Origin of the sequence: Desulfovibrio piger ATCC 29098 (assembly GCF_000156375.1) — a bacterium.
GTDB classification, from domain to species: Bacteria; Desulfobacterota; Desulfovibrionia; order Desulfovibrionales; family Desulfovibrionaceae; genus Desulfovibrio; species Desulfovibrio piger.
Window position 1 is genome coordinate 326,913 of the sequence record NZ_DS996351.1, and the last position, 56,088, is coordinate 383,000.

Here is a 56,088-nt window from a genome sequence, read left to right on the forward strand (position 1 = left end):
GGAAGGCGGCAAGAATATCGAACTGACGGAAGGCACGCTGAACCTGAAGTACGATGTTGAGACCGGCAAGCTGGACTACAGCTTTGATCAGGATACGGCGGCTGTCCATAAGGATGGCGAAGGTCTGACGGAAGCAAAGAGCTACGACATCGACGTGACCTTCACGGATAATGTGGGTCAGAACGTGAATGCCGACCTGACGCTGACCATCAAGGACGACGTGCCCACCATCTCCAGCGTGGATGCCGACAACGACGGCAAGCCCGACATCACCTTTGAACGTTATCCTGATGTGGACAGCGAGGATACGCCGTTAGGTGATGGAGCGAAAGCTGACTTTACTCAATATGGTACTTTCAAAGATCCTTCGGGTAAAGAACACGCCGAGGAATATAAAGATAGTCCCATATGGAATGGTAACGTTACAATTACAGGTGGTAGAGTACAGTATACTTATGAAGGTGTTGTTGGAGAAAAAGACCCTCGTAAGGTAACTGGTGTAGCAATTATTGATTCGAATAAAGATCTTGCATACAGCGAACATATCGTGAACCCCAATGTTGCGGATAAGGAGCAAAACGTTGGGCTTACGGTATCCGGAAAAGAGGAAATATCTGCAGACAGAAGCTATAATGAAAATGGTAACTTCACAGGCGTAGCTAACCAAAGCGATGCCATTATCGTGACGCTGCCGGAAGGCACTGTAGCCTATGGATTGAACCTGAAGCTGGGAGCCTTCTTTACGGAATCTTCTTCCACCGAAGGGACTAAGTGGGATACGGTGGCTGAACAGGCTCTGCTCACGTTCTATAAGGATGGGGAAGTCGTTCTGATATATCCCGTCACGGCTAACTCCGCAGACGGCTCCTACACGGTTCCGGCGGATCTTGTCATTACGGAAGGCTTTGACAAGGTCGTCATTTCCGCTGTGGACAATTCCTGGAACAGCGACGACAATTTCGAAGTTGAGCAGTCCGACTTTGTGGTGCAGGAAATCGGTTTCGTCACCCTGCCGCCGAATGAGGTCATGTTCCGCTATGAGGGCGATCTTGTTTCGGATGGCGGCGCGGACGGATTCGCCGACGGTTACACATTCGCTTTCTCCGACAAAATGGGCGAGAGCATGAACGTGACGCTGGGCGATGGGGAGACCGTGGAAGCAAAGCTGACCATCACGGAAGGCGACAACGGTAGCTCCATCCTTCTGGCAACGGTTCCCGGAGCCGACGACAAGACTGAAAACCTCTTCTCCGTGACGCTGGATGCCGACGGGCACTGGAAGTTCGATCAGTATCAGGAATTCTCCATGCCTGACGGCAGCGACTTTGAACTCGGTTTCATGACCAAGGACAATGACGGCGACAAGGCCTATGAAGAGGTCACGCTGATCACCACGACGGAAACCAATATCGGTACCGGTGGCGACCATGCGCCCACGTCGAACGCTGACGTTATCGTTAACGGCAACAGCGGCCATGACAATTTCGTGGGCGACCCGGGCGGCGCGACGGAATCCACACAAACAACCTACACTGATCTCAATGTGGCACTGGTGGTGGATACGTCTGGCTCGATGGATGGTACTCGGATGAGCGAAACCAAGGAGGCCCTGAAGGATCTTTGTGACCAGCTTAAGGAACATGCTGACGAGGGTGCGGACGTCAATCTCTCGCTCATTGGCTTCAGCGGAGCCTTGAACATCAATCTGCCTGTCGAGGACATTACGGGAATTGAAGAAAATTACCGTAAGTTTACACTTCGTGATGGGGATACCATCATCGGAAAGGTCGGCACTGAATTTAGTGTTACCTCTTACGTTCCCTATGATGACTGGTCTGGCGGACAGATCTCTAGCACTACAACGTATAGAATTACGGAGGACGGTACTCTTCAGCGTTGGGAAAGTGGATTTATGGGCTGGGGAGGTTCATGGGAAGATGTACGCACCTTCTCCACAGAGAGCTTGACGGGGTATGAGGCTGTCCTTGCGCAGATTGATGATATGGAGGCTATTGGCGGTACCGTCTATTCCGACGGATATGAAGCCGCAAAGGACTGGTTCGGCGGAAAGACCAGCCCCGACTCCCTGCAGAACAACGGTGGAGAAAACATCGTCATCTTTGTGACGGACGGTGAGCCTAACAACGAGTGGTCTGCCAAAAATGCGTACAATCAGCTTGTTGCAGCTGTTGACAACATCACGGTAGAAACAGTCGGCATCGCGATAACGGATAAAGATGCGACTGATCTTCTGAACGGATTGACAACCAATAACAATGGCGCGCACTTCATCGAAGATGCCAGTAAGTTGGGCGACGTCTTCGGTGAAATCGTCAGCGATATCACTACCTCCACCGTGACTCCCGCTGCGGATGACGTCATCCTCGGCGGACGCGGCAACGACATGCTCTTCGGCGACGCCCTGAATGCGGACTACCTCCTGGGAAAAGAATACACCTGGGAAGGCAAGGATACGTTCGCCAAAGGCAGCTCGTGGGATATCATCAACGCCTATCTCGTTGCGACGCTTGGCCATAATCCCAGCGAAGGAGAAATAGCCAAGTTCATCGCACAGAATGCCGACAAGCTTGGTCTGACGGATACCGTTGCCGACAGTGCGGGCGTTGTTCGTGGTGGTGATGATATTATCCTCGGCGGTTCCGGTGACGACATCGTCTACGGCCAGGGCGGTGACGACCTGATCTTTGGTGACGGCAGCGACACGGCAACCGATGCCACGTCCATCGGGACGCTGGATACGCTGGACACGCTGCTGACTGCGGCCGGAGCCGGAGAAGACGGCAGCTATGCCGAACGGATACGTGATCTTGGAACATCGGAAACTCCAGACCAGCCGAGCGAGCTTGACCGCTTCATAGACAGCCTTGAGGGTACAGGAGGTATCGAAAAGGATACTGACGGCAACGACCAGCTCTTCGGCGGCGCCGGTGATGACGTGATTTTTGGCGGCTCCGGCAACGACTTCATCGACGGCGGCGAGGGCGAAGACGCCATCTTCGGCGGTGCCGGCAACGATATCATCGTCTACGACAACAATGATTATCTGGTCAGCGGCGGCAGCGGCATCGACTTCATGGTCTCTGACGATAAGAGCCTGACGTTGAGCCGCTTGTTGGACAATTCCGTCGACGACAAGCCCCTCGTCAGCGGCATCGAAGTGCTGCTGAAGGGCGAGGATGCCCTGAGCCTGACCAGCCTTGACCAGCTGGCCAAGGATTATGGTATCACGCTGGGTACCAACGCTGAAGGAAAGGAAACCTTGATACTGGATATGGACAAGTGGACGAAGACGACGGACGGTATCTATGCCTTTAATGGTGGTGCTGAGGACGGCGGTCTGACCCTGGAGACCAATCTGACACCGGTGGAGGCCAGTGATCCGGCCAGTGAGGCCGTACAGCAGCAGGTCTTCACTCTGGAACACGGTAACGGTTAACCATACACACGGCGGGGCGGCCCAAAGGCCGTCCCGCCTTTCAACATCCTTTAGGGCTTCCATGCGCATCCTTTTCGTCAACCACACCTTCCCGGGGGATCTGGGGCCGTTGCTGGCGGCTTTTGCCGCGCAGCCGGGATATGAGATCCTTTTCGCCTCCTGTCGGGGCAGACGGGATTTCAGTGTGCCCGGGGTGCGGCATGTGGTGCTTTCGCCTTCCCGTTCCCGTCGTCTTGTCGGGGACGGGGCCGGAACTTCTCTGGACAGGGCCGTGGAGATGGGGCGGCAGGCCCTGCAGGCTTTCCGTCTGCTGCGGCAGAACGGCTTTGTGCCGGACATGGTGCTGCTTTCTTCCGCCCTGGAACAGGGCCTGTTCCTCAGGGATGCGTTCCCCGAAGCCTTCGTGGCCTGCTTTGCGGAAAGTCTGCCGTCCGACGGGCTGGCCGGGGACGGCAAAGGCTTGGTCCGCCATTTGCTGCAATGCCGCCAGATGCAGCAGAGCGATCTGGTCATCAGGCTGGCGGCAGAAGGGGTGACTCGCGATCCTGAACAGCGGGGCGCCGTGACCTTGCCGTATCCGGTGGATACGGACTATTTTTCTCCCCTTGCCCCAAACGGGGCGACCGGCCCCAACGCCGGGGCCCGGGTGCTGTGTGCTGTCCGGGATGCGGCGGATGTCTGGCAGATGCTGCGTCTGGCGGAAGCCTTGCTGGCCCAGTCTCCGGGCTGTCGTCTGGTGCTGCTGTGCGAAAGTGCGGCAGGGCGTGAATCACTGGCGGAGATCGGCACTTCCCTGCCTGCCGGGATCGAGGTCCCGGAGCGCCTTTCCCTGAATGCCTATCGGGATCTGCTCCGCACGGCGGCCGTCATCACGGCCCCGGCGGCAGCGTGTCTTTCCGCGCCGGTGCTGTTGGAAGCCATGAGCTGCGGGGTGGTGCCGGTGCTGGCAGGCGATGCGTCGCACTGGCCCCTGCTGCACGACGGCGGGGGCTGCCTTTGGTGCGGAGGGGAGGAGCTTGTCCCCACACTGGCAGGAGCCCTGTCGCAGCCGGGCCGTCTGGCGGAGCTGTCCCTTGCCGCACGACGGACCGTGGAGCGGTATTTTCGGCGGCAGGATGTCATCCCCGGGCATCTGGCCTTGCTGCATCAGGCCCGGGCCGCGTGGCTGCGAAAAAGGCAGGGCGGTACGACGTCCTGATGCGGCAACGCGCATGGCTGGGCGACCGTCTGGCGGCAGCCGGGCGTTCTTCCTCATCTTCCGGGCAGGAACGCGGCAACAGCAATGCGGCCATCACAAAACATGACAGATACAAAAAGACCGGCGCCCTGTTGCGGGCCGCCGGTCTTTTTGTGCCTTCTGGCGGGGCATGCCGTCTTTTCATGCTGTACGGGCCATCCCGTCACCTCCTCGCCATCTTCCCTCATAAAACACGCTGGGGAAGGGGAGGGAGCTTGAAGGCAACGGAAGCTCCTTTCGCCCCAGTGCGGCCGGATGGCGGCCCGCAGGGCCTGCCCGTTGATGATGCAGGAGCTTTACGGGCATCGGCGGCAACGCAAAGGTGTCCCCTTTCCTGTATTGCAAAAAACTACATCCCGGGCTTCATGCCCGCGGGCCAGAAGGAGGAATTCCGGCGACCTTCGCCGTCCAGGGCCCAGCCGAGCCCCCAGCCCGCCAGAGAGAAGGCAAAGCCCACGAAGAAGGGCGGCAGCGCGGCCAGGGAGGGCCAGGGCATGGGCAGGATGGCGAACTGCGGGTGTGTCATGAGGTACCAGAGCATGCAGCTCACAAAGCCCGCAGTACAGCTGCACCAGGCGGCCAGGCTGCTGCGCTTGCCAAAGCGCACCAGGGCCACATAGGCCACCAGCACCGTGGAGCCCACGATGCTCCAGCTGGTGGTGCAGAGCATGGCGATGATCTGCCCCTTGATCTGGGCACAGCCGCCGCTGAGCAGCACGCAGAAGACGATGCCCGCGAACCACATGCCGCGCGAGGTCTTGCGGCCCGGCAGGTCTTCGGCGATGGCCGCCACGGCGATGTGGAAGATGGCCGTGGCCGTGGACAGGGAGGCCGAGACGATGGCCAGCACGAAGAGCTGCAGGCCGATGTCGGGCAGCAGCATCTTGACCAGGGCGGGCATGACGTCATCGGGCGAGGCCACTTCGGGCATGAACAGGCGGGCCAGGCTGGCCACATAGTAGGCGCCGCCCACCAGCACGGTCAGTACCAGCATGGCCAGCGGCGTGATGCGGTTGACCTGCCGGGCGGAGTTGAGGGCAAAATGGCGCTGGATCATCTGGGGCTGGGCCCAGACCGCCACGGACGTGACGATGACCAGCGAGATGATGAACCAGCCCTGTCCGCCGTCAGCCAGCGAGACGAAACCGGTATTGGCCGTCGCGGTGGGGGCCAGTTCCGCCAGCCGGGCCATGCCTTCCAGCGGGCCGCCCACCTTGTCGAACACGGCCACGGTGAGCATGCAGATGCCCACGAGCATGACGAAACCCTGCATGGCCTCGGTATAGAGCACGCCGCGCAGGCCGCCCATATAGATGGCCGCCGCCACCAGCAGGGCCACGATCCAGACCAGCAGCCAGACGGGCACAGGCATGATCTGGGCCAGCAGCAGGGCCGCGCCCTTGATGACGGCCGAGGCATAGACGCCCAGGAACACGGCAAAGATCAGGGCCAGACAGCGGCCCAGCAGGGGACTGCGGTGGCCGTTGGCCAGCAGCTGCACCGGCGTGCGGGCCTGCAGGTTGCGCTGGCACAGGCGGGTGGGCCAGGCCAGATAGCGATAGACGATCCAGGTCCCCAGCCAGACGTTGCCGGCGGCCACCAGCAGCATCTGCATGCCGTAGGCATAGGCCAGCCCGCCAAAGCCCACCAGGGCCACGGCGGAGATATAGGTAGCCACATAGGCAAAGGCCTGGATGCCGAAACCCACGCGGCCCGAAACCATGACATCGTGCCCGCTGCCCTTGCGGGACAGCCAGATGAACAGGGCGATGTAGCCGCCCCAGATGAGGACATCGGCCAGCATCTAGCGCCCCCTTCCCTGACGGATCAGGCTGAAGAGGGAAAGCACCAGCGCGGCCAGCAGCGAAAGCACCGCCAGCAGCACCGGGGCATCCGCCAGCCCCAGAACGGAAAACAGTTCCATACGCAACTCCGGTTACGGTCTGACGGGAACGGCAGGGAGCCGCCTCCCGAATATAGACAGCGTAGACAGAAGTGCTGTCCCGAGGCAAGTCCATTTTCCCTTTTTTAGCGGAAAGGAGAGACTCTCCGGCCCCGGGCCGGAAAGCGGAGAGGGAAGCCAACCCACCGGGATACATAAAAAAAGGGCCCCGAAGGGCCCTCGTGTACGGAAGGTCGGGCACGATCAGCGCTTCCAGGGCGTGATGGCGCACTTGATGCAGTCATCCTGCCGCTGTTCGAAGATGCGGTAACCTTCCAGGATCTTGTTCAGGGGCAGGCTGTGGGTGATGAGCGGATTGGTATCGATGCGGCCGCGTTCGATGAGGCGGATCAGCTCCGCGCTGTGGGTGGCGTCCACACCGCCGGTGCGGAAGGTCAGGTTCTTGCCGTACATCAGGTGCAGGGGCAGGCTCTGCGCTTCCTCATACATGGCCACCACGGCCACGGTTGCATTGGGACGGGCCACCTTCCAGGCGGTCTGGAAAGTATCGTGTCCGCCCGCGCATTCGATGACCGCATCGGCCCCCAGTCCTCCGGTGGCGTCGAGGATGCGCGCTTCCACGTCGTCCGCGGCGGCGTCGAGCGCCAGGTCGGCATAGCCGCGTTCCCGGGCCAGGTGCAGGCGGCTGGGCAGGATGTCCACGGCGATGACCTGCGCGGGGCCGAACAGGCGCGCGCACTGCATGGCGCACAGGCCCACAGGTCCGGCCCCCAGTACGGCCACGCTGTCGCCGGGGCGGATGGCGGCCAGTTCCGCACCGAAGTAGCCGCTGGCCAGTACGTCACCCACCAGCAGCACATCCTGATAGGACAGGGAATCAGGGATGGGGTCGAGCCCGTTGTCCGCAAAGGGTACGCGCACATATTCGGTCTGGCAGCCATCGATACGGCAACCCAGCTCCCAGCCGCCGTGGCGGCAGTTGTTGACGTAGCCCTGGCGGCAGAACCAGCAGGTGCCGCAAAATGTCTCCACATTGGCGGCCACACGCTGGCCGGGGCGCACTTTGCGCACCTCGCTGCCCGTTGCCACCACTTCGCCCACGAATTCGTGCCCCAGTACCGTGCCGGGCAGGGCACGCGGCACCGCGCCGTTGCGGATATGCAGGTCACTGGCGCAGATGCTGGAAAGTTCCACTTTGACGATGGCGTCACGCGGATCCCGTATCTGCGGCAGAGGACGCTCCTCCAGGCGCAGGTCGTTGGTGCCGTGATAGACCAGTGCATGCATGGTTTCAGCCATAAGCCCTCCTTGTGCGGACATGCAGCCGTCATATCCGTCCACTATGGCGGGCTTTGGGCGGTGTGTAAAGCGTTCCCGCTTGGCCTTGCTGGCTGACTAGTCGTGGTGCGGCCGTTCTGCAGCATCAGGGCTTGCGGATGGACACGGACAGATCGTCTTCCGTGGAGCAGAAACGTTCCCGGCAAAAGTCGCGGCGGTCTTCCAGTAAACGGGGGACAAGATCCGGTACATCGACGGCCAGAAGCAGGCCGGACATGGTTGTGTGGCTGCGGGCACAGCCCGGCTGCGGGAACTGTGGCAAGATGGGACTGTCCCGCCACTAAGGGAAAGATGTGGAATATGAAGGCGGGTGAGCGATAAGCCATCCCGCCCGCAGGCGGGCAGACATGCAGGAGGGGAGGATGGACAGTATCATGCAGGCGGAGACAACGCCCCGGCCTTGTCCCCAAACGGGAAGATGGAAGGGCCGCGCGGCACTGGCGGGGGCATCGCTGGCCTTTGTGCTGGGCGCGGCCCATTTTTTCCGCAGCGGACAGCATGGCCTTTTTTTCGTTTGTCTGGTTTGGGCCGGGCTGCTCTGGCGGCCGACGGCCTGGCTGCGACGCAGTGCCGCGGTCTTCCTGCTGGGACTGGCCGCGGAGTGGGGCATGACCACGCTGGCCCTGGCCCGCTGGCGTCTGCAACTGGGACAGGACTGGATGAGGATGGTCTGCATACTGGGCGCGGTGGCCGTACTGACCCTGCTGGCAGCCGCCGCCCTGCGCAGTCGCTCCTGCCGCCAGGACGAAGATCCCGGCCCCCGTGCCCAGGCACTGGCCTGTCTGCTGGTCTCGGGCCTGCTGTTGCTGCCGGACGGATTGCGGCCTGATTTGTTGCTGCTGCACCGGCTCGTGCCCGGCTGGGGAGCGGTTCAGGCCCTGCTGGCCGGTCTGTGGGCGGGCCTCGTCTACGGCTGGCTTGCGGACAGGCGGCGGGCCCCGCTATGGCGACGGCGCATCTGGTTGCTTTTCTCTTGCGTGTTTTTCGGGCAGCTGCTGGCGGGGATTTTCCTGCATAGCCTGTTCCTTTTGCAGGGCGTGCCGCACCTGCCTGTGCCTGGGCTCATCCTTTCCGGCCCCTTGTACCGGGGCGGAGGGTCGCTCTTCATGCCCGGGCTGTTCGCGTTCTCGCTGTTGCTGGTGGGCAGTGCCTGGTGCAGCCATCTGTGCTATCTGGGTGTCTGGGATGCCCGGGCGGCGGATACCGGGCCCCGCAGCGGCCGGGGCGTGCCTGCGTTCTGGCGCAAGGTCCGCTGGGCCATGCTGGTTGCCAGCCTGTTCCTGCCTCTGGGCGTGCGCCTTGCCGGCCTACCGTGGCCCTGGGCCCTGGTCCTTGCCTTGGCGCTGGGCCTGGTCCTGTTGCCCTGTGCCCTCTGGCTGAGCCGACGGCTGGGCATCCCCGTGTACTGTTGCGGCATCTGCCCGCTGGGGCTGACGGCCAACCTGTTGGCGCGCCTGTCTCCGTGGCGTCTGCGCCGGAACGGGCGCTGCACGGGATGCGGGGCCTGCGCGCGGGCCTGCCGCTACGGTGCCCTGCGGCTGGACGGGACCGGCAAGGTCGCCGGCCCGGACTGGCGTTGCACCCTGTGCCGGGACTGCATGTCCGTCTGCCGTCAGGAAGCTCTGGAGATCCGGTGCTGCGGACAGGCAGGGGCATGGGTGGAGCAGGCATTGATCTGTTCGCTGAGCGTCCTGCATACGCTCTTCCTTTTCATGGGACGTGTTTGATGCCTTGAGGGGCTCGCGAATCCCGGACGTTCCCCGCGCATAAAAAAGGAGGACGACCGTGATGGCCGTCCTCCCGCGTTTCGTCGGCAGGTGTTTTTTAGGGCAATACCAGGCGGAAATCGGGACGGAAGCTGTCCAGCAGGGAGAGCAGCTCCTTCACCGGTTCGGCGTTCTGGAGCAATCCTTGCTGCACGGCCTGTTCAGGCGTCAGGCGGCCTTCGAACAGGGCCATCATCTGCAGGCGGGTGCAGGTCAGCAGGGGCGCGCGACGATCGCGGTCCGCCTTGTGCGCCGTGAGCACGCTGTTGGCCAGGTGCAGTTCCCAGCCTTCCTGCGTGTCTGTCAGACGGATGAGCAGATCCAGCGTCTTGCCCTGGGCCCGGACACCATCCAGGCGTACGCCCAGATAGTCGAAGTACAGGGCTGCGGGCATGGCCCGGGCCTGCGTGTTGACCGGGCTGGCGGCATTGGCAGGCACGGCGGGCGGCAGGCCCCGCAGGTCGCGGGCGCCGCTCAGATAAAAGTTGCGCCAGGGGGCGCTTTCGGCCTGATAGCCCAGCTGTTCCAGGGCATCGGCGGCCAGCTCGCGGGCGGCCTTGTTGTCCGGCTCGGCAAAGATCACATGGTCGAGCACCTGGGCCACCCAGCGGTACCGGCCGGCCTCAAAATCCTTGCGGGCCCGCTGCAGGACAGCGTCGGCACCGCCCATGTATTCCACATACTTGCGGGCGGCCTCCACCGGGGCCAGCATGTGCAGGTGCGCGGGATTGCCGTCGAACCAGCCCAGATAATAGTTGTACACGGCCTTGGCATTGTGGTTGAGGCTGCCGTAATAGCCGCGCAGGCTGAAGACCCGTTGCAGTTCGGGAGGCAGGCGCAGGGTCTCGGCGATCTCCAGCATGGTCTGGCCCTTGTTGGCCAGGTGCAGGGTCTGGTCGTTGATGTAGCGGTACAGGTCCCGCATCAGGCCCAGCTCGGTGCGCACCCGTTCCGCCCCCCAGACGGGCCAGTGATGCATGCCGTACAGGACTTCCGCCTCGCCGCCCCAGCGTTGCAGGCTCTCGTCCAGGGCACGGCTCCAGCACAGGGGATCGCGCGCCTTGGCCCCGCGCAGGGTGTAGAGGTTGTGCATGGTGTGCGTGCAGTTCTCGGCGGCGGTCAGGGCCTTGAGCTCGGGGATGTACCAGTGCATCTCCGCCGGGGCCTCGGTATTGGGCGCCATCTGGAAGATGAAGGTCAGGCCGTCCAGTCGCAGGGTCTCGCCATCCTTTTCGATGAGGCGGGTGGGCTCCAGCAGGCCCGACGTACCCCGGGAGGTGGCCAGCCCCAGCCCGGCGCCCACATGTCCGCGCGGCGAGGGCGGCAGCAGGGAGCCGTACATGTACTGGGCCCGGCGGCTCATGGCATTGCCGGCCAGCACGTTCTCGGCCACGGCCGCTTCCATGAAGCCCTTGGGCGCGATGATCTGCACCTTGCCGGCGGCCACGTCCTTTTCATCCACCACACCGTGCACGCCGCCGTAATGGTCCACATGACTGTGGGAATAGATGACGGCCACGACCGGCTTGTGCGGCCGGTGGGCGTAATAGAGCTTGAGGGCCGCCGCGGCGTTCTCGGCGGAGATGAGGGGATCGACCACGATGATGCCGCTGTCGCCCTCGATGATGGTCATGTTGGAAAGGTCGGCATTGCGGATCTGGTAGAGGCGGTCCACGACCTTGTAGAGGCCGTCGCGCAGCACCAGCTGGCTTTGCCGCCACAGGGAAGGATTGACCGTGTCCGGCGCAGGGGTGGGCATGATGAGCGACGGAGGAAAGTCGCGGCTCATGGCCGGGGCTAGGAAATCATAGGGGACCAGGTTCCAGGTCTCGCGGCCGGCGGCATCGAGGATGCGGCCCCTGTCCGGCAGGGGAGCCAGAAAGCCGCGCTGGGCGTCCTGAAAATCCTGGCGGTCGGCAAAGTCCACTTCTTTGCTCATGGCGGCATGAGCGGCACGGGTATGCTCCGTGGCAGGTTTGCTCATGTCCGCGGCATCGGTGGCCGGGGCCGCCCAGGCAAAGCCGGGACCGCAGGACAACAGAGCGGCGCACAGGGCCGAGGTCAGCAAGCTACGCATATGTTCCCTCCATAAGGGCTATGCTCGGGAAGAGGCGCTGCACAGGAAAGCAGGCCTTGGGAAACTTCCGGCACGGGGCAGATCGCCGCTACCGGATATTTTGCCAGTATCGCGCCCGGTCCGGGCGAATGCAAGCGGATTCCGGGCCGGTGCATGCGGCCGGGACAGGTCGCATGGAAACGAAAAAAGGCCGGAGGTGTTCCGGCCTTGGGGCACGATCGATGGAAAAGTGGGCTGCCCGCCGCAGGATCACATGCTGTGTTCGAAGTAACGGGCCACTTCCGCAGGGTCGGGACGGCCGTCGGGGCCGTACTGGCTGAGGATGAGCATCAGCTTGAGGCGGGCCTTGGCTGCACTCAGTTCCCCGGCCATGATGACGCCCATCTTGTGCTGTTGCAGCATGCCGCCTTCGTAGCCGTATTCGTCCAGCACGCGGCCGCCCGTGCGGGTGGCGTTGACCACGATGATCCCTTTTTCCAGGGCGCGCGCGATGCCGGGGATGACATAGGGCGGCACGTTGCCGCGGCCGAAACTTTCCACCACGATGCCGTCCACGCCGCGCGAGACGGCAAAGTCCAGATAGGCGGCGTCGGAGCCGGTGACCAGCTTGATGAGGTCGACTTTCTTGCACAGGCTGTGGGGCAAAAAGGTCTGGCGGCCCAGCTGGGCCCTGCGGAAGATGACCCTGTCGCCGTCCACCACGCCCAGGGGGCCCCACCAGGGGGACTGGAAGGTGGCCACGTTGGCGGCGTGGGTCTTGGTGACTTCGCGGGCGGCATGGATCTGCTCGTTCATGACCACGAGGCTGCCCATGTTGCGGGCCGAGCGGGAGGCCGCCACGCGCACGGCCGCCAGGATGTTGCGCGGCCCGTCGGGGCTGAGCTCGTCACCGGAGCGCATGGCTGCCGTGAAACAGACAGGCTTGTGGCCTTCCAGGGAAAGGTCGAGGAAATAGGCGCTTTCTTCCAGACTGTCCGTACCGTGGGTGATGACGACGCCGCTGATGTCGTCCATGGCCAGATACTGCCGGACCATGGCCGCCAGGCGGAACATGTGGTCAGGGGTGATGGCCGGGCTCGGCAGGTTGTCGAACTCGCGTACTTCCAGATCGCAGACGCTGCCCAGGCCGGGGATGGCCCGGACGAGGTCCGCACCGTTGACAGCGGGCACGGCCGCGCCGGTCACGCTGTCATGCTGCATGGCGATGGTGCCGCCGGTAGTGATGATGACGACTTTTGACATGGGTGGTTCCGTATGTCTTGCAGAAAAAAGGGAAAAACAGCCGGCGTGCCGCCCCGGACGGCGGCAACGGGAGACTTGTACCCGACTTGCGGACTTTGCTCAAGGATATGGCGGGGAAAGGTATTTTTATTCGATGGCGGCCTCGGGGGCGTTTCCATCCTTTACGCTGCATCTGTCCCATGCTATTAGAACTCATTTGCCTTTTTTAGCCGTCGATCCCGCATCTTTCAGTCTTTCTTTCGGGTAACATCATGAACATGCATGAAAAGATCCTGGATAACCTGCAGGAGCTGGTCTACATCGCCGATATGGAGACCTACGAGCTGCTCTACTACAACAAGGCACTGGCAGAAGAGTTCCACATCCCCCAGAGGTTGCAGGGCAAATGTTACGAGATCCTGCAGGGGCGGCGGGACCCCTGTCCTTTTTGTACCAACAGCAAGCTTTCCGAAGACGGCTGCTATGTCTGGAAGTTCTACAACCAGCTCGTCGGGCGTCACTTTTTGCTGAGCGACAGCATCTGCGAGTTCAACGGCCGACAGGTCAGGACGGAGATCGCCTCGGACATCACGGAACACATGCTTTTGCAGGAACAGCTGGACAAGAACCTTTCCCTGCAGAACTTCATCAACCATTGCGCCCGCAAGCTGTATCGGCAGGATGCGGACCTGCCTTTCCTGATCGACGACGTGCTGGCTGCCATCGGTGAGTATTTGCAGGCGGACAGAGCCTATATCTTTGAATTTTCCGGTGATGTCGTCCGCAATACCTTTGAATGGTGCCGTGAGGGCGTCGTGCCGCAAAAGGAGTTCCTGGCCAATGTCCCTGTGGGCGTCATCGCCCGCTGGATGCCCAACTTCCACGCCCATCAACCCATCCTGATTACGGATCTGGAAAGCCTGCGCATGGCCAGCCCTGAAGAGTATGCCGTGCTCAAGCGTCAGGACATCCATTCCCTGCTGGTGTTCCCGCTCTGGAACGGCAAGAGCCTGCGCGGTTTCGTGGGGGTGGACAATCTGGACCCCGATCGCATCGACTCCTCCCGGGTGCTGCTGTCGTCCATGAAATTTTTCCTCAGTTCCTCCCTGTGGCGGCGGGATTCGCTGAGCGAGCTCCATTTCCTCAGCTATCACGACCAGCTGACCGGCGTGTTCAACCGCAACGCCTTCCAGCGCGACGTGCAGAAGCGGGATGCCGACATCGGCGTCATCTTCCTGGACATCAACGGCCTCAAGGACATCAACGACGGCGACGGTTACAGCGGAGGGGACGCTGTCCTGGCGGCGGTGAGCCGTTCCGTCCATGAGCTCCTGCCGGATACGGCCGTGTACCGCATGGGCGGTGACGAATTCGTCCTGCTGTGGCAGGGCGGTGACGAGCGGGAATTTCGCAGGGACGTGGAGCGGGTGCGTTCGCTGTTTGCCGGGACGCTGGGCTTTACCGCTTCTGTGGGCTGTGCCTGGGTACGCCGTGAGGACGACATCGGTGAGGGGCTCATCGCCGCCGATGCTCGGATGTTCGCCGCCAAACGGGATTTTTACCGTTCCTCGCCCCAAAGCGGCCGCTATCGCAGCGGACTGGACGACGTGCTCGACCTGGCCCGGCCCGGCCCGGACGTCTGGACGAGCTGCTGGCTTCGGACAGCTTCACCCTGTATTGCCAGCCCCAGTTCCGGGTGGCGGATGGGGCGGTGGTCGGCGGCGAGATCCTGCTGCGCCTGATAAGTGACGGCAAGGTCATCCCGCCCGCGCAGTTCATCCCTCTGCTGGAATCCCTGTATACCATGCCGCAGGTGGACCTGTATGTGTTCGGCAAGGTCTGCGCCTGCCTGAGCCGCTGGCGGGAGGAAGGGCGGCAGCTGGTCCCCATGGCCGTGAATTTTTCCCGCACGACGCTGGCCTTCCCCGAAGTGGCCGACAGGCTGGAGGAGATCAGGAAGGAATTCGACATCCCGGCCGAACTGTTGCAGGTGGAGGTCACGGAAACGGCCAGTACGGAGGATTACCGCACGTTCCAGCAAGCCGTGGACAGCATCCGGGACAAGGGCTTCCGGGTGGCCATCGACGACTTTGGCGTGGCCTATGCCAATCTCATGACCCTGGCGCGTCTGGGCTTCGATGAACTCAAGCTGGACAAAAGCCTGATGGATGACCTGTGCGACAGCGACAAGCGGCAGCGTCTGCTGCGTCTGGTCATCGAGGCTGCGGGCGACATGGGGATCCGTACCGTTGCCGAAGGCGTGGAGACCGAAGACCAGCTGGAGGTCCTGCGCAAACTGGGCTGCCCCAGGGCACAGGGCTATCTGCTCAGCCGGCCGCTGCCTGTGGAGAAATTCGCCGCATTGCTGGCTTAACAGGGAACGTAAAAAGCCGCCTCAAGGGGCGGCTTTTTTATGGGCCCCAGCCCGTCACAGCGGGGGCGTACCATGGAAAACCACCTGTGATACGCGTGGTTTTGCTGTGTTCCCGGTGATGATCGCGGCCGTATGCGTGAGCATGCGGCGTTCCGTGGCGGCCTGACGGTGGCTCTCCTTACAGCCCCAGATGTCGATAGATAGCCTTTATGTCCACGCTCTGGCGCACCACCTCGGCCAGGCGGTCCAGCGAGGCTTCCAGATCGCAGCGCACCAGCTGGCGGCCCTGCGGCTCCAGGCCCACGTCCTGCCGCACATGGTCCAGCCAGGCGCGGCGGAAGGCGTCGTCATCGAACAGGCCGTGCAGATAGGTAGCCCAGCGGCGGCCGCTCACATAGCCGCAGACACGCTCTTCCGGGGAGCCTTGGCCTTCGCGCACGAAGAGGGGCAGGGCCGAAGGGCCGTGGCTGGTATGGCCGTGATGGATCTCATAGCCGCCGGTCATGACCGGCAGCGGCGTGGCCGCCCGGCGTACGCTGACCAGCGTCTTGTCCGCCGCAAAGGTGGATTCCAGATCCATGAGCCCGAGGCCGGGCACGGAAGGCGCGGCGGATTCCAGCCCCAGCGGGTCGAGGATGGCGCGTCCCAGCATCTGGAGCCCGCCGCAGATGCCCAGCAGCCAGCCGTCCCGGGCGGCATGGCGGCAGATGAGGTCGGCCAGGCCTTCGGCCCGCAGGGCGGCCAGGTCGGCGGCCACGCTCTTGGTGCCGGGCAGGATGACCACGTGGGGCTGCCCCCAGTCTTCGGCCCGACGCACGGCCCGCAGGCGTACGTCCGGTTCGGCGGCCAGAGGCGTCATGTCGGTAAAATTGGACACATGCCGGGGCATGACCACGGCGATGTCGAGGATGCCGGGCGGGGGCGGCGTGGTGTCCGCCGCCTGCGACCAGGGAAAGCCCGCCATGTCCTCATCCGGGATGTTGATGTCGCGCAGCCAGGGGATGACGCCCAGCACCGGGATGCCGGTGGCCTGCCGCACATAGGCGTGGGCTGGTTCCAGAAAAGAGGCGTCGCCCCGGAACTTGTTGACGAGCCAGCCCGCCAGCAGGGAACGCTCCTGCTGTTCCAGGGTCATCCAGGTACCCAGCAGCGAGGCATAGACCCCGCCGCGGTCGATGTCGCCCACCAGCAGCACAGAGGCCTGCGCATGGGCGGCCATGCGCATGTTGACGATGTCGTGCTGTTTGAGGTTCACCTCGCCGGGACTGCCCGCCCCTTCCAGGACCATGACTTCGTGCCGGTCGGCCAGCGTGTCATAGGCATCGCGCACGATCTGCCAAAGCCCGGTCTTGTAGCGGAAATACTCGCGGGCCTGCATGTGCCCCACCGGTTTGCCCAGGACGATGATCTGTGACCCGGTCTCCGAATGCGGTTTGAGCAGCACGGGGTTCATGAGGGCCTCGGGATCGATGCGGGCCGCCTGGGCCTGGACGATCTGGGCGCGCCCCATCTCTTCGCCCATGGCGGTCACCCCGGAATTGAGGGACATGTTCTGGGCCTTGAACGGAGCCACATCGTAGCCGTCCTGCCTCAGGATGCGGCAAAAGGCGGCGGCCAGGATGCTCTTGCCCGCATCGGAGGACGTGCCCTGCAGCATGAGGGCGGGACGCCGTGAGCGCGGGCGCGGCGGCACGGACGCGGCCGGGTGCAGGATGCCGCGCAGGGCGTCGGCCAGCCGCCGGTGGTCTTCTTCCAGCCGCACGGCGGCCCGGAACCAGCTGCCGTCCTCCATTCCGCGATAATTGGAACAGTCGCGCACCGCGATACCGTATTCCCGCAGCAGGCGGGCATACAGATCCGCCGGGGCCTGTCGGCAGCGGAACAGCACATAGTTGGCCAGCGAGGGAAAGACCGTGATGCCGGGCACGTCGCGCAGGCAGGCGCACAAATGCTCGCGACGGCGGCGGTTCTCGTCCCGTGTCCGCTCGGCAAAGTCCGAGGTGTCCGCCAGCACGGCCTGTGCGGCGGCCAGGGCAAAGGCATTGACGCTCCAGGCGGGCAGCTGCCGGCGCCATCGCCCTGCCCGCTCCGCCCGCGTGACCAGATAGCCCAGCCGCACGCCGGGCACGGCATGGAATTTTGTCAGGGAACGCAGCAGTACGGCATTGTCCGGCAGCTGCGGGATGAGGGAAGAGGCGTCGTCAGGGCCCGCATAGGCGGCAAAGGCTTCGTCGATGACCCAGAGCAGGTCGGGGCGGGCCTCCAGCAGGCGGCGGCAGGCCGCAGGCGGCAGGAAGGAGCCGGAAGGGTTGCCCGGATTGGCCAGCCAGACGGCCGCCCGGGCCGGGACGTCCGCCAGCAGGGAGATTAGCCGCCGGAGCATGTCTTCGTCACTGTCCCCGTCACGGCGCACGCCGCAGTCTAGATGGCGTACCTCCAGACCGGCCAGACCGCAGGCCAGGGCGTATTCGCTGAAGGCCGGTTCGATCACGGCGGCGCAGGGGATGTCTTCCTCTTTGAGGGCGCGGGCCAGCAGGTGGATGAGCTCATTGCTGCCGTTGCCGAACACGAAACAGTCCGCGGGCAGGTCGTAGAGACGGGCGGCGGCCTCCATGGCCTCTTCCGCATGGGGCGAAGGATAGGCCGAGATCTGGTCCAGGGCGCGGCAAAGAGCCAGACGCAGGAATTCCGGTGCGCCTTCGGGACGGACGTTGACGCTGAAATCCAGCAGACTGTCAGGCGTGCGCCCGGCCAGTGCGGCCATGCGCAGCCGGTCGCCGCCGTGAGCTTCAGACTTCATGGGGATCCTCCTCGAAGGTCGGTGACGGCCTGTCCCCGCCGAGTGGGGCGAGGGCGGACAAGATGCGGGCCGCGCAGTGTTCGGGGCTGGTGCGGCTGGTATCCACACGCAGCTCACCGGGCAGGGGCGTATGGATGTCCCGCGCCTGGCGGGCGGCATGGGGCCAGTCCGGTGCGCGGTCGGTACGGCTTTTTTCCCGGCGTTCCAGTTCGTCCAGTTCGCAGCAGACCTGTACGGGCAGGATGGGGACGCCCCGCAGGCGCTGCCACAGATCGGCGATCCAGTCCGGGCGCTCGCCCAGCACATGATCCACGATGGCCCACGCCCCGGCGTGCGCGGCTTCGGCCGTGGCCGCATGCAGGATGGCGGTCAGGGGCAGGCCCGTGGCGGCCAGGCCCTGCAGCAGGGCCCCCGGACGGCCGGGACAGGCCCGCAGCAGATCGTCCATGGAGAGGATGATGCTGTGGCGACCGAGATCGGCCAGCAGTTTTTCCTGCAGGGCGCGGGCCAGGGTGCTTTTGCCCGCGCTGGAGGGGCCGTTGAGCAGGATGACCTGCCCGGCAGGCGTGTGGGGTGCCGGAGCGGCAGATGGCGTCTCCGCATCCACGCCAGCATCCGCGGCCGCATCGGCCAGGCCGCCCCAGTAAAGATGTACATAGCCCGCCCGCACATTGCCGTGACGCACGCCTTCGGGGCGGGTGCCCGTGCGATCCGTGACGTCATAGAGGGGCGCGTAAGGCCGGTGCAGTTCGATGTGCGACCAGTGGAACTCGTGGCCCCGGCAGGTCTCCAGAGGCAGATCCAGGGGCGCGCCCCCCGTGAAGCGGACATCGCGGTAACCCAGCGAACGCAGGCCCTGTCCCATGCGGGCCGTGGCCTCCAGCACACCGCACATGGGCCAGACGCGGCGTTCCCCGTCCAGACCGTGACCTTCGGCGGCGGCCTCCAGCCCGGAACACAGGTACATGTAGCCGCCGCATTCGGCGTAGATCTCGCCGCCCGCGGCGGCAAAATCCCTGATGGCGCTACGCATGGCCGTATTGGCGGACAGTTGGGCGGCAAAGGCTTCCGGGTAGCCGCCGCCCAGATACAGGGTGTCCGGCTGCGGCGGCAGGGCCGTATCCCGCAGGGGGGAGAAGGGGATAATCTCCCAGCCGCGGGCGCGCAGGGCGTCCTCGTTGGCGCGGTAATAAAAGCAAAAGGCCTCGTCCCGGGCCACAGCCAGGCGCCGCTGCCGTTGCCCGGGGGCGGGCCGGGGCTGCGCGAGCGGCCGGGGCTGGCGCGTCAGGGCCAGCAGGCGGTCCAGATCCACATGTTTTTCCGCCAGTTCCGCCAGACGGTCCGTCCAGGCCGTATCGCAATCGCTTTCAGCAGCGGGCAGCAGGCCCAGCTGCCGTTCCGGGATGCGGCAGGCCTCGTGGCGGGGCAGGGCGCCCAGCAAGGGCGGCAGCCCGGTCTTTTCCAGTGCCTGACGCAGGATATCCGCATGGCGCGGGCTCCCGGCATTGTTGGCGATGACGCCGACCAGCCGGACGCCATGACGTGCCGCCTGTTGCCGGAACCCCTCCACCAGCGCCGTCAGGGAGGCGGCCATGCCCCGCACGTTGACCACCAGCAGCACGGGCAGGCACAGCACACGGGCGCAGTCCAGGGTGCTGCCGGAGAGATCGTCCGGAGAGCGGCCGTCCAGCAGGCCCATGACGCCCTCGCAGATAGCGGCGTCGGCCCCCTGCACGGCGGCCCGCCACTGGGCGCGCACACCGGCCTCGCCCATCATCCAGGTATCCAGATTGCAGGCCGGGCGGCCGGTGGCCAGGGCATGGAAAGTGGGGTCGATGTAGTCCGGCCCGCATTTGCAGCCCTGTACGGCAAGGCCCCGGCGGACAAGGGCCCGCATCAGGGCCACGGCCACGGCGGTCTTGCCCTCGCCGGAGCGGGGGGCGGCCAGGCAAAAGGCGTGGAAGGCCCGCATCAGCGACCGTCCGCGGCGGACGCGGGGGCGTCCTTGTCCAGATATTTTTCCGCATAGCCGCGGGCTTCGAACAGCGCACCCTGATCCGTGACCGTGCGTGCGCTGCCGATGAGCACCAGCGTGGACATGTCCACGTCATCGGCGGGCAGGTCGGCCAGGCGGCCGATCCAGCGCGTCTCTTCCGGGCGACCGGCATGGCGCACGAAGGCGCAGAGAATGTCGCCACCGCGCGCTTCGCGGAAGATGTCCAGGGCCTCGGCCAGCAGCTGGCGACGCTTGCGCCCGGCAGGATTGTACAGGGTCACGGGCAGGGCCGACTGCGCCACGGCCCGCAGGTTGCGGCGCACTTCGTCAGCGGGCACCAGCAGGTCGGAAAGGCTGACCAGCGAAAAACCGTTCTGCAGGGGGGCCCCCAGCGCGGCGGCGGCCGTGCTGGCGGCCGTGATGCCGGGCAGCACCCGGATGGGCAGGGCGCGGAAGGCCTGTTCGCGGGCGCGCAGTTCGAACAGCAGCCCGGCCATGGCCAGGATGCCCGGGTCGCCGGAGCAGACCATGCAGACCGTGGCCCCGGCAGCGGCAGCGGCCAGGGCGTCGCGGCAGCGTTCCACCTCGCCCTTCATGCCGGTCTCGATGAGGCGCTTGCCGTGGATGCGGTCGCGGATGAAATCCACATATTTGCTGTACCCGGCCACGGTATCGCAACGGCGCAGGGCAGCGTCCACTTCGGGCGTGAGCTGGGTGGGATCGCCGGAGCCCAGGCCCACTACCAGCACTTCGCCGTGCCGGGATGAGGGGGCCATGGACGCCGTGGCACCTGCCGGAGAGACCGCAGCCGGTCCGCTGTCTTCATGTTCCGCCGGGCCGGTGATGGCCAGTCCGCCGGTGATGCGGGCCACACGCCGGGTCAAACGATCACCGGCATGATCCGGGCCGTCCAGCAGGCAGACGGCATGGCGGCCGCTCTCGGCGCAGCAGATGACGGCAGCGTCCCCGGTGGCGGCAGGCAGCAGGGGCAGGGCCTGACGGGGCGTGCCCAGGATGATGTGGGCCTCGAAGCGGGGCAGGGCGTCGGCCAGAGCCGCGGCCATGTCGGCCACAGGCTGCGAGACAGGCTGCTGGTCATCGGCCGGGCAGGAAGCAAAGATCACGGGAGCGGGGGCATCGCCCTGGGCCAGTGCGGCGGCCAGCGTGCGGGCTTGGGCCAGTCCTGCCGGGCTGGCGGCGTACAGGGCGCAGGTACCGTGGAAGGCTTCGTCGGGCAGGCTGTTGCGGTAGCCGTGGGAAAAAGATCCGTCGTACAGGCGCGAGGCGGCCGCGGAAGCAGCCAGGGCACGACCAACCAAAATCAGGGATTGCCGCCGGAAGCCTGCTTCGTCCACCTTGCGGGCCAGATCGGACACCGTGCCGCGCACGACTTGCTCGTCAGGCCAGGAGGCGCGGTAGACGGCCGCGGCGGGCGTATCCGGCGCAAGACCGCCCGCATCCTGTAATTCCTGCATCAAGTCAGCCACTTTGCCTGTGCTGAGGAAAAAGGCCAACGTGGCCCCTGTGCGGGCAAACGTGGCGGCCTGTTCGCCCGCGGGCATGGGCGTGCGGCCGGGCGTACGGGTCAGGACCACGCTCTGGGCCGTTTCCGGGCCGGTCAGTTCGCAGCCCAGAGCGGCGGCCGCGGCGAACACGCTGCTCACGCCGGGGGTGATGCGCACGGTGATGCCCCGTTCGGCCAGCCCCCGGATCTGTTCGTCGATGGCGCCGTAAAGGGCGGGATCGCCGGTGTGCAGACGTACCACACGTTTGCCCGCCAGCGCGGCCTCGCTCATGACGGCCACCTGTTCCGCCAGATCCATGGAGGCGCTGTCCCGGCAAAGGCAGTCGGGGCGGCAATGGCGCAGCAGGGCAGGGGCCACCAGCGACCCCGCATAGACCACAAGATCGGCTTGCTGCAGGGCCTGCAGGCCGCGCATGGTGATAAGGTCTTCCGCACCGGGACCGGCGCCGACAATTTCCACAAAGGGCATGTTCATGGGCAAACTCACAGGGAGAGGTAAAAGGCTCCGGCCTCAGGGCGGTCAGGGCCTGTCGATGAAATAGCGCAGGCCGATGTCCGGGGCCTGTCCGTCAGGAGACGTGTCTTTCGGGCTGTCGTCCGTGCCGTCGTCCGGGAGCGGCAGGGGGGCAGTGGCCGTGCCGGGAGCCTGCCGCAGGCTTTCCTTGAACAGAAAGGCGCCGTCAAAGTCGAAGACCAGCAGGTGCAGGGAGGCTACAGCGGGAGCACGGCGGGAAAAATGTTCCAGGGCCGCCCGGGCCAGTCCGTGCAGCACAGGCAGACGTCCGGCTTCGGGGATGGAGAGCAGGGCCTCGCGCACGGATGCGCTGTGGTGCAAAGCTTCGTGCAGGGCAGTCTCTCCGGGCAGGCAGGCCCGCACCTGACGGCGCAGCAGGGCCATGTCCTGTTCCACCTGATGGGCGTGGGTGTTGGCAAAGCCCGCGGCATATTTGCAGAGCTTGCCTGCCATGCAGGCCACGACCACTTCCTGCATCTGATGGCCGGCGGCGATACCCAGACTGTCGGCGATGAAGTCCCCGATGCAGACGAAGGCGCTTTCCGGCCACTGGGGCAGCTGGCGACGGGCTCCCGCCTGGGTGCGGCCGCCGGTACAGAAGACCATCCCGCGGCCGCCGCTGCGCTGCCGGGCCCGTACGCACAGGCGCACGGTCTCCACATAGGCGGCGTGGCTGTAAGGCCGCACCAGTCCGGTGCTGCCCAGGATGGAGATGCCGCCTTCCACGCCCAGCCGGGGATTGAGGGTGTGGCGGGCCAGCTCCGCGCCGTTCTCCACGCCCAGTTCCAGCAGCCAGGAGCCTGCAGCCATGCCCGCACGGGCAAGGTTTGCAGCCAGCAGACGACGGGGACCGCCGGTGACGGCCCATTTGCCGGGCGGGCAGTCCAGGCCCTGCCGTGTGCAGCGGCCGATACCTTCCACGGCACGCAGGATGAGCACGGCCGCGCCTATGTCGAGGCGATGGTCCTCCGGCCGGGCATCTTCGGGCGCGCAGGCGGAAAGGCGGGCAAAGAGCACCGCACCATGCGTGCAGTCGGGATCGTCGCCGCCGTCCTTGACCATCTCGGCCATGCGGCCCGGAGCGGGCGGCCACAGGGGCAGGAGACGCTCCTTGCCGTCGCCGAACAGCACAGGCACCACGGCCGGTGGCGTGTCCGTCCGCAGGGACTGCCAGCAGGCCACGGCTAGCGCGGCCGCACAGGCGCCGGTGGAATAGCCCCAGCGCAGGGACGTGTGGTCTTTGCGGCCCATGGCGGTCTAGGCACTCTCCATGACGGCGTGCAGGGTGGTGACGGCAAGGGCGCTGCCGCCGCGGCGGCCTTCCAGCACGATCTGGGGCACAGGGCAGCGGCCCAGGAGTTCTTTGGATTCCACCACGTTGACGAATCCCACGGGCATGCCCACCACCAGGGCCGGGCGGACGCCTTCTTCAAGGATATAGCGGGCGATGCGGGCCAGGGCCAGCGGTGCGTTGCCGATGAGCACGATGCCGCCATCCAGCAGGGGGCGGGCTTTTTCGGCGCTGCACAGGGCGCGGGTATGGCCTTCGGCGCGGGCCCGTTCCACCACATCGGGGTCCGTGATGTAGCAATGCAGGTCTTCAGGCCCATAGCCCGGATGGAGCATGCGCAGTTTGGGCAGGGACAGGCCGGAGCGCAGCATCTGGGAATCACAGAAGATGGGGGCCTTGCGGCGCAGGGCGGCCAGCCCGGCGGACACCGGATCGTGGCGGAAAACAAGGGTATCCGCGATGTGCATGTCCGCCGTGGTGTGGATAAGGCGGCGTGCCACGCGCCAGTGCGGGGCGGACAGGGTGCGATGCAGGTCGCATTCGGCCTCGATGCGGCGGAAGCTTTCCTGCTCGATCTCTGCGGGGCTCATGTTCCAGCGAATCGTTTCCATGGGATATCCTGCTGAACAGCAGTCAGAAAGGTCGGGAAAAACGCGACAAGAATGCAGAAAATCGGCGTGCTGTGCAAGAGGGGAAGTGCAGGCTTGGGAGGCCCGCCAGCCGTACAGGAGCCGCTTGGGAAGAAGCGCCTTGCCCGATGGGGACAGGCAGGCACGCTGGCGTCAGCCTTTGACAGGCGGACGGGAAGATATGCGGCAGCGTGCCGTGAGCCTAGGGAAGAGGAGGGGATGCGCTGGCGGCGATGCCCCGGATTTGTGCGCTGGCCGGCCAGCATGGGGCGGGATGTCGTATCGGGGCAGGCGCGGGGTACGTATGTGCGTGATAAATGGCCGTGACGCCGCAGCGGGTACGGCGTCACGGAAAAAGCGGGACTGTCCGGGACAGGCCTACAGCGAGGCCCCAAAGCGGAACGCCTGATCCAGAACAGGCTGCCCTGCTACGGCACCGGCTTCGAACACACCGCCGGCCAGGACCTGTCCGCGGTCTTTCCAGCCGAGGAAGCCCAGGAGCGCGTGGTAGTAGTCCAGCACCGGCTTCCAGTTGTCTGCGCTGTTGCCTTCGGCCGCCATGATGAGCGCACACTCTTTTTGGGGATTGGCATAGCCGGGGAAGCATTCGGCCACGGCAAAAAGACGATCAAAAGCCGTCTTCAGCTGGCCGGAAAAACCCCAGTAATACATGGGCGATGCCAGCACAATGATGTCGGCTTCCCGGTAGGCGGGGTAGATGAGCCCCATATCATCCTTTTGCACGCAGGGACTTGCGGGGTCCTTGCCGCCCTTCACACAGCCCAGGCAGCCGTGGATGTCCAGCCTGTGCAGGTCGAACCGGGTCACCTGATGGCCCGCGCTTCGGGCACCGGCGCTGAAAGCATCGCACAGCATGGCCGTATTGCCCTTGCTGCGGGGACTTCCGTTGAGGATGAGGATCTTCTTGCTCATGATGTTTCCTCCTGTGCCGCATAGGCGGCACTGTGGTTGTGGCATGGCTCCGCGCGTATCCTGCCGGGTCAGGCCGGAGCATGCTTTGGCCATTTGCTGTGGCTGGACCCGCTGCCCGGGCTTGCGGGCGTGGAGGAGTGGCCATGCCTTTTGTTTTCTTCCGGCGGACGGATGATGGCTGTCGTGTCCGCATGGATATTTTTGTAATAATCACTAAGAAAATGTCAATACCTTTGCGCCACCTGGTGCCCAGGAACAGGCAACAGGAAAAGCGGCAACAGGACTAAGATGTACGGACAGCGGAAGAGCGGGAAGGACAGGCAGGCCTGCGGCCTACGGGAGGCGCGGCGGCAGCATGCGGACGGCGTGGGCCGCGATGGCTTTGAGCTCGGACTGGAAGAGCCCGTCCCGGGCCTGCAGGGACAGGCCTTCGAGCAGGGTGTTCAGCGCACCGGCCAGGGCCGGGACATCGGTATCCGGGGGGATCTGTTTGTCGTTGATGGCCCGGCGGAGCCTTTCGGCAAACATCTGCTTGGTGGCCAGACGGAGCTGGCGGACGGTCTCGATGATCTCTTTCTCGTCCGCCGCGATGTTGACGGCCGCCAGGACCACCATGCAGCCGCAGGGCGTTTCCGGGGAAAGCAGGATCTGCGCGGCTTCCTGGAAAAAATCCTCGACCGCCGCATAGATGTCGGGGGCGGCCAGAAAGCGTTGGGCCGGGGCCTCCCAGTAAGTCTGCTCGTAATGGCGCAGGGCTTCCAGAAAGAGCGTGGCCTTGTTGCCGAACGTGGCGTAGAGGCTGGGGGGATTGATCTTCATGGCCTTGCACAGGGATGCCACAGAGGCCGGGGCGTAGCCCTGCTGCCAAAAGACCTCCAGCGCACGGTGCAGGGCCAGGCCCCGGTCGAAGGTACGCGGGCGGCCTTTGCCGCGCGCTGCGGCATCAGAGGTACGGTTTGTCGGCATGAGCATTCCTTTGCTTGGTTGTCTGGGATGATGTGTAGGCCAGGGGGCAAAAAAATTCAAATGCTCTTTCCGGACAAGGCAAGCGGCGGGGAAATATTTTTATAATTTACACTAAACAAATAAGCCGCAAAATTGTTCACGACGGATGGATGCCCCTGCGGCCCCACGGCACACCGCCTTACGGCAGCAGACTTTCCCGCATTTCGGGCTGCTGCTGGCGGCAGCGCTGGAGGTTGGCGCGCACCGCCTGCTCCGAACGGTTGGCGTAGCAATAGACGCAGGAGTGCGGGCAGCTGTCATAGGCGCCGATATCCTTGCTGGGGATGCAGCCGCAGGCCGTGCGTTGGCCCGTATCCTTGGGGGCGTTGGCGGCTGTCGCCATGCCGGGCAGCAGGGAGAGCTGCCGGCGGGGTGCCAGCTCCGCCTGTACCAGTGCATCCTGCGGGCAAAGGCGGCGGATGAGGACATCATCGATACATTTGTTTTTATGGATGCCCAGGGCGCTCAGGTCGATGCCTTCGGCGCAGGTGGCCAGCTCCAGCCGGTGCGGCCAGCCGGCGTTCAGGGACGCGATGCCCCGGGCTAGTTCCCGCATCTCGTCCACCGTGGGCGCGCGGTAGGCCGGATCGAGCCTGTGTAGGGCAGCGGCGGTCTTGCGGTACATGTCCACGAAGCTGAAGACGAGCTTTTCCGTATAGGGGGAAAGCTCCCGCCCCAGCCGGTCGAGGCGTTCCAGCAGCGAATCCGTACTCAGGCGGCCGCCCACGATGAGAGGATCGTAACGCCAGATGAGCCGCTGCGGGCCGATGGCGTCCGCCAGCCGCTTGAACGTCTCCAGACGGCGGCACAGGGAGGGCAGGCCGGGCTCCAGCCCCTCGGCCTCGTAGGCATTGAGGGTGTACTGGAAGTAGAATTGCCGCCCTGTGGCCGCGATCTCCGCCAGATGCGGCAAGAAGGGCGCGGGATGCTTGCTCCAGAAGACGAAGACGCGCGTGCGGGCAAAGGAGATGAGGCTCTCTTGCCGGCTGTTGAAGGGATTGCGCCGACGGCAAAAGCCCGCCCGCAGCCGGGCCATGAACCACTCCCCGTGGAAGGCGGGGATGTCCGTGGCACGGCTGGCGGAGATGACGAGGGGGGAGTGGGAGGAGATGGATGGCGGCATGATAATGTTCAGCGCAGTGTTGCTTCCTTGTTGGAGGCATTCGGCCTGTACGCTGAGGAGGCCGGCCTTGGTCCGTGGATCGTCCCAGATACGAAAAAAGCCCTTACGATTCTTCGTAAGGGCATGATTTCGTTGGCGTCCCCAAGGGGATTTGAACCCCTGTCGACGGCGTGAAAGGCCGTTGTCCTGGGCCGGCTAGACGATGGGGACGCACTATGAAGTTGTGATGGCTGGGCTGCAAGGACTCGAACCTTGATTAGCGGAGCCAGAATCCGCCGTCCTGCCAATTGAACGACAGCCCATCGCGAAAATGGAACCTACGCAAAACCGGCCCTCTTGTCAAACAAAAAAATGAAAAAAGTAGATATTTTTTTGAATGAAAAAAAAGACAAATTATTTTGGCATGTTAAAATCTTGATTTTGGGCATGAAAAAGGCCGTCCCGTTGGGGACGGCCTTGAAGGTGGCAGATGATGCCGCTTGGTCAGCCTTATTTCCAGTAGATCTTGACCAGGTTGGTGCCGCGTGGGGTGGCCGTGGAGCCCTTGAGCTGGCCGGCGGTGATGACGGCGCAGTCATTGGGCAGGAAGTCCGGGCTGTTGTGGATGAAGTTCTCGGCGCGGCTCAGATGGCTGGGGTCGCTGGCCGGATCGGCGACGAACACGGGGTGCACGCCCCAGACGAAGTTCAGGGCCTTGATGGTCACGGGGTCGGGGGTCAGGGCATAGATGTCCTGGGGAGGACGGCGGCTGGAGACCTGACGGGCCGACGCACCGCTGAGGCTGTGGGAGACGATGGCCTTGGCGTGGGCCTTTTCGGCCAGCAGGCAGGCGGAGTACGCCAGGAATTCCGGGATGCCCTTGTTGGCGGACGGTTCTTCCAGCTTGCGGTCATCCACCAGCAGCTTTTCGGCCTCGTCGGTGATCTTGCGCATGTACTGCACGGTCTCCACCGGGAAGTTGCCCATGGCGGTCTCTTCGGAGAGCATCACACAGTCGGCGCCGTCCAGCACGGCGTTGGCCACGTCCGTGGTCTCGGCGCGGGTGGGGGCGGGGCTGTTGACCATGGAGAGCAGCATCTGCGTGGCCACGATGACCGGCTTGGAGATGGCGTTGCAGGCGCGGATGATGCGCTTTTGCAGGGCGGGCAGCAGGGGCAGGGGGCATTCCACGCCCAGGTCGCCGCGCGCCACCATGATGACGTCGGTCTCCTTCAGGATCTCGTCCAGATTGTCCACGGCGTTCTGGCGCTCCAGCTTGACCACCACCGGCACGCGGCGGCCCGAGGCGGCGATGAGCTGTTTGGCTTCGCGCACGTCGTCGGCCGTCTGCACATAGGAGATGGCCACGGCATCCACGCCCAGGGCCAGGCCGTCGCTCAGGTCCTTTTTGTCCTTCTCGGTCAGGGCGCGCACTTTGGTGGCCTTGCCGGGCAGGGCCAGGCCCTTGCGCGAGGTCACGAGACCGCTGTTGTTGGCTTCCAGCAGCACCAGGCCGTCGGGGCGGTTCTCCTGCACGGTGAACTGCAGGCCGCCGTCGGCCAGCACCATGCGGTCGCCGGGCTCCAGGGTCTCCAGGATCTCGGGATGGTCGAAGGGCAGGAAGGGCATCTCATCGGTGCGCTGGTCGGAAAGGCCCAGCAGCAGCCGCATGCCCTTGGTGACCTGGATGGTCTTTTCCTGCACGACGCCCAGACGGATCTTGGGACCGGACAGGTCCTGCATGATGGTGATGGGCTTGCCCAGCTCCTTTTCCACTTCACGGATGTCATTGATGATACGGACGAAATCCGCGGCCGAACCGTGGGAGAAGTTCAGGCGGAAGACGCTGACGCCCGCTTCGACGAGCTGACGCAGCTTTTCCTTGGAATTGGAAGCCGGGCCGATGGTGGCGACGATTTTGGTTCTCATATCTTTATTCCTTTCATGCCCGTGCGGGGACACGGACTTTCTCTAATAAAGCTGTATGTCCAGAAGAAACTATCCGGGCTTTCCAGCGGGTTGTCAAGCGGCAGGCGCGGCGGCAGCGGGCAGGGGCGTCCTGCGGCATGCCGAAGGCAGCCTATTGGAATGATTGGCAAATAAAATTATACGATTGTCACCGTCCCGTCATGTTCCCTTGACAGCGGGGGAAAGGGTGGGGCATAAGTGGGAAAACGTGGTAAATAGTGGGCGACAGGTGGTAGGATCGGTGGCAAATCTGTTTATCCAGAGCGCATATCGCAATCTTGACGCCAAGGGCCGTCTGCTGCTGCCGCCAGAGTACAGGGATGCCCTGCTGGCCGCCGGGGATGGTTCCTTCTGGCTGACCATAGGTCTGTACGGAGGCCTCAAGGCCTACATGCCTGCGGATTGGGAAGCCATCGTCGAAAAGCTGAACAGCGTCCCCCTCCCTTCCATGAAGCTTTCCCACGTCAAAACGAAGTTGCTCGGTCTTGCGCAGCGGATGGTCCCCGATGCGCAGGGCCGCATACGTATCCCGCAGCCCCTGATGCGTGCCGCCGGTCTGGAAAAGGACGTGGTACTGGTGGGCATGGCGGACAAGTTCGAGATCTGGGATCAGGCCCGCTTCGATGCCCTGCTGGTGGAAGACGTCAGCGATGAAGTGGCGGCCTGTCATCTTGATATAGCTCTTTAGAGGTAAGCATGACCATGCAGCAGCAGGGACAGGAACGAAATGCGGCTGATCTGCACATCCCTGTCCTGATGAAGGAAACCCTTGCGGCCCTGCAGCCCGTGCTGGATGCCGGAAGGGATCGCCCCGTGCGCATCCTGGACGGCACGCTCGGCATGGCCGGGCACAGTTGCGCCATGTTGCAGGCGGCCCCCATGGCGGAGCTCTGCGCCCTGGACCGGGACGAAGAAGCCCTGGAACTGGCCCGGCGCCGGCTGGAACCTTTTGGTGATCGCGTCCATACCTACCATTGCCGCTACAGCCAGTTCGAGGAAGCCCTCGACGATTTGGGCTGGGAGAAGGTCGATGCCGTGCTGCTGGATATCGGCGTCTCCTCTTTGCAGCTGGACGAGGCGGAACGCGGCTTCAGCTTTTACGGGGACGGGCCTCTGGACATGCGCATGGACCAGCATTCCGGCGCGCCTTCGGCCTGGCACTGGGTCAATCGCGAGAATTTCGACCGCCTCAAGGAATGCATCGCCACTCTGGGCGAGGAGCCGCAGGCCGGGCGCATAGCCCGGGCCATCGTGGATGCTCGCCAGAAAAGCCCCATCGATACCACCGCCCAGCTGGCGGCCCTGGTGGAGAAGGCCTATCCGCCCGCGTGGCGCGCCAAGGCCCGCCGCCATCCTGCCACGCGCACATTCCAGGCCCTGCGCATGGCCGTCAACGACGAGCTGGGCGAACTGCGCCGCTTTCTCGATGCCATCCTGGGCCGTCTGTCCCTGGGCGGCCGTCTGTCAGTCATTTCCTTCCATTCCCTGGAAGACCGCATGGTCAAGCAGACCATGCGCTACTGGGCCGAGGGCTGCCGTTGCCCCCGGCATGTGCCGGTGTGCGTGTGCCACCATGTGCCGGAAGTCGAGATCCTGTACAAAAAGCCCGTACAGGCCGACGATGACGAGCTGGCCGTCAATCCGCGTGCCAGCAGCGCCAAACTGCGGGCCGTGGAGAAAATAGCCGAGGCCGTTTCATGAAGAAGCTGTCGGTCGGGCTGCCGTTCCGCGGACAGGGCAAAGTCCAGACCAAAAGCTGGCTGCTCCTGCTGGCGCTGGGACTGCTGACCTGCATGACCATGTGTCTGATCCTGGTCTGGAGCAATATCGAGCGCATCGATACCACCTACTTCATCAATATCGCCCAGAACAAGTTGCAGGAACGCAAGGCCCTGCGCGCCAAGCTGGAAGTGGAGCGGGAGCGTCTTCTTTCCCCGTACGAGCTGCGCCGCAAGGCGGAGGAGATCGGCATGAAGGAGCCGAAGCCGGGGCAGGTCCGGCGTATGGAAGCGCACTAGCCGGCAAGCATCACAAGCGGGGGACGCATGTTCAAATTCTCATCCGATACCGGAGACAAGAAACGTCGTCCGGGCCGTACCGTATCGCGTACCGTACGCAGCGGTGGGGCCCGGCGTGTTTCTGTTGCGCCCAAGAACAGGGGGCTGAGCTGGGTCGACAGGGTGGACTGGGCCAAGGCCCGCATCGCCGCTGTCGTAGCCATATTCTGCGTCCTGTGGCTGGGCCTGTGGGGCCGTGCCTGGTATCTGCAGATGATCGAGGGCCCGCGTCTGGCCGACAAGGCCCGCCGCCAGCATATGGCCACGGAGCTGGTCACCGGCAAGCGCGGCATGATCATGGACCGCAACGGGCAGGTGCTGGCCCGCAGCGTGGAGGCCCGTTCCGTCTATGCCCGGCCGCAGGAGATCCAGGATTTCCTGACCATGGCCAACACCCTGGGGCCCATCCTCGGCATCGAGCCGCAAAAGCTCTATGACGAGCTTTCCAAGACCAAACGCCGTTTCGTCTGGGTGCGCCGCAAGGTGGACGATTACACCGCCGAGGCCGTGCGCAAGGCGGGCCTGCCCGGCATAGGCCTTTCCAAGGAATACGACCGCGTCTATCCCTTCAAGCATCTGGCCGGGCAGCTGCTCGGCTTCGTGGGCGTGGACGACAAGGGCCTGGAAGGCCTGGAACGTTCGCTGGACGACCGTCTTGCGGGCACGCCCACCCGCATGGTGGTGCAGCGCGACGCCATGGGCCGCCGTTTTTACCTGCATGAAGAAGGCAAGGACGAGCTCCGCGGCGAGGATCTGATGCTGACCCTGGACGTGCAGTTGCAGTTCATCGCCGAAGAGGCCGTGGCCCGTGCCGCCCGGGATTTCGATGCCCGCTGGAGCGGGGCCCTGGTGGTGGACGTGCCTAGCGGCGACATCCTGGCCTGGGCGCAGTATCCCTTCTTCAATCCCAATACCTACCGGCAGTCCAGCCCCATGATCTACCGCAACCGGCTGGCCTCCGACGCTCTGGAACCCGGGTCTACCTTCAAGCCCTTCGTCATGGCTTCGGCCCTGCAGGAGCGCAAGATCAACCGCAATACGGCCATCGACTGCGAGAACGGCAAGTGGGAGATCAAGAAGGTGACCATCCGCGACACCTCGCGGCAGGGCGTGCTGCCCGCGCACAAGGTGTTGCGCTATTCCTCCAACATCGGCATGGCCAAGATCGGTCTGGAGCTGGGTTCGCCCACGCTCTACAAGTACCTGCGCGCCCTCGGTTTCGGCGAGAGCACCTGCGTGCCCGTGGCCGACAGCCGGGGCATCCTGCGCCAGCCCCGTTCCTGGAGCGAGGCCGACCTCATGTCCGCTTCCTTCGGGCAGAGCGTGTCCGTCACGGCCCTGCAGATGGCGCAGGGCTACTTGACCCTGCTCAACAACGGGGTCTACAAGCCGCTGCGCCTGCTGCGCGAGCAGGTCAATGTGGAACAGCGTTACGAACGCATTTTTTCCGAGCGTGTCTGCCGTGAAGTCATGGGCATGATGCGCGACGTGGTGGAAGAAAAGGACGGCACCGGCAAGCGGGCCCGCATCGAAGGGGTGGAAGTGGCCGGCAAGACCGGTACCGCCCAGAAGGCCGACCACAAGGCGGGCTCCTACGGCGCCAAGCGTCTGGCCTCCTTCGTGGGCTTTTTGCCCGCCGACAATCCCCGCTATCTGATCGTGGTCCTGGTGGACGAACCCACCAAGAACCAGTATGGGGGCGTGGTGGCCGCGCCCGTGTTCCGCGAGATCGCCTCGCGCGCCATCACCTACAGCGGCGCCATCGTGCCTGATGCCACCAGTCAGGCGGAAAAGGACGACAAGCCGGACAAGGACAAGGGCCGTCAGCGCGGCCTCAAGCTTTCGCGGTTGGACGTGCCCTTCCTGGCCAAGGAAGACGTTCAGACCAGCCGTCCGGCGTCCATGCAGCAGCCCGGCCATCTGGCCAAGGCCTCCAGCCGGGTCCCCGACGTCAAGGGCAAGACGGTGCGCAACGCCGTGGAACTTTTCGCCCGCGCCGGGATCGTGCCGGAACTCAAGGGGACCGGCACGCGCGTGGTCAGGCAGAGCCCGCCGCCGGGCACGGCCTGGCCCAAGGAAGGAGAAAACGTCACTTACATTCTGTGGCTCTCGGAGAGGTAACCGTGAATCGCGAATTCGAACAATTGCTCGATAAGGTGCGCCGTGAGGGAGGGGAGATCCGCTCCGACTCGCGTGAAGTCGGCAAGGGGGACATCTTTGTGGCTGTCCCTGGCGTCAATGCCGACGGCGCCCGTTTCATCCCGCCGGCCGTGGAGGCCGGTGCGTCCACCATCGTCTGCCTGCCCGGAGGGGCCGAAGCCGAGGCCGCCCGCGCCGCCGGCTGCACGGTGGTCCATCATGACGATCCCCGCGAGGCCCTGTGGCGTCTGGCCGAGGCCCGCTGGCATACCGGCAGCCTGCCGCTGCGCGTGCTGGGCGTCACCGGCACCAACGGCAAGACCACCAGCGCCTACCTGCTGGAGCATCTGTTCACGGCCACCGGACACAAGGTGGGCGTGCTGGGCACGGTGAGCTACCGCTGGCCCGGCCATTGCGAGGCCGCGCCCCTGACCACGCCCGACCCCCTGCGCGTGCACGCCATGCTGGCGGCCATGGCGCAGGCCGGGGTGGACATCGCCGTCATGGAGGTCTCTTCCCACGCCCTGGAACAGCAGCGTGTCTGCGGGGTGCCCTTTGCCGGGGCTTCCTTCAGCAACCTGACCCAGGACCATCTGGATTTCCATCAGGACATGGAGAGCTATTTCCGGGCCAAGTCCCGCCTGTTCCTGGAGCTGCCCCGCGCCGACAAGGTCATGGCCATCAACGGCGATGACCCCTGGGGCCGCCGCCTGCTGGAACTGTGCCCGCGTGCCCTGTCCTTCGGCCTGCAAAAGGCGCTCCCGCAGCAGCGCCACCTGTGGGGCGAGCTGCTGTCCGCCGGTACGGACGGCTGTCATCTGCGCATGCATCTGGACGGCCAGCAGTGGGAGCTGCGTTCGCCGCTGGTGGGGGCCTTCAATGCCTCCAACCTGCTCTCCGTGCAGGCCCTGGCCCTGGAACTGGGCCTGATGCCGGACGATCTGCGCCATCTGGAAGGCTTCCACGGTGTGTGCGGCCGTCTGGAACGGGTGCCCAATGCCCGCAAGCTGCACGTCTTCGTGGACTACGCCCACACCCCGGACGCTCTGGTCAACGTCCTGAAGGCCCTGCGCGGTGCCGGTTTCAAGCGCATCGTCACGGTCTTCGGCTGCGGCGGCAACCGTGACCGCACCAAGCGCCCCATCATGGGCGAAGCGGTGGCCCGCTATTCCGACGTGGCCGTGCTGACCTCGGACAATCCCCGTTTCGAGGATCCGGAAGCCATCCTCAAGGACGTGCTGCCCGGTCTGCGCGAAGACAGGGAAGTCGTGGTGGAAGTGGACCGCCGCAAGGCCACGGCCAAGGCCGTGGAGATGCTCGGTCCCGATGATGCCCTGCTGATCGCCGGCAAGGGCCATGAGGATTATCAGATCATTCAGGGCACCAAACATCACTACAGTGATCAGGAAGTGGTGCGGGAGCTGTTGGGGTGCGCCTAGATCTTGCTGAAATCGTTCGTTGCCTGGGCTGCGCCCGGGATGTGAAGGTGGCCGACGGCAGCGTGACGGTCACTTCGGTCGTCACGGACAGCCGCGAGGCCGTGCCCGGCAGCCTGTTCGTCTGCATCGCCGGCGAGCGTGTGGACGGCCATGATTATGCCGCCCGTGCCGTGGAGCAGGGCGCCGTGGCCGTGCTGGCCGCCCGTCCGCTGGAAGGCCTGTCCGTGCCTGTCCTGCTGGTCCAGGACACGGTGCGCGCCCTGGGGGCCGTGGCCGCCCTCTGGCGCGGCAAGTCCTCCGCCCGGGTGGTGGGCATCACCGGCTCCGCCGGCAAGACCACGGTCAAGGAGCTGCTGGCCCATGTGCTGTCGCGGCGCGGCAAGACCGCCTGCAATGCCCTCAACCTCAACAATCAGGTGGGCATGCCCCTGTGCATGCTCAAGACCGACGGGGACGAGGATTTCTGGGTCTTCGAGGCCGGTATCAGCCATGAAGGCGACATGGACGAGCTGGGGGCCATCCTCCAGCCCGACCTGGCCCTGATCCTCAACGTGGGCGCCGCCCATACCGAAGGCCTGGGCGAACGCGGCGTGGCCTGGCACAAGTCCCGTCTGCTGGCCCATCTGGCCCCCGAAGGCCAGGCCCTCGTGAGCGCCGACTATGACGACCTCGTCCGCGAGGCGCGGGCCGTGTTCGGCGACGTGCTCTTCTTCACGGCCAGCGGGCGCCCGCTCTCCTATCGTGCGGCCTATGCCGGGTGCAGCGATGGCGTGCACGGGCAGTACCGGCTGTGGCTGGACGGCCGTCCCTGCGACGTGATCGCGCCCTTCCGCGGCGATTACGGTACCGAGAACTGCATCGCCGTGGCGGCGGCCGCCCACATGCTGGGCCTGACCGCCGAGGAGATCGCCGCCGGTTTCGCCGATGCGCAGCTGCCGCCGCAGCGTTTTGCCCGCAGCCGTCGCGGCAACTGGGACATCGTGGACGATACCTACAATGCCAATCCGCTTTCCATGGCCCGCATGCTTGACGCCGCGGCGGAAAGCGCCCAGAAACGGCCTTTCGTGGTGGTGCTGGGCGAGATGCGCGAACTGGGCGGCGTGGCTGACCGGGAGCATGAACGCCTGGGCAGGCATCTGGCCCAGCTGCGTCCTGTGCTGGTCTTCTGGCGCGGCGGCCATGCCGATGCCGTGCGGGACGGGCTGGAACACGGCCTGTACACGGGCAAGTTCCTGCCCGTGGATTCCGGCGAGGCCTTCGTGCAGGCCCTGCGCGAACATCTGCCCGCCGATACGGGAGAGCAGGGGGGCCTCATGCTCTTCAAGGGATCGCGCGGCAACCATCTGGAAGAATTGCTTGAAGCTCTGGAGCAGAGCGACTGGCTGCCCGGCAGCCGTACGGAGAGTCTGTAGATGCTGTATAACCTGCTGGTACCGTGGGCGTCCGAATGGACGGCGCTCAATGTTTTCCGGTACATCACCTTCCGTTCCATGGCCGCGCTCATCACGGCCCTGGTGCTCTCCATCCTGCTGGGCCCCCGGTTCATCGCCTGGTTGCGCCGCCTCAAATGCGGCCAGCATATCCTGCATGAAGTGACGGCCCATGCCTGCAAGGAAGGCACGCCCACCATGGGCGGCCTGCTGATGCTCTTCAGCCTCACGGTCAGCCTGCTGCTTTGGGCGGATCTGGGCAACTTCTATATCTGGCAGACCCTGCTGGTGTTCTGGGGCTTCGCGGCCGTGGGTTTTTGGGACGACATGACCAAGCTGCGCCATGCCGAGAACCGCGGCATCAGCGGCCGGGCCAAACTGGCGGGCCAGCTGGTGGTGGCCGTGGTGGCCATGCTCTTCCTGGTCATGGACCCCGGCTATTCCAGCCAGCTGAGCATCCCCTTCGTCAAGGACTGGGCGCCTGATCTGGGCCCCCTTTACCTGCCGTTCGGGGTCTTCGTGATGGTGGCCTCATCCAATGCCGTCAACCTGACCGACGGTCTGGACGGTCTGGCCATCGGGCCCTGCATCGTGGCCGGCATCGTGTTCGCCATCTTCATCTACGTGACGGGCCATGCCCGCTTCGCCAACTATCTGTTGCTGCCCTATACGCCGGGCGTCGGTGAGGTCACGGTGTTCTGCGCGGCCCTGGTGGGCGCGGGGCTGGGCTTTTTGTGGTTCAACGCCTATCCGGCCCAGGTCTTCATGGGCGACGTGGGCTCGCTGGCTCTGGGCGGCGTGCTCGGCTATCTGGCCCTGCTCTGCAAGCAGGAACTCATCCTGGCCGTGGTGGGCGGCCTGTTCGTGGCCGAGACCCTGTCGGTCATCATGCAGGTGAGCTATTTCCGCTGGACGGGCGGCAAACGCCTGTTCCGCATGGCGCCCCTGCATCATCACTTTGAACTGAAGGGCATACCGGAATCGAAGATTATCATCCGGTTCTGGATCACGTCCGCACTGCTGGGGCTGGTGGCCCTATCGGTACTGAAACTGCGCTGATGGCGGCAGGGCTCCGGCTGTGCGGCAGCCGGAGCCCGCTCGCTGTTTTTACCCTGTCCGCCGTTCCTGCCGGTGCAGTGCGCGGCAATATCTTATCCGCGAGGAATGTGACATGGCTCAGAATGAAGATCGTGGCCGGTGCATCAAGGCCGGTGAACTGGCTGTAGTGGTGGGCGCCGGGCGTTCCGGCAAGGCAGCGGCCCGTCTTCTGTTGCGGCAGGGCGCCCGGGTGCGCCTGCTGGAGAGCAATCCCCAGGCGCTGGACGAAGCGCAGGCCGCGGCCCTGCGCGCGGAAGGCATCGAACTGGTGCTGGGGGACCAGGGGCCGGAGCTTTTTGCCGGTGCGAAGCTGGTGGTGCCCAGCCCCGGCCTGCCCGTGGTGCGCCTGCGCGAGATGATGGGCCCCCACGCCGATGCGGAAGGTACCGAGATCCTGGCCGAGATGGAGCTGGCCTGGCGCGCCCTTGACGGCGAGCCCGTGCTGGCGGTGACCGGCACCAGCGGCAAGACCACCACGGTCAGCCTGGCGGCGGCCATGCTGCGGGAGCAGGGCCTGCGTGTTTTTCTGGGCGGCAATATCGGCACGCCCCTTTCGGAATATCTGCTTTCCGGCGAAAAGGCCGACGTGCTGGTACTGGAGACCTCGAGCTTCCAGCTCCAGTGCTGCTCCACCTTCCATCCCCGGGTGGCCGTGGTGCTGAACATCTCGCCCAACCACCTGGATTACCACAAGGACATGGAAGAATACATCGAGGCCAAGTTCCGCCTGTTCCGCTGCCAGACGGAAGAGGATCTGGCGGTGCTGGCGCCCGAGCTGGAAGAGACCGCCGCCCGTTTCGGTCTCAGGGCCCGCAAGGTCTGGATCCGGCCTGAAGGCCGCTTCCCCGACTGCCCGCTGTTCGGCCAACACAACCAGTTCAATGCCGAGGCCGCCTGGCAGGCCTGCCGTCCCTTTGGCGTGACGCTGGAGAACGCCGCCCGCGCGGTGGCTGCCTTCAAACCCCTGCCCAACCGGCTGGAATCCGTGGCCCGCGTGCACGGCGTGCTCTATGTGAACGACTCCAAATGCACCACGGTGGCCGCTCTGGAAGTGGCGCTGGAAGCCATGGACCATCCCGTGCACCTGCTGTGCGGCGGCAAGTTCAAGGGCGGGGATCTGGACGGCATGAAGGATCTGCTGCGCCGCAAGGCCAAGAGCGTGAACCTGTACGGGGCCAGCCGCGAGATCTTCGAGGCGGCCTGGCAGGGCGTGGTGCCCCTGTGCTGGCACGAGCGCATGGAAGACGCTGTCCTGGCCCTGCAGGACAAGGTGGGGGAGGGCGATGTGGTCCTGCTGGCACCGGCGACCTCCAGCTTTGACCAGTACCGTAACTATGTGGAACGCGGCAACGACTTCAAGCGCATCGTGGGAAGCCTGGCATGAAGAACATGTTCCTGAGCAGGAAGGAAAAGAAAAAGGAAGAATCCGCTCCCCAGGGCGGGGGCATCTCGCGTGCCCTGGGCAAAGTGAGTTTTGAAGGCTTCGATTGGTGGCTGTTCACCCTGATGCTCATCATCCTGGCCATCGGCCTCATCATGGTGCTGTCGGCCAGCGGTATCGTGGCCGAGCAGGTCAACGGTGACAAATACTACTTTTTCAAGCGCCAGCTGATCTTTGCCTGCGGCGGGGGCCTCGTGCTCTGGGGCGCGGCCCTCATGCCCCGCAGCTGGCTCTACAAATTGCAGTATCCGGCCATCTTCCTGTCCCTGTTCCTGCTCCTGCTGACCCTGTCGCCCCTGACGCCGTCCATCAACGGCGCCAAGCGCTGGATCCCTCTGGGGCCCGTGAACCTGCAGCCCATGGAGTTCGTCAAGATCTCCCTGGCCCTGTATCTGGCCTATTTCATGAGTTCCAAGCAGGCACTGGTCAAGACCTTCAGCCGGGGCGTCATCCCGCCCTTTGCCGTGACGGGCCTGTTCTGCGGCCTGCTGCTGTTGCAGCCCGACTTCGGCAGCGCCGTGGTGGTGGCCAGCATTTTGTTCTTCATGTGTCTGGCCGGGGGCACACGCTTCATCTATCTGTTCTTCGCCATGATCCTGGCCTGCGCCGGCGCCATGGCCCTGGCCATCCTCGAGCCATACCGTCTGCGCCGTCTGCTGGCTTTTCTGGATCCGTTCGCCGATCCCACCGATACGGGCTACCACCTGGTGCAGTCCCTGCTGGCCATCGGCTCGGGCGGCTTTTTCGGCGTGGGCGTGGGCGCCAGCCGGCAAAAGATGTTTTATCTGCCCGAAGCCCACAACGACTTCATCATGGCCGTGCTGGCCGAGGAGCTGGGCTTTGTGGGCATCACCGTGGTCATGCTGCTGTTCGGTCTGCTGTTCTGGCGCTGTTACCGCATCATCATGCGCCAGACCGAACTGCGTGACCGGCTGACGGCCTTTGGCCTGACGGTCATCCTGGCCATGGGTGCCGTCATGAACCTGGCCGTGGTCATGGGGGTGGCGCCGCCCAAGGGCGTGCCCATGCCCCTGATGAGCTACGGCGGCAGTAATCTTATGGCCACCATGCTTTGCGTGGGCCTGCTCATGAATTTTTCTCGCACGGCCACGGGCAAGGAGGGGAGCATATGGAAAGAGTCCTCTTAACCACCGGTGGCACCGGCGGGCACATCTTCCCGGCGCTGGCCGTGGCGGAAGCCCTGCGTCTGCGCCATCCCGGTGTGGAACTGCTGTTCGTGGGGTCGCAGTACGGTCCGGAACAGCGTCTGGCCCAGGCGGCGGGCATCGATTTCATCGGCCTGCCGGTGCGCGGCTTCCTGGGGCGTGGCCTGCGGGCCTTTGCCGCTGCGGGGCGCATGGCCTGCGCCGTCTGCCGGGCCCGGGGCATCATCCGGCGTTTCCGCCCCCAGGTGGTGGCCGGTTTTGGCGGTTATGCCGCCTTCGCGCCCATGCTGGCGGCCCGTCTGGCCGGTGTGCCCACGGTGCTGCATGAGCAGAACGCCATCGCCGGCATGAGCAACCGCATCCTGGGACGTCTTGCCCGGCGCATCTGCCTTTCCCTGCCGGGGACCGAGGGCTTCGATGCCTCCCGGACGGTACTGACGGGCAATCCCGTGCGGGCCGCCGTCGTGGCCCTGGCCGGGCGGCAGCATGATTTTTCCGGCAAGCGCCTGCTGGTCATGGGCGGTTCGCTGGGGGCCCATGCCCTGAACGTGCATGTGTGTCGGCATCTCGACACCCTGCGTGCCGCGGGCATCGAAGTACGCCACCAGACCGGCGTACGCGACGAGGCCGCGACCCGCGAGGCCTACGCGGCGGCGGGCTATGATCCGGCCTGTGTGAGTGCCTTCATCGATGACATGGCTTCGGCCTATGCCTGGGCGGATCTGGTGCTGTGCCGCGCCGGAGCCACCACCGTGGCCGAGCTTTGCGCCGCGGGCCTGCCCTCGGTGCTGGTGCCCTTCCCCTATGCGGTGCATGACCATCAGACGCGCAACGCCCAGGCCCTGGTGGCCGAGGGCGCGGCCCTGATGCTGCCCGAGGCCCGCATGGAGAGCGACGGCCTTATGGCGCAGGTCACGGACCTGTTGCAGGATACCGGCAGGCTGCGCACCATGGCGGCGGCGGCTTCCGGCTGTGCCCGCGTCCGCGCGGCGGAGCTGGTGGCCGCGGAACTGGAGACCGTGTGCGCACGGTAAGTTCACGACAACATCTTCTTCTGGATAGAGAGAGACATATGGACAGCAAGATTCGGCAGATTCACATGGTGGGCATCGGCGGCGCCGGCATGAGCGGCATCGCGGAAGTCCTGCTCAACCTGGGCTATGACATTTCGGGCTCGGACATGAGCGATTCGGCCGTGGTCAAACATCTGCGCAGTCTTGGGGCCCGCATCGCCGTGGGCCATGCGGCCGAGAACGTGGGCAACGTGCAGGTGCTGGTCAAATCCACGGCCATCGCCGAGGACAACCCCGAAGTGGTGGAAGCGCGTCGCCGCAACATCGCCATCATCCCCCGCGCCGAGATGCTGGCCGAACTGATGCGCCTGCGCCAGGGCGTGGCCATTGCCGGTACGCACGGCAAGACCACCACCACGTCCCTGACGGCCTCCATCTTCGACACGGCCGGTCTGGACCCCACGGTCATCATCGGGGGGCGTCTCAATGTCTACGGCACCAACGCCCATCTGGGTAGCGGCCACTACCTCATCGCCGAAGCCGATGAATCCGACGGCTCCTTCCTTTGCCTGTTCCCCATCATCAACGTGGTCACCAACGTGGACGAAGACCATCTGGACCACTACGGGACCCGGCAGGCCATCGACGACGCCTTCGTCCAGTTCATGAACAAGGTGCCGTTCTACGGCCTCAACGTGGTCTGTGGCGATGATCCCGGCGTGCGGGCCCTGCTGCCGCGCGTCAAGCGTCCGGTGCTGACCTACGGCTTCGCCGCCGACAACCAGCTGCGTGCCGTGCTGCTGGAATCGGGCATGACCAGCCGTTTCGAGGTTTGGCGCGATGACCAGAAGCTGGGCGAAGTGACTCTGCCCCATCCCGGCCGCCACAACATCCTCAATGCCCTGGCCGCCATCGGCGCCGCCACGGCTGCCGACATCCCCTTCGAGCGCTGCGTGGAAGGTCTGGCCACCTTCCGGGGCGTGGGACGTCGCTTTGAATTCAAGGGCGAACGCAATGGCGTGACCGTCATCGATGACTACGGTCATCATCCGGCCGAGATCGCGGCCACGCTGGCCACGGCCCGGCAGGTCTTCCCCAATCGCCGTCTGGTGGTGGCCTTCCAGCCGCACCGCTTCAGCCGCACCCAGGCCCATTTCGGCGAGTTCTGCAAGGTCTTCGATGTGGTGGACCAGCTGGTGCTGACGGAGATCTACGCCGCTTCCGAAAAGCCCATCCCCGGTGTCTCCGGCGAGAGCCTGGCCCAGGGCATGCGTCAGGTCTCCGAGACCCCTGTCACCTACTTCCAGACCATCGACGCCATGGTCAAGGGCCTGGACGATATCCTGAAGCCCGGTGACGTGCTGCTGACCCTGGGGGCCGGTACCATCACCCGTGTGGGCCCTGCCTGGCTGGAGGGCGGCAAGGATGCGTGAGATCCTGTCCCCGTCGCTGGCAGAGCGGACATCACTGCATCTCGGGGGCCGGGCCATCGCTGAACTGGTGCTTGAGCGTGCCGAGGATTATCCGCTGCTGGCAGAACGGTTGCAGCAGCTGGGCGGGAGCCCGTTCATCATTGGCGCGGGCACGAATCTGCTTGCCCGCGATGGTGAATTACCAGTCGTGCTGCTTCGTTCTGCAATCAAGGAAGGCCCCGAAGTCGTCTGGGAATCTGAAGAGCGGGCCCATGTGCGGGTAGGGGCGGGCGTGCCCCTGCCGCGCCTGCTCGGTTTTTGTGCCCGGCGGGGTTTCGGCGGTCTTGAGGGCCTTGTCGGCATCCCCGGGAGCGTCGGGGGGGCCGTGGCCATGAACGCGGGTTCCTACGGTTGCGAGACATGCAGGAATCTCTTGGAAATCAAGGCTGTTGTTGATGGTCGCCCGCAGGTCTTCCCGGCAGCGGAACTGCAGTATGGTTACAGAACCTTGCTGGTGGACGGCAGAAAAAACGGTTTTCTTGTGCTCGAAGCCATATTTGACTTGACCAAGACTGACAGGGATGGCATTTCTAAACTCATGCATCGCAATATTTGCGAGAAAAAGTCTAAACAACCTGTGACAGCGTGGAGTGCGGGCTGCGTATTCAAAAATCCGGCCCCGGACAAACCAGCCGGCATCCTTTTGGATAGGGCCGGCTTTCGCGGCAGGCGGCTCGGTGGGATGGCTTTTTCGACCATGCATGCCAATTTTTTGATAAATGAAGGGAATGGCAGCGCGAGCGCCGCGTTCGAGCTGATCGAGAGTGCGCGGCAGGGGGTGCTGGAGCTGTTCGGCATCACGCTGGAAACGGAAGTCAGGATCGTGCCGTGACCTTTTCGCTGAAAAAAAACCGGCGCAATACGCGTTCTTACAGCGGCAGTTCGACGCCTGCTCCCAGTCGCAGCACCGCTTCCCGCCCCAATACCCGCAACCGGACCAAGCCGGCGAGGGAAAAACGGCAGTTCTCCCTTTGGAGCAAGCTGCAGGGCGGGCGTGTGCAGCGTTTTTTTTGCGTCCTGCTCCTGCTGGCAGGGCTGGTCGCGGCTGTGGCAGGTCTGTGTGCCGGCTCCATCTGGCTGTACGGCAAGGCCACGACCAGTGACTTTTTCGCCACGCGGCATATCGACGTGGCCGGAAATGTCCGGTTGTCGCGGGAGATGGTCCTGCAATACGGCGGCCTGAAGGAAGGGGAGAACTCCCTGGCGGTCAGCATCGCCGAAGTGGAGCGCAAGCTGCGTGCCACGCCCTGGGTGGAAGAGGTCTCGGTCAAACGGTTGTTGCCGGACCGCTTCGTCATCAAGATCAAGGAGCGTATGCCCACCTTCTGGGTCCACAAGGACGGGGTGTTGTATTACGCCAATGAATCCGGCGAGGCCATCGCCCCGGTGGAGAGCCGCAACTTCCTCTCCCTGCCGACGCTGACCGTGGAAACGGGGGCCGAGGATGACGTAGCCTACCTGCCGCGATTCATGAAGGATCTGCATGCGGGCAGCCTGCCGGTGGAGGCAGGGGCCATTGCGTCGATCACGGTGAGCCCCGCACGGGGTATCGAGATATATTTGGAAGACCGCGAGATGCGGCTTTCCATCGCAACGGACGACTGGGCCGGGAATCTTGCCCGGATCGGCCTGACGCTGGGGGATCTGGCACGCAGGCACGAGCTGAAGAACGTGCGTGAGGTGCGCTCTGTCAACGGCAGTGTCTGGGTGACGCTCAGTCAGCCCATGCGCGGATGATGTTTGGTGAGGAGTAACTATGGCGGATCTCATTGTAGGCCTGGATATCGGCACTACCAAAGTGTGCGCGGTCGTAGGGGAAATGGCGGAAAACGGCCTGGTGGATGTCGTCGGGATCGGCACCCGTCCCTCTCACGGCATGCGCAAGGGCGTGGTGGTGAACATTGAGCAGACCGTGCAGTCCATCCGGGGCGCCATCGAAGACGCCGAACTCATGGCCGGCTGTGAGATCAATTCGGTCTATGTGGGAATCGCCGGCGGGCATATCGCCGGGATCAACAGTCATGGTGTCATCGCCGTCAAAGGCGGCGAGGTGGGCCAGCGCGACGTGGAACGCGCGCTCGATGCGGCCCGCGCCGTGGCCATCCCCGCCGACCGTGAAGTCATCCACATCCTGCCGCAGGAATACATCGTGGACAACCAGCGCGGCATCGCCGATCCGCTGGGCATGGCGGGCGTGCGCTTGGAAGTCAAGGTGCACATCGTGACCGGTGCCGTGACCTCGGCCCAGAACATCGTGCGCTCCTGCCACCGCAGCCAGCTGGAAGTCTCGGACATCGCGCTGGAATCCCTGGCCTCGGCCAAGGCCGTGCTGACGGAAGAAGAGCGCGAGCTGGGCGTCGCTCTGGTGGATATCGGCGGCGGCACCACGGACATCGCCATTTTCGCCAACGATTCCATCAAGCACACCCATGTGCTGGCGCTGGGCGGCCAGAACCTGACCAACGATATCGCCTTTGGCCTGCGCACCCCCATTGCGGCGGCCGAGCGTATCAAACTCAAGTACGGCTGCGCCCTGACCGACATGGTGCGTCATGACGAGTTCATCGAAGTGCCCACTGTGGGCGGCCGTGATCCCAGCCGCATCTCCCGCCAGATCCTGGCGGAGATCTGCGAGCCGCGTATGGAAGAGATCCTGTGCCTGGTGAACCGGACGCTGGAAAACTCCGGTTACAAGAACTTCCTGGGTGCAGGCGTGGTGCTGACCGGCGGCACGGCCCTCATCGAGGGCTGTCAGGAACTGGGGACGCAGATCTTCAACCTGCCCACGCGCATCGGTTACCCCCGCAATGTGGGCGGGCTCAAGGACGTGGTGAACAGCCCCAAGTTCTCCACGGCCGTGGGGCTGCTGCGTTACGGCGCGGAAAAGGAAGTTTCCGGGCAGAAAAAGTTTACTCCCACGCACAGCGACAGCGGCGTTTTCGAAGGCCTGCTGGCGCGCATGAAGAAGTGGTTTTCCGACATTTCCTAAAAAAACAAAGCGGGCAAGCTTTTAGAGTATTTGAGGAGAGGGAACTATGTCACAATCCATTGTTGATGATATCGACATCACGCTGGGCAATAACGCCAAGCTTAAGGTCATCGGTGTAGGCGGTGGCGGCGGCAATGCCGTGCAGAACATGATCACTTCCGGTCTGCAGGGGGTGCAGTTCATCTGCGCCAATACCGATATGCAGGCCCTGAGCCGCAACAATGCTCCGGTCAAGATCCAGCTGGGTGAAAAGCTCACCAAGGGCCTGGGTGCCGGTGCCAATCCCGCCGTGGGCCGCGAGGCCGCTCTGGAAAGCGTCAACGCCATCCGGGAAGCCATCGGTGATGCCGACATGGTTTTCGTGACCGCCGGCATGGGCGGTGGTACGGGGACGGGGGCCGCGCCTGTCGTGGCCCAGACCGCCAAGGAGATGGGCGCCCTGACCGTGGGTGTCGTCACTAAACCTTTCTCTTTTGAAGGTGCCCGTCGCCGTCGCTTTGCCGAAGAAGGTCTGGAAGAGTTCAAGCAGCATGTGGACTGCCTGATCACCATCCCTAATGACCGTCTGCTGGCCTTCGCTCCCAAGAAGACCCCGTTCTCTGCCATGCTGCAGAAAGCCAACGACGTGCTCTTCTACGCCGTCAAAGGTATTTCCGACGTAATTCTGGCCGACGGTATGATCAACCTCGACTTCGCCGACGTGCGCACCACCATGTCCGAATCCGGCATGGCCCTGATGGGCACCGGTGTGGCCGCCGGTGAGAACCGCGCCCGCGAGGCCGCCCAGCGCGCCATCAACAGTCCGCTGCTGGAAGACGTGTCTCTGGAAAGCGCCAAGGCCGTGCTCTACAACATCACGGCGTCCATGGACATCTCCACCGACGAGATCGCCGAGATCGGCGACATCATCGCCGATGCCACGCCCGAAGATACCAACATCATCTTTGGTGTGGTCTATGACGAGAACATCGGCGACGAACTGCGCCTGACCGTCATCGCTACGGGCATCGATCCCAGCGCCACGGTGGTGCAGCCCGTGCCCGAGCCGGTGAAGAGCTCCAGCGTGACCAAGTTCCCCGGTTCGCAGGCCGCTCCGGCCGCCCGTCCCATGGAAGCGCCGCAGGCTCCTGCCTATGAGCAGCCCCGTCCGCGTCCCGTGCGCCAGCGTGGAGACTGGATCCCCCAGAACTCCTATCCGCAGGGGGGCTATGGTCCCTATTCCGCCCAGGATCAGTTCGAGAAACCGACCTACCTGCGCACAGGCGCCACGCTGGGCCAGCAGCCCATGCCCCGGCGCCAGCACAACCCCGGTCATGAGGACTTCACGTATAGTGAAGAAGATTTCGAGATTCCCACGTTCATCCGCACCCAGGCCGACTAGGCCGTGCGGCAGGCCTCTTCAGGCCGTGGACGCATGAAATTTCAGGGCTCACCTCTTCGGTCCTGAAATGCCCGCCGGGAGGCCCATGGGGGGCCTCCCTTTGTACCGTTCCGGTGCACAAAAACGCCCGCAAGTTCGTCTTGCGGGCGTTTTTCGTTATGGAGTGCGATTCTGCTCTTTGTCGGAGAGGAGAAAAGGTGCTGTTTTATGTCTCAACCACCTCGCTGGTTGATCAACGCCCTTGGGATTCACACCACAGCAATAATCCATGTCGCATGGCGTCAGGGTCGGGGAGCTGGATGAAATTGCGGTGAGCAACAGCGTCTTCTATGTGCGGGAGGAGGAGACTCTGAGCAAATTTTGTTCGATCTGAAGAAGCAAACATATCTTTGAGTGTATCGCCAGTCAGGCAGTCAGCCAGTTTTGCGGTAATCATTTCTACTTCATGTTGATTGAGTAGATAGTCTTCTGCGAGATGCAAAAATTCTTTTTCTATGATGTCGACCATTTCCTTGGCGTCATCTTCTACAAATTTGTCCATGATGGCACTGGTGGCGCAGGCAGCAGCTGAACCGAGGCAGAATGAGCCTATGATTCCCCCGATTATGGCACCAGCGGCATTACCGATTACTGGAACGCATGATCCAAGAGCTGCTCCAGCCATAGCACCTCCTGCCCAACCAGCAGTGCCACCCGCAACAGAGCTTACTGTCGTCGTTACATTTTTGAATAATTGAGCACCAGAAATCCTTCCGCGGAAGGTATTGACAATATCGACAGATGAAAGAACTACAATAGTAGCAGCTGCAGTGATAATATTTACGCGTAGCAGTTTTGCAGCGCTATTCATTGCAGCTCCTCCATAGATATCCTTTCCACTTCGAAAGGCATTTGCGAGCAGTGACGCCCCTTTGTTCCCCATACATTTGACAAGATAGTCGCTCACTCCTACAAGTGCCCGATTTAATCCTGCTTTTGTAACCTGTCCTGCAATAATGGCAGTCATAAAAGAGGTGCCAAATACAGAAATCCCATTATGAACAGCCTTTTTCAAGGCAATGTCAAAATTATCTCCATTCCAGAGAGACGTAGCAAAGCTAATGACAGAAGTTATACCAAAAGAATATGCTGCGATAATACTTCCATTAACGGCATCATATGTTAAGGACTCAATAGTACCAGCTTTAGCGATATTTTTTACCTGCTCATAAGTAAAATGTCCTTTTTGTACAATATTCTTAGCTTCATCTGGATTTGTTACACCAGGGACTTCACCCCGTCGAATTCTTTCACGCATAGCTGCAAGTGCTGCGTCATATTTATCTGACGGGACTTCGACTTTCATAGGTGTCCCATCATCATTTAGATAGCGATACTTGTTGTCCTTAAAGCATTCAGATATACATTTACTACCTGTTTTGCAGTATTTTGACTGAATATAGATGCCATCGACAAGTCTGTCGGGCCCATCTTTGATGTTACTATCGCCGACAATATGGGCATCATGCCCAGATAATTTGTCATAAAGATGATTGGCGCGTTCAGCTGCAAAGCCATGTCCCCGAGCAGCGCAGAATTTTTCTTCCCCATAAACCGTCATGCCAGAACTAACATTGCTGTATATTGTACCAGGAATAGTGGATGTTTCAAATTCTGGTGAAATAGAGTTTATAGTAGAATGATATTTATTATGGATATTTTCATTCTCATTTATTTCCTTATTAATATTAAATGTATTTTTTGATATGCTAATTGTGTGCTCTAAAAAATAGTGAACAGCCTGCATATTCCATATTTCTTGATCGCAAATAAAATATTTATTATTTACATCATATATTTCAAGTGTGTTTTCATCTTCATCAAGTATTAATGATTTAATGCTAATATATGGTATGGATAAGATTTCATATGGGATAATATGTTCTTGATATTCAGTTTCTCCTGTATTTATAATATGTATAGATTTTGTGGTAAATATTATGTCCTTTGGCGTAATTGTTGTTGGTCTATATAAAAATCCAATTATATTATTAACTTGAATACCATCTATATATGATACATATTTAATGATCTCATCAAGGTCGGGAGGCATGTCGACAGGGGCGGCTTTTCTCCAAAGTGGTAGACAATATACGGATTGAAGATTTTTGTAGATTGTGTCTTCTAAATCAAAAGTTATTTGAGAGATAAATCCAAATTTTTCGTTTGCCTCATTAAAAATCCTATGAAGATTTTGTTCAAATGTCATACTAAGCCCCCTTGCTATAGAGATATAAAAATTATATTTAGATTATTGATTATATGTCAACTATATGTTTAAACATATGTTTTAAGAATATGATATTTATATCAAAAATGGCATGGAAGAATTATCGAATGTAGCAAAATATTAATTGTATCAGAGAGCCGCCGTCACAACAGAGCGCCGCTGTCCAGATCGGGGGAATGGGGCTTGATGTCCAGCAATGGCGTGCCATCCAGCATGTCCACATGCGAGACATGGAGGATGTTCCCGTCCCGGCGCAGCAGCGGTACCAGGCTCATGCCGATGCCGCCCGGACGGCAGGGGGCCCGGGTGGTGAAGACGCCGCGTTCCTGCGTCTGCCCATGCGGGATGACGTGCAGGCGCGGAGCCTCTGCCCGGTGGAAGGCGAAGAGCAACCAGATACGGACATAATGCTCCAGTCCTTCGAGCCCGGCCGCGAATTCGGGGAATATCTCCACCTGGCCGGTGAAGTCTGCGGCGTGGATGGGCTGCCGGGGCGTTTGGGCCGGATCGGTGTGCGGGGTGTGGATGATGCCGATGGGGCGGCAGGTGAACAGGGGCAGCGACATGGACACCTCCTGTGCATGTTTTCCCGGGGAATGCCACAAGGTACGGGGCTGGCGGGCAAAGGAGCATGCGGCCCTGGTGTCTTGCATGAAAGCAGGGTCCACGAACCGGCTGGGTGGCATGCCCCGGCAAAAGACGTATTGCCCGTTCGTGCCGGCCGCAGTGCTGGTGGAATGGGGACGACGCTTTTCCTATTCCTGTGGGGCGGCTGCCGCGCCATCATCTTGCGGACGCAGCTGCGGTGCGTGGATGGCCAGCCAGACACAGGGCTTGCTGGTCTCCAGTACACGGTGGCGTACATGCTTGGGCAGCAGAAGACACTGGCCGCGTTCCAGGGACACTTCACGACCATCGGCAAAGCCCAGCCGGGCGGAGCCTTCCAGCAGCAGGACCCATTCGTCCTTTTCCTGATCGTACCACTGGCCTTCCGGCGTCACATGGCCCCAGGAGACGATGCGCTCCACCAGCAGGCCGCTGTCCGAGGTGAGCAGGGGAGAGAAATGTTCCGGCGTGCCGGGAAGATGGATGTCTTTCGGCAGCGTGAGCAAAGAATCCATGATGCCTCCACAAAATGAGCGGACTGGAACACAGGACGCGCGGCCAGCCCGGTAAAAGGATGGCCCGAAGAGAGCATAACGGAAGGGCCGTCCTTTTATAGCCCGCGGACGGGCGGGAGAGTTCCGCAGGGACAGGAACGGGGCTCAGGGGGCCCCGCCCCTGTTTTTTACGAAAGCCAAAAGCGGCCTAGTCCAGCCCCATTTTTTTCATGCCGGAATTGAACAGGGATTCCATACTGTTGCCGAAATCCGACAGCCCCTTTTCGATATCATCCATAGTATTGGCGCGGCGGGCCGGCTTGTCTGCCAGTGAGGGATCCAGAGTCTCCAGATCATGGATGCGCTTGCGTAGCTGGTCGATCTCGAACCAGGCCAGGTTTTCCATGGCGCTTTGGCTGTTGGGATAGTTTTCGGCCACAGGGCGCATGCTGGTCTTGTACGCCAGCCAGCTGTGCTGGCTTTCTTCCAGAGCCTCCAGGCAGGCTGTGCTGCGCTTTTCCGCTTCGGGCCCGGAGAATTTTTTGCAGATGCCCTGCATGGCCTGATAGCGGGCATCCAGTTTTTTCTGCCAGTAGTCACGCTCCAGATCCAGGCACTGTTTTTGATCGGAACTTTTGGTGTTTTTCTTGATGCAGGCTTCGAATCCCGGGGCATGTTCGGCCGCCATGGCGGGAACGGACAGCAGCAGGGCGGCCAGCAGGGCAGGCAAAAGGCGTTTCGTGGGCATGGGGACTCCTTGTGTCATATGCCGCAAGCATACGGTATGCGGCTGTTCCTGTCAGCAGGTCTACCAGCCGGTACGCCGACGGCCGTGGACCAACAGGCCGATACCCAGCAGCAGGGTCAGGGCCTCGGCCAGGGGGATGGCCCAAAAAATATGTTCGTCTTCCAGCCAAAGGGCGAACAGGCTCAAAAACAGGGCGGGGAAGACCAGGCTGCGGCTCAGGGCCATGCCCACAGCCTGCAAGGAACGGTTGAGCCCCGTCAGGTAGCAGGCGATGCCCATATTCAGACCGCTGAAGAAAAAGCTCCAGCGGAAGTCGGCGATGAAATCACAAGCCAGGCTGCCCACAGCGGCGTTGTCGGGCAGGAAAAGGCGGGCCAGCTCCTGCGGGTAGAGGCTGAAGACAAGGAACATGATCACGCCCAGCGCCAGCAGGCTCAGCAGGGCGACGCGCAGGAAACTATGCGTCCGCTGGCGCAACCCGGCGGCATGATTGGCACTGACCAGTGGCGACAGGGTATCGCTGAGGCCGTAGGCCAGGGTCAGGCCGAACCACGAACCGTAGCTGACCACGGTGAAGGCGGCCACACCGGAGGAACCGAAGCGGGCCATCATCAGATGGTTGATGAGCAGGATGATGCTGCCCACGGAGATCTCGTTGATGCTTTCCGCGCTGCCGTTGAGGCTGGCCCGCAGGATCTCCCGCCAGCCGCAGCCTTTGAGGGTCAGGCGCAGCAGGGCACGGCGGGAAAGGAAGTGGATCAGGAACAGGAGCAGGGTACAGCTGAAGCCCAGCCCCGTGGCCAGGGCCGCCCCTTGCACGCCCCAGCTGAAGCGGGCGATGAATAGGTAATCCAGAAAGATATTGACGCCAGCGCTCAGGATGAGCCCCAGAGAAGCCAGAGTGGGATGTTGGTCCACCCGGGCGAACTGCGAAAGGGCGTAGGAGGCGGGCAGCACAGGGCTGAAAAGCAGGATGGTGGTCAGGTACTGGTGCGCAGGCCGTATCACGTCGCCATCCGCCCCCAGCAGCGTCAGCAGCAGCGGCCGGAACAGCAGAGAGAGCAGCGCCAGCACCAGACCGGCCAGCAGGATGAGCAGCATGGTGCGGCCAAAGACCGCCGAAGCGGCACGCAGATCGCCCCGTCCCACATGGTGGGCGCTGCGGACCGTTCCGCCCACGGAAAGCATGACACCCATGCCGAAGAAAATACTGAAGACAGGGCTGACGATATTGACGGCTGCCAGAGCCTGGGCACCGACATAGCGACCGATGAAGATGGTATCCACCAGACCGGCGGACGAAAGCAGGAGAAAGGCCGCGGACCAGGGCAGGCCGTAGCGGAAAAAGGTCTGGGCCACGGGGCGGTCCAGCATGCTGGCACGATTTTGGGACATGGGAACCTCGTGATGGCTGCGCAGGGCAGGCCCGGGACTTGTACCATGCGGCCAAGAAAAGCGTCAACGCGCCGCGCGGAAGCGGGAAAAAGCGGCGGGATCCGGGAAAGGGGCTTGACATGGCCGCCGCAAGGATTATGCTCAATTGTGCAAAACGTCCGCAAGCCTGGTATCCTTTCCGGCTGCGCGCCCGTTTTGCCAGATATTGGAGAAATCATGCCGCGTCCCAGACAGTGCCGCTATGTGGCCACCACTCCCAGTGTCACCTACTTCAAGCCGCGGGGCATCCCCATGACGGCCCTGGAGGAAGTCTGCCTGGGAGTGGAAGAACTCGAAGCCCTGCGTCTGGCGGATCTGGAAGGCCTGACCGGTTCCGAGGCCGCCTGCCGCATGCGTGTGTCCCGGCATACGTTCGGCCGTACTCTGGCCGCGGCCCGGCGCACGGTGGCGCTGGCCCTGGTCACGGGCCGGGCCCTGCGCATCGAGGGCGGTCATTACGCCCTGGCCGAACCCGATCCCCGGACTGCGGACGCAAAGGAGAATACCATGCAGAAGATTGCCATTTCCAGTGAAGGCCCCACCCTTGACGATCTCGTCGATCCCCGTTTCGGTCGCGCGGGCGGTTTCGTGGTGGTGGATCTGCCGGACATGAGCGTGAGCTATATCGACAACGGCGCTTCCCAGACCATGAGCATGGGCGCCGGCATCGAAACCGCCGAACGCGTGGCCAACGCGGGCGTGCAGGTGGTGCTGAGCGGCTATGTGGGCCCCAAGGCTTTCGACGCCCTGAAGGCTGCGGGCATCAAGGTCTGCCAGGATGTGAGCGGTACCGTCCGGGAAGCGGTGGAACGCTTCCAGAAGGGCGAATTCCCCTTTGCCGACGCGCCCAACAAATAGGGGAGCCTTTATGCGTATCGCCATTGCCAGCGGCAAGGGCGGGGCAGGCAAGACCAGTGTGGCCGCCTCCCTGGCCAGCGTCTGGGACAGCCCCCTGGTGGCCGTGGACACGGACGTGGAAGCGCCCAACCTCCACCTCTTCCTGCCCCCGCAGGTGGAGGGGAGCAGCAAGGCCTGGCTGGAGGTGCCTTCCCTCGATCTGGCCGCGTGCAGCAAGTGCGGCAAATGCCGCGAGATTTGCAGCTTCAAGGCCATCGCCTCCTTTGCCGGCAATATCAGCATCTTCCCCGATATGTGCCACGGCTGCGGCGGCTGTTTCGCCGTCTGTGCGGACAAGGCCCTCAAACCCGTGGGCCGGGAACTGGGCGAACTGGAACACGGCACAGTGCTGGACGGCACGGTCCGCTTCCTCATGGGCCGTACCCGTATCGGCGAATCCATGACGCCGCCCCTGCTGCGCCAGCTGCGGGCCCGTCTGGACACCATGCTGGATGCGGTCCCGGCCGATGCCATCCTCGATGCGCCTCCCGGGGTCAGCTGTCCGGCGGTCACGGTCACCCGTGATGTGGACCTGATCCTGCTGGTGGCCGACCCCACGCCCTTCGGTTTCCATGATTTCAGATTGGCGCATCAGGCCTTCCTGCCCCTGAACAAGGCCATGGCCGTGGTCATCAATCGGGCCGGGGCCGAGGGCAATGCCGATGGCGACGCCGCGGTGCGTGGCTACTGCCGTGAGCATGGCCTGCCCCTGCTGGCGGAGCTGCCTTTTGAACGGGCCGCCGCCGAGCAATATGCCAATGGCCGCCTGCTAGCCGCGCTGTCCCTGGAATGGAAACAGCGTTTCGAACACTTGCGCGATGCCCTGTGCCGTCTGGGCGGGGAGGTGTGTCATGCGTGAGATCGTCGTCATCAGCGGCAAGGGCGGGACGGGCAAGACCACGGTCTGTGCCTCCTTTGCCCATCTGGCCGAAAACAAGGTCATCTGTGACCTGGATGTGGATGCCCCCGACCTGCACATCCTGTTGCAGCCGGAGGTCAAGGAACGCACGCCGTTCATCTCGGGACATAGCGCCCGGATCCGTCAGGATGACTGCATCCGCTGCGGCCAGTGTGCCGATCTGTGCCGTTTCGAAGCTGTCCGTCCCCATGACGGGGGCTTCCTCATCGATGACCATTGCGAAGGCTGCGGCGTCTGCGTGAAGCTTTGCCCGCAGCAGGCCATCGATTTCCCCGACAATCACTGTGGTGACTGGTACGTGAGCGACAGCCGCTTCGGTCTGATGGTCCATGCCCAGCTTTTCCCCGGGCAGGAGAATTCCGGTCGTCTGGTGAGCCTGCTCAAGGCCCAGGCCAGGGAACGTGCCAGGGCCCTGGGGCTGGAGACCATCCTGTGCGACGGTTCGCCGGGCGTGGGCTGCCCCGTCATCAGCTCCCTGTCGGGGGCCAGTCTGGCCGTAGGCGTCGTGGAACCCACGCCGTCAGGCCGCCACGACTTCAGCCGCGTGGCCGATCTGTGCCGGCATTTCCGCATCCCGCTGGCCATCATCATCAACAAGGCTGATCTCAATGTGAACGAGGCCGATGCCATCGCCGCGGAATGCGCCGAACACGGCCATACCCTGCTGGGGCGGCTGCCCTTCGATCCGGTGGTGACCCGGGCCATGGTGCAGCGTCGTGCCCTGACAGAATTCGACAATCCTCTTGGCAACAGCCTGAAGGACATGTGGTCGGCCCTTCAGGATATGCGCACCGGCCGCTAGGCCGCGCACCTTCGACCAGAAATGGAGCGTTTATCATGAGCTTTCTTCTTGCCGTGCCTTCCTGCATGCCTGGCGGTCTCGATGCCCAGATGGGCATGCACTTCGGCCATTGCGACATCTACACCATCGTGGAAATCGAAGACAACGCCATCAAAGCCGTGGGCACGCTGGAAAACGTGCCTCACCAGCAGGGCGGCTGCATGGCTCCCGTGCAGCACCTGGCCAGCCATGGCGTGAAAGCCCTGCTGGCCGGCGGCATGGGCATGCGTCCGCTGATGGGCTTCCAGCAGGTGGGCGTCAACGTCTTCTTCGCCGGTCAGTACCCCACCGTGGGCACTGCCGTGCAGGCCTTCCTGGAAGGCAAGCTGCCTCCCTTCACCATGGACTTCACCTGCGGTGGCGGCGGCCATCACTAGGCCGTGGGGTCCGCTATGGATATCCTGATCGTTACCTCGCGCCCCGAACACTGGGCCCCGGTCCTTCCGGTCATGGAAGGCCGTGGTGCTTCTGTCCGGCAGGCGGGTTCGCTGGAACAGGGCATGGAGCTGGTGCGCCAGCAGGCGCCCGCTCTGGCTGTGCTCGACCTGGGGCTGGAGCCTGAGGAGCTGCGCAAGGCTGTCATCGACATCCTCATGGTCAATGCCATGATCCATACGGCCGCTGTCAGCCCCATGACGGCGGCGGAATTCCACGACAAGATGGAAGGGCTCGGCATGCTGATGTCCCTGCCTGTGGATTTCTCGGTCCAGGACGTGGAAAAGATGATGACTGCTCTGGAAGGCCTTGCAGGATAGAGACCTGCTGAGCTGAGAACAAGGGGGATCCTTTGGCCGGGCTGTTGCCTGGAGAAGGATCCCCTTTTTTGTGGCAGCGATTCCCGTGCCGGCGGCGCCGGGAATGCGTTCTGCTGTATTCCCTCTCCGTCAAGACAAAAAAAGATTCCATCAATGCCTTGTTCCGGCATAGGGGGCACGAGCCTTGTATACGGGCAGCCTTTTTGCTGGAAATATTGTTTTTTCCGCCGCAAGGGAGGCGCAGCCCATATTTGGCGAAGAAAGGAGAAAAGCGAAAGGGAAAGCGGCAAAGAAATTTTTAGGAAATTTTGCCTGTTTTTCCGGTGTGTTGATTGAACAATCAGTCAGTATGGAACAAAACCAC

At 63.2% G+C, this 56,088-nt stretch carries 45 protein-coding genes and 2 tRNA genes; 26 read left to right on the top strand and 21 right to left on the bottom strand.

Annotation, left to right across the window (positions count from 1 at the left end):
• A partial coding sequence (locus DESPIG_RS01320) for a VWA domain-containing protein (protein WP_006004043.1) occupies nt 1-3,457 on the top strand: 3,457 nt, incomplete at its 5' end.
• A gap of 61 nt (nt 3,458-3,518) precedes the next feature.
• The gene (locus DESPIG_RS01325; protein ID WP_006004045.1) at nt 3,519-4,655 is read left to right on the top strand and encodes a glycosyltransferase family protein; all 1,137 of its coding nucleotides are present in this window, start codon (nt 3,519-3,521) and stop codon (nt 4,653-4,655) included.
• A gap of 388 nt (nt 4,656-5,043) precedes the next feature.
• On the opposite strand, the gene DESPIG_RS01330 is transcribed toward DESPIG_RS01325, so the two are convergent.
• The 3 genes from DESPIG_RS01330 to DESPIG_RS14450 form a co-directional block, all read right to left on the bottom strand.
• Nucleotides 5,044-6,498: a sodium:solute symporter family protein gene (locus tag DESPIG_RS01330; RefSeq protein ID WP_006004048.1), complete on the bottom strand. Its 1,455-nt coding sequence runs from the start codon at nt 6,496-6,498 to the stop codon at nt 5,044-5,046.
• A gap of 342 nt (nt 6,499-6,840) precedes the next feature.
• The gene (locus tag DESPIG_RS01335; protein WP_006004052.1) at nt 6,841-7,896 is read right to left on the bottom strand and encodes an alcohol dehydrogenase; all 1,056 of its coding nucleotides are present in this window, start codon (nt 7,894-7,896) and stop codon (nt 6,841-6,843) included.
• A 124-nt stretch (nt 7,897-8,020) separates the two neighbouring features.
• The gene (locus tag DESPIG_RS14450) at nt 8,021-8,152 is read right to left on the bottom strand and encodes a hypothetical protein (RefSeq protein ID WP_006004054.1); all 132 of its coding nucleotides are present in this window, start codon (nt 8,150-8,152) and stop codon (nt 8,021-8,023) included.
• Between the two features lie 145 nt (nt 8,153-8,297).
• On the opposite strand from DESPIG_RS14450, the gene DESPIG_RS01340 reads away from it, so the two are divergent.
• Nucleotides 8,298-9,662: a 4Fe-4S binding protein gene (locus tag DESPIG_RS01340; protein WP_050760231.1), complete on the top strand. Its 1,365-nt coding sequence runs from the start codon at nt 8,298-8,300 to the stop codon at nt 9,660-9,662.
• 97 nt (nt 9,663-9,759) lie between these two features.
• Here the strand turns inward: DESPIG_RS01340 and DESPIG_RS01345 are convergent, their stop codons facing one another.
• Complete coding sequence (locus DESPIG_RS01345) at nt 9,760-11,778, bottom strand: alkyl/aryl-sulfatase (protein WP_006004060.1); 2,019 nt, start codon at nt 11,776-11,778, stop codon at nt 9,760-9,762.
• Nucleotides 11,779-12,027: 249 nt separating this feature from the next.
• Nucleotides 12,028-13,020 carry an asparaginase gene (locus DESPIG_RS01350; RefSeq protein ID WP_006004063.1) on the bottom strand — a complete coding sequence of 331 codons (993 nt, stop codon included), beginning with the start codon at nt 13,018-13,020 and terminating at the stop codon, nt 12,028-12,030.
• A 251-nt stretch (nt 13,021-13,271) separates the two neighbouring features.
• Between DESPIG_RS01350 and DESPIG_RS01355 the strand changes: the two genes are divergently transcribed.
• Both DESPIG_RS01355 and DESPIG_RS01360 read left to right on the top strand, forming a co-directional pair.
• Nucleotides 13,272-14,741, top strand: a complete 1,470-nt coding sequence (locus tag DESPIG_RS01355; protein ID WP_006004067.1) for a GGDEF domain-containing protein — start codon at nt 13,272-13,274, stop codon at nt 14,739-14,741.
• Entirely contained in the window at nt 14,696-15,373 is a 678-nt protein-coding gene (locus tag DESPIG_RS01360; RefSeq protein ID WP_006004068.1) for an EAL domain-containing protein, read from the top strand. Before DESPIG_RS01355 ends, DESPIG_RS01360 begins: the two co-directional genes overlap by 46 nt.
• Before the next feature lie 178 nt (nt 15,374-15,551).
• Here DESPIG_RS01360 and DESPIG_RS01365 read toward each other — a convergent pair whose 3' ends face one another.
• From DESPIG_RS01365 to pyk, 11 genes are all read right to left on the bottom strand, one after another.
• Nucleotides 15,552-18,173: a cobyric acid synthase gene (locus DESPIG_RS01365; protein ID WP_006004070.1), complete on the bottom strand. Its 2,622-nt coding sequence runs from the start codon at nt 18,171-18,173 to the stop codon at nt 15,552-15,554.
• Nucleotides 18,163-20,145 carry a cobyrinic acid a,c-diamide synthase CobB gene (locus DESPIG_RS01370; RefSeq protein ID WP_006004072.1) on the bottom strand — a complete coding sequence of 661 codons (1,983 nt, stop codon included), beginning with the start codon at nt 20,143-20,145 and terminating at the stop codon, nt 18,163-18,165. The genes DESPIG_RS01365 and DESPIG_RS01370 overlap by 11 nt, the downstream gene beginning before the upstream one ends.
• Nucleotides 20,145-22,169: a precorrin-4 C(11)-methyltransferase gene (gene cobM, locus DESPIG_RS12665; RefSeq protein ID WP_006004075.1), complete on the bottom strand. Its 2,025-nt coding sequence runs from the start codon at nt 22,167-22,169 to the stop codon at nt 20,145-20,147. The genes DESPIG_RS01370 and cobM overlap by 1 nt, the downstream gene beginning before the upstream one ends.
• Nucleotides 22,170-22,214: 45 nt before the next feature.
• Nucleotides 22,215-23,459, bottom strand: coding sequence for a cobalt-precorrin-5B (C(1))-methyltransferase CbiD (cbiD, locus tag DESPIG_RS01380; protein WP_006004078.1), 1,245 nt, complete (start codon nt 23,457-23,459; stop codon nt 22,215-22,217).
• A gap of 6 nt (nt 23,460-23,465) precedes the next feature.
• Complete coding sequence (locus tag DESPIG_RS01385; RefSeq protein ID WP_006004080.1) at nt 23,466-24,110, bottom strand: precorrin-8X methylmutase; 645 nt, start codon at nt 24,108-24,110, stop codon at nt 23,466-23,468.
• A 396-nt stretch (nt 24,111-24,506) separates the two neighbouring features.
• On the bottom strand, nt 24,507-25,061 hold the full coding sequence (locus tag DESPIG_RS01390) for a flavodoxin family protein (RefSeq protein WP_006004083.1): 555 nt from the start codon (nt 25,059-25,061) through the stop codon (nt 24,507-24,509).
• Nucleotides 25,062-25,394: 333 nt separating this feature from the next.
• Nucleotides 25,395-26,027, bottom strand: a complete 633-nt coding sequence (locus DESPIG_RS01395; protein ID WP_147589229.1) for a TetR/AcrR family transcriptional regulator — start codon at nt 26,025-26,027, stop codon at nt 25,395-25,397.
• 178 nt (nt 26,028-26,205) lie between these two features.
• Entirely contained in the window at nt 26,206-27,189 is a 984-nt protein-coding gene (locus DESPIG_RS01400; RefSeq protein WP_006004089.1) for a DUF1848 domain-containing protein, read from the bottom strand.
• Between the two features lie 133 nt (nt 27,190-27,322).
• Nucleotides 27,323-27,399: transfer RNA gene (locus DESPIG_RS01405), tRNA-Glu, on the bottom strand.
• A 17-nt stretch (nt 27,400-27,416) separates the two neighbouring features.
• Nucleotides 27,417-27,491: transfer RNA gene (locus DESPIG_RS01410), tRNA-Gln, on the bottom strand.
• A 187-nt stretch (nt 27,492-27,678) separates the two neighbouring features.
• Nucleotides 27,679-29,097 (bottom strand): pyruvate kinase, encoded by a 1,419-nt coding sequence (gene pyk, locus DESPIG_RS01415; RefSeq protein WP_006004091.1) that lies wholly within the window; start codon nt 29,095-29,097, stop codon nt 27,679-27,681.
• A 280-nt stretch (nt 29,098-29,377) separates the two neighbouring features.
• Here pyk and DESPIG_RS01420 point away from each other — a divergent pair, with 280 nt between their 5' ends.
• The 15 genes from DESPIG_RS01420 to ftsZ all read left to right on the top strand — a co-directional run bounded on the left by DESPIG_RS01420 (nt 29,378) and on the right by ftsZ (nt 46,761).
• A complete protein-coding gene (locus DESPIG_RS01420) occupies nt 29,378-29,824 on the top strand; it encodes a division/cell wall cluster transcriptional repressor MraZ (RefSeq protein WP_006004095.1) in 447 nt (148 codons plus the stop codon).
• An 8-nt stretch (nt 29,825-29,832) separates the two neighbouring features.
• A complete protein-coding gene (rsmH, locus tag DESPIG_RS01425; protein WP_006004097.1) occupies nt 29,833-30,837 on the top strand; it encodes a 16S rRNA (cytosine(1402)-N(4))-methyltransferase RsmH in 1,005 nt (334 codons plus the stop codon).
• Nucleotides 30,834-31,154 carry a hypothetical protein gene (locus tag DESPIG_RS01430; RefSeq protein WP_006004099.1) on the top strand — a complete coding sequence of 107 codons (321 nt, stop codon included), beginning with the start codon at nt 30,834-30,836 and terminating at the stop codon, nt 31,152-31,154. Before rsmH ends, DESPIG_RS01430 begins: the two co-directional genes overlap by 4 nt.
• Before the next feature lie 27 nt (nt 31,155-31,181).
• On the top strand, nt 31,182-33,314 hold the full coding sequence (locus DESPIG_RS01435) for a penicillin-binding transpeptidase domain-containing protein (protein WP_040368939.1): 2,133 nt from the start codon (nt 31,182-31,184) through the stop codon (nt 33,312-33,314).
• Between the two features lie 2 nt (nt 33,315-33,316).
• Complete coding sequence (locus tag DESPIG_RS01440) at nt 33,317-34,771, top strand: UDP-N-acetylmuramoyl-L-alanyl-D-glutamate--2,6-diaminopimelate ligase (RefSeq protein WP_040368940.1); 1,455 nt, start codon at nt 33,317-33,319, stop codon at nt 34,769-34,771.
• The gene (locus DESPIG_RS01445) at nt 34,762-36,183 is read left to right on the top strand and encodes a UDP-N-acetylmuramoyl-tripeptide--D-alanyl-D-alanine ligase (protein WP_006004104.1); all 1,422 of its coding nucleotides are present in this window, start codon (nt 34,762-34,764) and stop codon (nt 36,181-36,183) included. Before DESPIG_RS01440 ends, DESPIG_RS01445 begins: the two co-directional genes overlap by 10 nt.
• Nucleotides 36,184-37,260, top strand: coding sequence for a phospho-N-acetylmuramoyl-pentapeptide-transferase (mraY, locus tag DESPIG_RS01450; RefSeq protein ID WP_006004106.1), 1,077 nt, complete (start codon nt 36,184-36,186; stop codon nt 37,258-37,260). It begins immediately after the preceding gene.
• 112 nt (nt 37,261-37,372) lie between these two features.
• Nucleotides 37,373-38,683, top strand: a complete 1,311-nt coding sequence (gene murD / locus DESPIG_RS01455; RefSeq protein WP_006004108.1) for a UDP-N-acetylmuramoyl-L-alanine--D-glutamate ligase — start codon at nt 37,373-37,375, stop codon at nt 38,681-38,683.
• The gene (ftsW, locus tag DESPIG_RS01460) at nt 38,680-39,888 is read left to right on the top strand and encodes a putative lipid II flippase FtsW (protein ID WP_006004109.1); all 1,209 of its coding nucleotides are present in this window, start codon (nt 38,680-38,682) and stop codon (nt 39,886-39,888) included. The genes murD and ftsW overlap by 4 nt, the downstream gene beginning before the upstream one ends.
• Complete coding sequence (gene murG / locus DESPIG_RS01465; protein WP_006004111.1) at nt 39,870-40,940, top strand: undecaprenyldiphospho-muramoylpentapeptide beta-N-acetylglucosaminyltransferase; 1,071 nt, start codon at nt 39,870-39,872, stop codon at nt 40,938-40,940. Before ftsW ends, murG begins: the two co-directional genes overlap by 19 nt.
• 38 nt (nt 40,941-40,978) lie before the next feature.
• Nucleotides 40,979-42,352 (top strand): UDP-N-acetylmuramate--L-alanine ligase, encoded by a 1,374-nt coding sequence (gene murC, locus DESPIG_RS01470; RefSeq protein ID WP_006004113.1) that lies wholly within the window; start codon nt 40,979-40,981, stop codon nt 42,350-42,352.
• Nucleotides 42,345-43,223 (top strand): UDP-N-acetylmuramate dehydrogenase, encoded by an 879-nt coding sequence (murB, locus tag DESPIG_RS01475; protein ID WP_006004115.1) that lies wholly within the window; start codon nt 42,345-42,347, stop codon nt 43,221-43,223. The genes murC and murB overlap by 8 nt, the downstream gene beginning before the upstream one ends.
• Before the next feature lie 164 nt (nt 43,224-43,387).
• Nucleotides 43,388-44,128: a cell division protein FtsQ/DivIB gene (locus DESPIG_RS01480; protein ID WP_006004117.1), complete on the top strand. Its 741-nt coding sequence runs from the start codon at nt 43,388-43,390 to the stop codon at nt 44,126-44,128.
• Between the two features lie 19 nt (nt 44,129-44,147).
• Nucleotides 44,148-45,380 (top strand): cell division protein FtsA, encoded by a 1,233-nt coding sequence (gene ftsA / locus DESPIG_RS01485; protein WP_006004119.1) that lies wholly within the window; start codon nt 44,148-44,150, stop codon nt 45,378-45,380.
• 46 nt (nt 45,381-45,426) lie between these two features.
• Nucleotides 45,427-46,761, top strand: coding sequence for a cell division protein FtsZ (ftsZ, locus tag DESPIG_RS01490; RefSeq protein WP_006004121.1), 1,335 nt, complete (start codon nt 45,427-45,429; stop codon nt 46,759-46,761).
• A 232-nt stretch (nt 46,762-46,993) separates the two neighbouring features.
• On the opposite strand, the gene DESPIG_RS13535 is transcribed toward ftsZ, so the two are convergent.
• The 5 genes from DESPIG_RS13535 to DESPIG_RS01515 all read right to left on the bottom strand — a co-directional run bounded on the left by DESPIG_RS13535 (nt 46,994) and on the right by DESPIG_RS01515 (nt 52,273).
• Nucleotides 46,994-49,009, bottom strand: a complete 2,016-nt coding sequence (locus tag DESPIG_RS13535; protein ID WP_147589231.1) for a hypothetical protein — start codon at nt 49,007-49,009, stop codon at nt 46,994-46,996.
• Nucleotides 49,010-49,173: 164 nt separating this feature from the next.
• Entirely contained in the window at nt 49,174-49,596 is a 423-nt protein-coding gene (gene tsaA / locus DESPIG_RS01500; RefSeq protein ID WP_050760233.1) for a tRNA (N6-threonylcarbamoyladenosine(37)-N6)-methyltransferase TrmO, read from the bottom strand.
• A gap of 189 nt (nt 49,597-49,785) precedes the next feature.
• The gene (locus DESPIG_RS01505) at nt 49,786-50,151 is read right to left on the bottom strand and encodes a cupin domain-containing protein (protein WP_040368941.1); all 366 of its coding nucleotides are present in this window, start codon (nt 50,149-50,151) and stop codon (nt 49,786-49,788) included.
• Between the two features lie 187 nt (nt 50,152-50,338).
• Nucleotides 50,339-50,878 (bottom strand): lysozyme inhibitor LprI family protein, encoded by a 540-nt coding sequence (locus DESPIG_RS01510; protein WP_006004129.1) that lies wholly within the window; start codon nt 50,876-50,878, stop codon nt 50,339-50,341.
• Between the two features lie 60 nt (nt 50,879-50,938).
• Nucleotides 50,939-52,273, bottom strand: coding sequence for an MATE family efflux transporter (locus DESPIG_RS01515; protein WP_050760234.1), 1,335 nt, complete (start codon nt 52,271-52,273; stop codon nt 50,939-50,941).
• 216 nt (nt 52,274-52,489) lie between these two features.
• Here DESPIG_RS01515 and DESPIG_RS01520 point away from each other — a divergent pair, with 216 nt between their 5' ends.
• From DESPIG_RS01520 to DESPIG_RS14200, 6 genes are all read left to right on the top strand, one after another.
• Nucleotides 52,490-53,170, top strand: a complete 681-nt coding sequence (locus DESPIG_RS01520) for a DUF134 domain-containing protein (RefSeq protein ID WP_040368942.1) — start codon at nt 52,490-52,492, stop codon at nt 53,168-53,170.
• Nucleotides 53,171-53,180: 10 nt separating this feature from the next.
• A complete protein-coding gene (locus tag DESPIG_RS01525; protein ID WP_006004132.1) occupies nt 53,181-54,068 on the top strand; it encodes a nucleotide-binding protein in 888 nt (295 codons plus the stop codon).
• Nucleotides 54,061-54,930, top strand: coding sequence for an ATP-binding protein (locus DESPIG_RS01530; RefSeq protein WP_006004134.1), 870 nt, complete (start codon nt 54,061-54,063; stop codon nt 54,928-54,930). The genes DESPIG_RS01525 and DESPIG_RS01530 overlap by 8 nt, the downstream gene beginning before the upstream one ends.
• Before the next feature lie 35 nt (nt 54,931-54,965).
• The gene (locus DESPIG_RS01535) at nt 54,966-55,346 is read left to right on the top strand and encodes a NifB/NifX family molybdenum-iron cluster-binding protein (protein ID WP_006004137.1); all 381 of its coding nucleotides are present in this window, start codon (nt 54,966-54,968) and stop codon (nt 55,344-55,346) included.
• 15 nt (nt 55,347-55,361) lie between these two features.
• On the top strand, nt 55,362-55,724 hold the full coding sequence (locus DESPIG_RS01540; RefSeq protein WP_006004139.1) for a hypothetical protein: 363 nt from the start codon (nt 55,362-55,364) through the stop codon (nt 55,722-55,724).
• 184 nt (nt 55,725-55,908) lie between these two features.
• A partial coding sequence (locus tag DESPIG_RS14200) for a hypothetical protein (RefSeq protein ID WP_006004141.1) occupies nt 55,909-56,088 on the top strand: 180 nt, incomplete at its 3' end.

Coding starts and splice junctions, on each gene's coding strand:
- DESPIG_RS01370 (WP_006004072.1), bottom strand. CDS start 20,145: ATGCGGGCCTTCCACGCCTTTTGCCTGGCCGCCCCCCGCTCCGGCGAG.
- DESPIG_RS01325 (WP_006004045.1), top strand. CDS start 3,519: ATGCGCATCCTTTTCGTCAACCACACCTTCCCGGGGGATCTGGGGCCG.
- DESPIG_RS01535 (WP_006004137.1), top strand. CDS start 54,966: ATGAGCTTTCTTCTTGCCGTGCCTTCCTGCATGCCTGGCGGTCTCGAT.
- DESPIG_RS14450 (WP_006004054.1), bottom strand. CDS start 8,152: ATGTCCGGCCTGCTTCTGGCCGTCGATGTACCGGATCTTGTCCCCCGT.
- DESPIG_RS01540 (WP_006004139.1), top strand. CDS start 55,362: ATGGATATCCTGATCGTTACCTCGCGCCCCGAACACTGGGCCCCGGTC.
- DESPIG_RS01345 (WP_006004060.1), bottom strand. CDS start 11,778: ATGCGTAGCTTGCTGACCTCGGCCCTGTGCGCCGCTCTGTTGTCCTGC.
- DESPIG_RS01530 (WP_006004134.1), top strand. CDS start 54,061: ATGCGTGAGATCGTCGTCATCAGCGGCAAGGGCGGGACGGGCAAGACC.
- DESPIG_RS01335 (WP_006004052.1), bottom strand. CDS start 7,896: ATGGCTGAAACCATGCATGCACTGGTCTATCACGGCACCAACGACCTG.
- DESPIG_RS01400 (WP_006004089.1), bottom strand. CDS start 27,189: ATGCCGCCATCCATCTCCTCCCACTCCCCCCTCGTCATCTCCGCCAGC.
- murB (WP_006004115.1), top strand. CDS start 42,345: ATGCGTGAGATCCTGTCCCCGTCGCTGGCAGAGCGGACATCACTGCAT.
- DESPIG_RS01430 (WP_006004099.1), top strand. CDS start 30,834: ATGAAGAAGCTGTCGGTCGGGCTGCCGTTCCGCGGACAGGGCAAAGTC.
- ftsW (WP_006004109.1), top strand. CDS start 38,680: ATGAAGAACATGTTCCTGAGCAGGAAGGAAAAGAAAAAGGAAGAATCC.
- DESPIG_RS01505 (WP_040368941.1), bottom strand. CDS start 50,151: ATGGATTCTTTGCTCACGCTGCCGAAAGACATCCATCTTCCCGGCACG.
- DESPIG_RS01385 (WP_006004080.1), bottom strand. CDS start 24,110: ATGGAAACGATTCGCTGGAACATGAGCCCCGCAGAGATCGAGCAGGAA.
- tsaA (WP_050760233.1), bottom strand. CDS start 49,596: ATGTCGCTGCCCCTGTTCACCTGCCGCCCCATCGGCATCATCCACACC.
- DESPIG_RS01330 (WP_006004048.1), bottom strand. CDS start 6,498: ATGCTGGCCGATGTCCTCATCTGGGGCGGCTACATCGCCCTGTTCATC.
- DESPIG_RS01350 (WP_006004063.1), bottom strand. CDS start 13,020: ATGTCAAAAGTCGTCATCATCACTACCGGCGGCACCATCGCCATGCAG.
- DESPIG_RS01515 (WP_050760234.1), bottom strand. CDS start 52,273: ATGTCCCAAAATCGTGCCAGCATGCTGGACCGCCCCGTGGCCCAGACC.
- DESPIG_RS01355 (WP_006004067.1), top strand. CDS start 13,272: ATGAACATGCATGAAAAGATCCTGGATAACCTGCAGGAGCTGGTCTAC.
- murG (WP_006004111.1), top strand. CDS start 39,870: ATGGAAAGAGTCCTCTTAACCACCGGTGGCACCGGCGGGCACATCTTC.
- DESPIG_RS01365 (WP_006004070.1), bottom strand. CDS start 18,173: ATGAAGTCTGAAGCTCACGGCGGCGACCGGCTGCGCATGGCCGCACTG.
- cbiD (WP_006004078.1), bottom strand. CDS start 23,459: ATGGGCCGCAAAGACCACACGTCCCTGCGCTGGGGCTATTCCACCGGC.
- ftsA (WP_006004119.1), top strand. CDS start 44,148: ATGGCGGATCTCATTGTAGGCCTGGATATCGGCACTACCAAAGTGTGC.
- DESPIG_RS01525 (WP_006004132.1), top strand. CDS start 53,181: ATGCGTATCGCCATTGCCAGCGGCAAGGGCGGGGCAGGCAAGACCAGT.
- DESPIG_RS13535 (WP_147589231.1), bottom strand. CDS start 49,009: ATGACATTTGAACAAAATCTTCATAGGATTTTTAATGAGGCAAACGAA.
- rsmH (WP_006004097.1), top strand. CDS start 29,833: ATGACCATGCAGCAGCAGGGACAGGAACGAAATGCGGCTGATCTGCAC.
- DESPIG_RS01340 (WP_050760231.1), top strand. CDS start 8,298: ATGGACAGTATCATGCAGGCGGAGACAACGCCCCGGCCTTGTCCCCAA.
- murC (WP_006004113.1), top strand. CDS start 40,979: ATGGACAGCAAGATTCGGCAGATTCACATGGTGGGCATCGGCGGCGCC.
- DESPIG_RS01435 (WP_040368939.1), top strand. CDS start 31,182: ATGTTCAAATTCTCATCCGATACCGGAGACAAGAAACGTCGTCCGGGC.
- DESPIG_RS01390 (WP_006004083.1), bottom strand. CDS start 25,061: ATGAGCAAGAAGATCCTCATCCTCAACGGAAGTCCCCGCAGCAAGGGC.
- mraY (WP_006004106.1), top strand. CDS start 36,184: ATGCTGTATAACCTGCTGGTACCGTGGGCGTCCGAATGGACGGCGCTC.
- DESPIG_RS01510 (WP_006004129.1), bottom strand. CDS start 50,878: ATGCCCACGAAACGCCTTTTGCCTGCCCTGCTGGCCGCCCTGCTGCTG.
- murD (WP_006004108.1), top strand. CDS start 37,373: ATGGCTCAGAATGAAGATCGTGGCCGGTGCATCAAGGCCGGTGAACTG.
- DESPIG_RS01395 (WP_147589229.1), bottom strand. CDS start 26,027: ATGCCGACAAACCGTACCTCTGATGCCGCAGCGCGCGGCAAAGGCCGC.
- pyk (WP_006004091.1), bottom strand. CDS start 29,097: ATGAGAACCAAAATCGTCGCCACCATCGGCCCGGCTTCCAATTCCAAG.
- cobM (WP_006004075.1), bottom strand. CDS start 22,169: ATGAACATGCCCTTTGTGGAAATTGTCGGCGCCGGTCCCGGTGCGGAA.
- DESPIG_RS01520 (WP_040368942.1), top strand. CDS start 52,490: ATGCCGCGTCCCAGACAGTGCCGCTATGTGGCCACCACTCCCAGTGTC.
- ftsZ (WP_006004121.1), top strand. CDS start 45,427: ATGTCACAATCCATTGTTGATGATATCGACATCACGCTGGGCAATAAC.